Below are 54,665 nucleotides of genomic sequence, written 5' to 3'. Positions count from 1 at the left end.
CCGCGGTGACGGACCGTTCGCGCAACGGTCCCAGAGCGGAGTGCGCCCCGCCCAGGGGCGTGACAGTCCCGCGCCCGGCGCACGGACGTACGGACCGGGGCGCACTCCAGCACCGCGCGCCGGGCAGACCGCAGGCACCGGCACCACCTCACCCGGATCGTCCGGCCGTGCTGCGGAGGCCCGCCACGCGGGGAACCCGAACGGTGGTGCGGATGCGCACCACCGGGAGGGCGGCCCGCCCGTGATTCCTCCGGTCGGCGGCTTCCGCCACGCGCGGACCGGTTGCGATGGTGGTCGACGGCCCGGGTGCGCGGCGGCCCGACGCCGGCGACGCCGGGGCCGATCCGGCTGACCGAGCGCTGTGGAGGATGACCCATGCCCCTGAGGAACTACGGAGTACTGGCCGCCCGGGCCGTCGACCGGCACCGCGAGGGAGGTGCCGACACGCCCCACTACGAGCTCCACCTCCGCGACGACAGCGGGACCGAGTACCGGGCGGCCGTCAACGTCCGCTCGAAGGTGGCGCCGCACGAGCTGATGTACATCGTGGTGGACGACTTCCGTCATCCGCTCACGGGGCTGCTCCCGCCGACGGGCAGCGGGTGGAAGGAACTGCCCCGGCAGGCGGGCGGCGCGGCGCTCGACTACATCCGCGGGAACCTCTTCGACCCCGCGTCCATGCGGATCCTCCCGCCGGACCTGCCCGGTGTCGACAACGACCTCTCCGACCTGTTCGACCACTACGTGCAACGGGCCATCGCGGACCAGGACACCGGTCTCTACGTCTTCGGCGAGCGCTTCGGCCCCAAGCCGAACGAGCGGGACCGCGACTTCGGCTTCCGTCCGGCCGACGGTGTGCACGACATCCACATGAACCAGGGCAACAGCGCCGAGTTCCGCCCGCAGGACGGGATCTGGCAGGACGGCGGCCTGCTCTTCCACCTGCCCGCCGAGGGCCGCTGGGTCGCGGTGTTCCTCGCCTTCCAGTCCCAGAAGTGGCACACCGACGACCACGGCCACGCGCTCCCCGGCGCGCCGGGGCGGACCACCGACCACGAGGCGCCGCTGCGGATCGTCGCCGCGCTCGTCAACCCGGTCGGACCGGCGCCGGAGGCCGAGACGGTGACCCTGCTCAACGCCTCCGCCGCCGCCGTGGAGCTCGGCGGCTGGCGACTGGTCGACCAGCAGCGGCATCCGCTCCCCCTGCCGCCCGGCCCGCTGCAGCCGGGCACCACGATCACGGTGGCCGGCGGCAACGGCTTCCAACTCGGCAACCGCGGCGGGACGATCACCCTCTGCGACCCCGACGGGCTCAAGGTCCACGGCGTCTCCTACACCGCGAACCAGGCCGCGGCGGAGGGGCGGACGATCACCTTCTGACCGGCGGGCGCCGCCGTCGGGGGCGTCCGGGCACCGGCGCGGCGGCGCCCCGGCCAGGCGTCACCTCCCCGCCCGCCGCCGCGCCAGCAGCCAGCCGATGGCCGCACCGACGACCAGCGTGACGGCGAGCACGACCCAGAGCGGAAGCGTGACGCTCGCGATCCAGAGCTGGATCTCCACCGAATCGGTGTTGACCGCGATGAACCAGACGGCCAGGACCCCGAGGATCGCGATCCCTATGGTGCGGATGCGGACCTCCTGGCCGCGGACCGTGAGCTTGGAATGGCGGTCCGCGGGCGTGGTCTTCTCTTTCATACCTCCAGTATCGAGCGCGCCCCCGGATTCCTCAGCGCCGCGCCCGGGCGGCGCCGACGCGGCCGGCGTGGCACAATCCGGGCCGTCCGTTCACGACCCGTCGCCCCCGGGCGGCCTCCCGTCCGGCCCCTCGTCCGGCGCCGTGAGGACGGTGGGGATGAGCGCGGTGCCCCGGTCCCGGCGCCCGCCCGGGCCGGGCAGGTAGTCGACCCGGTCGGCGGTCAGCTCGGCGCCGCACGCGGCGCAGGTCACCTCCGCCCGGGTCCGGTGGCCGCAGCCGTGGTGCCGGACGACCAGCGGCGGGCCCGCCTCGCCGGCCTCCCAGCGGTCACCCCACGCGGTCAGCGCGAGCAGGACGGGCACCAGGTCCCGCCCCTTGGCGGTCAGCCGGTACTCGTACCGCTCCGGCCCCCGCGCGTACGGCTCGCGGCGCAGCACCCCGGCGTCCACCAGCCGTTCCAGCCGCTGGCTCAGCACATTGGTGGCCACGCCGAGATCGCGCTGGAGCTCGTCGAAGCGGTGGAGGCCGAGCGCGACGTCGCGCACGATGAGCATCGTCCAGGGGTCGCCCACGATCGCCGCCGACCGGGCGAGGGCGTGGTCCGGGGCGAGGTGTCGCTTGAAATAGCCCGCGCAAGCAACTATTGTCTTCACGTGTAAGGCGCGTCTGCATCGAAGCATGGAGCTCAGGCGACGCGGTTACACCTTCTCCGTGGACGGGCCCTCGGCCGACCGGGCCGCCGCGTTCACGGGCATCCCACCCCCGCACCCCGCAGAGGCACCCCCATGTCCATCACCGCACTCCTCCCCGGCCGGCTCGGCTTCGGCACCGCCCCGCTCGGCAACATGTTCCGCGCGATCCCCGACGAGGAGGCCCACGCCACCGTCGAGGCCGCCTGGGAGCACGGCATCCGCTTCTACGACACCGCCCCCTTCTACGGCGCCGGCCTCGCGGAGGAGCGCCTGGGCCGGGTGCTCGCCACCAGGCCCCGCGACTCCTACGTCCTGTCCACCAAGGTCGGCCGCGTCATCCTCGACGAGCACGAGACCGCCGCCCGCGACCTCGGCGAGAAGGGCGGCCTGTTCGAACACGGCAACCCCAACAAGATCGTCCACGAGTGGACCGCCGAGGCCACCGAACGCTCCATCGAGGACAGCCTCGCGCGCCTCGGCACCGACCGCCTCGACATCGTCTGGGTCCACGACATCGCCCAGGACTTCCACGGCGACGCCTGGCTGGAGAAGTTCGAGGAGGCCCGTACCGGCGCCTTCCGCGTCCTGACCCGGCTGCGCGAGGAGGGCGTCATCAAGGCCTGGGGCCTGGGCGTCAACCGCACCGAACCCATCGAGCTCACCCTCGCCCTCGACGAGCCGCGCCCCGACGCCTTCCTGCTCGCCGGCCGCTACACCCTCCTCGACCACGAGCACGCCCTCCAGCGCCTGCTCCCGATGGCCCAGGAGCAGGACGTCAGCATGGTCGTCGGCGGCCCCTACAGCTCCGGCATCCTCGCCGGCGGCACCCACTTCGAGTACCAGCAGGCCCCGCCGCACATCATCGAGCGCGTCGGCAGGCTCAAGGCCCTCACCGAGCGGCACGGCGTCTCCATCAAGGCCGCCGCCCTGCAGTTCTCCCTCGCCCACCCGGTGGCCGCCGCCGTCATCCCCGGCGCCACCCGCCCCAGTCGCATCGCCGAGGACACCGCCGCCCTCCACGAGCCCGTTCCCGCCGCCTTCTGGACCGACCTGCGCGCCGCCGGCCTCGTCAGCCCCGCCGCCCCGCTCCCCGACGGCGCCTGACCCGCGGCCGCCGTTCAGCCGTCCCCCGGTACAGCCGCACACGTGCCCGGCCTCGGCGTCGTCGGGACCGGGCCCCGGCGCGGTCCGGCCGAGGTGTCGCGCCGATCGCGGCCGCCTCGGAGAAGGACGGCTCCACCAGGAACCCCGCCACGGTCTGATCCGTCTTCAGGGAGCACACGAATCACCACGTCCCGAGGAGCTCCCCTTGTCGCAGGTCGACACCGGTCGTACCGACCAGGCCGCAGCGGAACAGGCCCACGTGTCCGCCGTCCACGAGCTGCTCGACCGGCAACTCACCGGAATCCGGCAGGAGCTGAAGCGCGTCCTGCGCGCACCCGCCGAGGAGGCCGGCGGTGCGCACGCGCGCGACGCCGCCGTCGGGAACCTGAACCGCCGGCTGCACGCCCTGGAAGGGGCCGAACACGGCCTCTGCTTCGGCCGGATCGACCACACCGACGGTACCGCCCTGCACATCGGACGGCTCGGCCTGCACACCGAGGACCGCGAGCTGCCCCTGCTCGTGGACTGGCGCGCCGACGCCGCCCGCCCCTTCTACACGGCCACCGCCGCGCACCCCATGGGCCTGCGCCGACGCCGCCACCTGCGCCTGGAGGGCCGTACGGTGCGCGAGGTCCGGGACGAGATCCTGGACGGCTCCGAGCCCGACGCCGGTGACGTGATCGGCGACAGCCCGCTGCTCGCGGCGCTGGAGGCCCGGCGCACCGGCCGGATGGGCGCGGCGGTGTCCACCCTCCAGGCGGAGCAGGACGCGATCGTGCGCTCCCCGCACCGCGGGGTGAGCGTGGTACAGGGCGGCCCGGGCACGGGCAAGACCGTGGTCGCCCTGCACCGCGCGGCGTACGTGCTCTACGCCTTCCCCCGGGCGGCCGAGCACGGGGTGCTGGTCCTCGGGCCGAACACCCGCTTCCTCGACTACATCTCCCGGGTGCTGCCCTCGCTCGGCGAGAACGACGTGGTCCTCGCGACCACCGAGGACCTCGCCGGGGTGCCGGCCGGGGCCGCCGGGCCGGCCGGGGCGGCCCGCCTCAAGGGCGGCGCCCCGATGGCGGAGGCCCTGGCCGGTCTGGTGCGCTCGTTCCAGGCGCCGGACGGCGACCTCGCCGTACGGATGGGCCAGGAGTGGATCCGGCTGGACCCGAAGGAGGTCGAGGTGGCCCGGGACGAGGCCGTCCGCAGCGGCCTGGCCCACAACGCGGCACGCGAGGTGTTCAAGGAACTGCTGGTCGACGCGCTCACCGACGCGGTGGCGCGCGGCACCGTCGAGGCACTGGAGCGCATCGACGCCGAGGTCACCCTCGCCACCGGCCTCGACCTCGACCGGTTCACCGGCGCCGACCTGCGCAACCTGGGCTTCGACGGCGACGACCGGGCCGGCGCCCACGCGGCCGAGGAGGTCGACCTGGAGACCGTCCGCGCCGAACTCGCCGGCAGCACCCAGCTCGACCGGGCCGTCGAGGGGCTGTGGCCGCACCTGACCGCGGCCGCCGTCGTCCACGCCCTGCTCGCCGACGCCGACGCCCTCGCCGCCCACCACCCGTCGTTGACGGCCGATGACCGCGAGTCGCTGCTGCGGACGGCGGACGAACCGTGGACCGCCGCCGACGTGCCGCTGCTGGACGAGGCCGCCGCGCTGACCGACGGCCCGCCGGCGCGCGTCTTCGGCCACGTCGTCGTCGACGAGGCCCAGGAGCTGAGCGCCATGCAGTGGCGCATGGTCGTACGCCGCTGCCCGGCCCGCTCGATGACCCTGGTCGGCGACTTCGCGCAGGCCGGCCCGGCCGCCACCGCCCGTACCTGGGGCGAGGCCCTCGGCCCGCACCTGGGCACCCGCTTCGCCCTGCACACCCTGACCGTCAGCTACCGCACCACCGAGGAGATCCTCGCCACCACCCGGGAGCTGCTCGCCCGGATCGCCCCCGACCAGCAGCCCGGCACGGCCATCCGCCACGGCGACGTGCCCCGCTCGGTCACCGCCCACCCCCGCGGCCTCGTCGACGCCGTCGTCGCGGAGCTGGCGGCGCAGGCCGAGGCGCACCCGGACGACCTGCGCGCGGTGGTCTGCGCCGACGCCCGGGTGGCGGAGCTGACCGAGGCCGGGGTCCCCGACCGGGCGTCCGTCGTGCCCGCCTCGCAGGCGCGCGGCCTGGAGTTCGACACGGTCCTGGTGGCCGCGCCCGACGAGATCACCGCCGCCCGCCCCTGCGGCGAGCGGGACCTGTACGTCGCCCTGACGCGCGCCACCAAGCGTCTCGTCACCGTCGACTGACGGAGGCCGACGGCGCCGGCGCCCGCCCTCGGTGCGGGCCCCGGCGCCGGTGCAGCGGGTGGTGCTCCTGGGACGTGACAACTGGTTCGTACAGCGTGACAATGGGCTCTCGGAGAGTATGGTCGCTGTCAGGGGAGGGTTCGGTGCAGCACGATTCCGCGGACGAGAACGGGACGGCCCGGGAGCACTACGTACGCCCGGCGAACGAGCCGAGCCTCCCGCCGACGCCGGCCGTCTACACGCGGTGGGAGCGGTTCACCCGGTTCCTCAACCGCCTGGTGGCCGACCGGACCCCCGGTGACCGGAACTCGATCGCGCCTCGCGGCTACGACGGGAAGCGGACCCGCATCTTCTTCTTCAACGGCAACGGCCAGGGCCGCTGACCGTCCGTCGGCTGCCGGGCCGATGCGCGGCCGCGGCGAGGCCCCGGCCCGCGTACCGCCTGTGCCGCGGCGGAGGAGACTCCCCGCGTGCCGTCAGTTCACCTCCGGCCCGAACCGCCGCCGGTATGCCGACGGAGTGATGCCCGTCTCGCGGCGCATCAGCGCGCGCAGATTGGCGGCGGTGCCGAGCCCGCTGCGGCGTGCGACCATCTCCAGGCGGGACTCACCCCGCTCGATCAACCGGCATGCCAGGGAGAGCCGTTCCCCCGTGAGCCACGCCAACGGGGTCGTTCCCAGTTGCGCCCGGAAGCGGCGATGGAGCGTCGCCGGGCTGACCGCGGCCCGCGCCGCCAGATCGGCGACGGTGAGCGGTGCGTCCAGCTGTTCCTGGGCCCAGGCCAGGACGGGCGCGAGGGACTCGTCCGGCAGGTCGGGTACGGGGCGCTCCACGAACTGCCGCTGCCCGCCGTCCCGGTGCGCCGCGAAGACCAACCGCCGGCTCACCGAGCTGGCGACCTCGGCGCCGTGATCGCGGCGGACCACGTGCAGCCCGAGATCGAGCGCGGCCGCACTCCCCGCGGCGGTGAGGATGTCACCGTCGTCCACGAACAGCACGTCCGGTTCGAGGTGGACGGAGGGGAACCGGGCCCGGAAGTCGTCCGCCCACTGCCAGTGCGCGGTGGCCCGGCGCCCGTCGAGGACCCCGGCCTCGGCCATGGTGAAGGCGCCGCTGCAGAAGCCGAGCAGGCGCGCGCCGCGCGCGTGCGCCCGTCGAACGGCGTCCAGCACCTCGGGGCGGCGGGGTGCCTCGACGTTGGGCCGGTTGGGGACGATCAGGGTGTCCGCCGTCTCGGCCGCCTCCAGGCCGGCGACCCCCGTGAGCGTGAAGAATCCGTCCCGCATCAGGGTACGGGGTTCGGGCGAGCAGAGCTCGAAGTCGTAGAGGTCACGGCCGATCTCCGGTCTCCGCAGCCCGAAGACCTCGGTCGCGCAGCCGAGCTCGAAGGGATTCGAGTTCTCGTCGACGATCACGACGACCCGGTGTGCGCCCGCCGAGCCCGGTGCGTGCGAGGATTCTTTCGCCATATGCCATTCCTAGCACTCACCCCGGCCGCGCGAAACGGCCCAGGATGAGTCCATGAGCAACGGACCCATCCTCCTGAGCAAGGCCCTGGCCTCCTTCGACCGCCTGTGGAGCCCCCGCATCGTCACGCGCGTCAACGACTACGACGTCCGGATCGCCAAGGTCGAGGGCGAACACATCTGGCACGTGCACGAGGACACCGACGAGTTCTTCCTGGTGCTCGACGGAGAGCTGCACATCTCCTTGCGCGAGCCCGACGGGGAGCGGACGGTCCTGCTCCCGCAGGGCGCGGTCTTCACGGTCCCCCGGGGCACGGAGCACAGGCCGTACGCCCCGACCGGCGCCGCGATCCTCATGTTCGAACCCGGCGGGACGCTGACCGTGGGCGATCGCCACGACGAGGTCCCGGACCACGTGGACGCGACCACCGGGCACACGCTCGACACTTGAGAGGACCCGCGGGCGGGCGCCCCGGCCGTCACCCGGCCACAGAGGTCACCGAATGGGCGGCCTGGACGGCGAGGCGGCGGGGGGCGTCGTCGCCGATCCGGGTGAGCAGGTCGTCCAGGGTGAGGAACACGTCCCACGGTTCGCGTCCGCCCGACTCGGCGAACCGTGCCACGACGAGGTCCTCCAGGCCCTGGACCCGGCTGTTCTTCCACGCCTTGTCGGCCAGGCTGACCAGCAACTCCTCGACGCTGACGCCGGGTTCGCCCCAGCTCGCGTGGCTGCGGGCGAACCGGGCGGACCGTTCGGCGACCCCGTGCGCCAGCAGCAGCCCGTACCCGGCCGGTTCGTGCCGCGAGCCGGGTGCGGAGAGCTCCTCGCGGTGCACGGCCTTGCCGATGTCATGGGTGGCGGCGCCGAACCGGACGGCTGCGCCGTCGATCGCCACCTCCGGGTACTCGGCGGCGCACCACTCCAGGATCGTCACCGCGACCTCGTGGACCAGCGAGAGGTGGGCGATCAGGCGCGGCGGCGCCTCGACGGCCGTCAGCAGGGCGGTGACGGCGGGTGGCAGGGGCGGCAGGTCGGTGGTCACAGGGCAGGGTAGCCCGTCCGCCCTCCGGCTCAACCCTCGGCCGTCCCAGCACCGTTACGGACGGATCGCGCCGCCGTCGACCTCGACCGACTGTCCTGAGTGTGTAACAAGTTCGTACTCGGCGGGGGGAGGGGGGTAACGTCCCATGCTGTTCGAACTGACCTGCGGTATCCGGCGCGAGTGACTGGCGGCATGAATGACCCGAAGTGCCGACCTGGCACCTGCCGAGAGCGACGAGTCCCTCGCGCACCCGCCGGAGGGGGAGCGCGAGGACTCGCCCGGCCTGCCCGGGCAGCGGGGCGCGGCTCCCCGGGGCGGCCGGGGCCGGACGCGCCGACGTCGGCGGAAGGGCGGGTGGCGGCGCCGGTTGACGGTGATCGCCCTGGCGCTGGGGCTGCTCGTGGCCGCGTGCGGCGGGGGTCTGTACCTGTACTACCAGCACCTGAACGCGAACCTGCGGTCCGGCACCAACAACCTCAGTGATGCCCAGGGCGTCAGGACCGCGCCGAACGCCGCCGGCCAGACGCCGCTGAACATCCTGGTGATCGGCACCGACAGCCGGGGCTCGGCCGCCAACGTGGCGCTCGGCGGCGGCGCCGACGACTCCGGCCGTCCCGGCCTCGCCGATGTGCAGATGCTGGTGCACGTCTCCGCGGACCGCAGCAACGCCTCGATGATCACCATCCCGCGCGACACCATGCTGGCCGTGCCGACCTGCCGTAGCGAGGACGGCAAGCAGACCTTCCCCGCCCAGAAGCGGCTCCAGATCAACGAGACCCTCGCCCGCGGCGGCCCCGGCTGCGTCGTCGGCACGTGGATCTCGCTGACCGGACTGGAGATCGACCACTACCTGATGGTCGACTTCGCCGGCGTCGTCACCATGGCCGACGCGGTCGGCGGCGTCCCGGTCTGCGTCAACATGAACATGTACGACCGCCAGATACCGGGCATCGGCGGTACGGGCCTCAAGCTCCCCAAGGGGGAATCGGTCATCCAGGGCGAGCAGGCCCTGCAGTGGCTGCGCATCCGCGACGCGTGGGGCTCCGACCTCGGCCGCGCCCAGGCCCAGCACATGTACCTGAGTTCGCTCATGCGCCAGCTCAAGAGCAAGGGCTCCCTCACCGACCCGGGCTCGCTGATGAGGCTGGCCGAGGCGGCGACGAAGTCGCTCAGCGTCGACAAGGGCCTCGCCGACATCAAGAAGCTCTACGACCTCGGCAACGAGCTCAAGTCGATACCCACCGAGCGCACCACCAGCCTCACCGTCCCCGTGCTGGAGGACCCGAAGGACGAGAACCGGCTGATCCTCCAGAAGCCCGACACGGACAACATCTGGAAGATGCTGGCGCAGGACGTCCCGCTCGACGGCAAGGGGGCGCCGCCGGCGACCGGAGCCTCCGCCCCGGCGGCCACCACCCCGGCCGCCGCCGCACCCACGCCCGCCCCCGACGCCGGACCGGGCCGGGACTCCGTCGTCGTCGTCCAGAACGGCACCACCACCCCCAACCGGGCGGCCGACGTGAAGGCGGCGCTGGTCGCCGCGGGCTTCACCAAGGCGACGACGGCAGGCGGCGCCGGATCCCGGGCCACCACGTCCCTCACGTACGGCAAGGGCCAGCTCGCGCAGGCGCAGGTGGTGGCGACGGCACTCGGCCTCCCCGGGACGGCCCTCAAGGAGTCGGGTACCGCCAAGTCCCCGACGCTCGTCATCGGCGCCGACTGGCCCTCCGGGACGTCCTTCACCGCCCCCGGCGCCACCGCGCCGGCGGCCGCCCAGCCGGCGCCGACCGCCCTGCCGACCTCGGTCGAGGCGGAGACCGCCGACAACGACAAGAGCTGTATGAAGGTCGTTTCCCAGGGCGGCCGCTACACCTACTGAACCGGTCAGGGACCGTTCCGGAGCACAGGAGCACAGGAGCACAGGAGCACAGGAGCACCGGTCAGGCGACGGCCCCCGCCCTCGTGGAGCCCCGTGGAGTCGGCACGGGGGAGGGGCCGCGAGGGCGGGTCAGGCGACGGCGGTGCCTTCGAGCTCGACCAGCTGGCCGGGGATCGCCAGCCGCGTCACCCCGAGCATCGTGGTGGTGGGCGCCACCCCGGCGGCGCCCAACCGCGCCGCCAGTACGCCGTAGTGCTGGAGGAGCAGATCGACGTCGGTCGTGTGGACATTGAGCCGGACGAGGTCGGCGAGGGTCATGCCGGCCTCGCCGAGCACGGCCTCCACGTTGTCGACGCTCAGCGCCAACTGCGCCGCCATGTCGCCGTCGTGCAGGGGCCTGCCGTCGCCGCTCATCGCGGTCTGCCCCGAGATGTACAGCGTCCGCGTGTGCCCGGAGACGACCTCACCCTGGTTGAAGCCCATCTCCACCGACCAGGTCACCGGGTTGACCGCGGTTCGTTCCATCGTCACATCAGCTCCGTTCGATTCATGATCCATGGGGAGTACGGACGTCCATCGGGCCGGTGGCCACCGGCCCTGACGTCGTGTGGACGAGCCTCCCAGCGAATCACGACATCCTCGGTCATGTATTCGCTACAGTCCTCGTATGCGCGCCGACCGGTTGGTCTCGCTGGTGCTGTTGCTGCGCCAGCGCGGTCGGCTGACCGCGGACACTCTGGCCCGTGAGCTGGAGGTCTCCACCCGGACCGTGCTGCGCGACATCGAGGCGCTGTCCGCGGCGGGCGTCCCGGTCTACGCCGAACGCGGCCGGCACGGCGGCTTCGGGTTGCTGCCCGGCTTCCGGACCGAGCTCACCGGGCTGAACCACGAGGAGGCCCTCGCCCTGCTGACCGCCGGATCGGGGCGCGGCGAGCTGGTGTTCGGCCTCGGCTCGGCGCTGGCCTCGGCGATGCGGAAGGTCGTCGACGCGCTGCCCGAGGGCCACCGGGCCACCGCGAACGACGCGGCCCAGCGGTTCCTCGTCGACCCGGAGACCGACCTGCTCTCGCGCCGCCAGGTGACCGAGGAGGTGTCCGGCTCCGCGATGCCCGAGGTCCGGCGGGCGGTGCTCACCGGGCACAAGCTGCGCATCCACTACGCGGCCGCGGAGCAGGCGCCCGAGTGGCGCACGGTGGACCCCATCGGCCTGGTCACCGTACGCGACAAGGGCTACCTGCTGGCCACCAGGGCCGGTGCGGACCGCACCTACCGGCTGTCGCGGATCCTCGACGCCGAGGCACTCCCCGAGGCGGCGGAGCGACCCGGCCGGGTCGACCTGGACCGGATCTGGCGGGAACGATCCGCGCGGTTCCTCTCCGGCGGCGACCACCTGACCGTCCTGCTGCGGGTGGACCCGGCGCGGCGGGAGGAACTGCTGGACACCGCGCTGGCCGTCCGCGCGGAGGAGCCCGACCCGGACGGCCGGCTGCGGCTGGAGGTGACCTTCCAGGATTCACGACACGCCGAATGGGCACTGTGGCAGCTCGGTACGGACGCGGAGGCCCTCACCCCGCCGTCGCTGCGCACCCGCCTGCACGACCGGGCCGCCGCGATGGTCGGCCGCTATGCGGACCCGTGCCCGGAGCCGGCGGTACCGGCCGCCGGTGAGGCCTCCGCGCCCGAGGACGGGCCGTTCAGGAGGCCTTCGGCAGGCGGATGACCGCCGAACCGCGCGCCAGGTCCACCCCGGTGCGGTTCGGCGGGGCGCCGTCCTCGTCGTCGTCGCGCAGCATCAGCGACGACTGCCGCTCCTTGAGCTCGTGCTGCTTGCCCGCCGAGAAGGTGGCGTGCAACTGCTCGAAACCGGTCGCGGAGACCTGCCCCTGCCGGTGGCCGGTCCTCCAGGGCAGCAGCCCGGCCCGGCCGGCCCGCAGCAGCACCTGGTCGACCAGGGCGAGTGCGGTGAGCAGCAGCACCAGCCCCGGCAGCGTCATGAAGATGAGGAATCCCACTCGGTCAGTATCGTCGCCCGCCCCCGCCGCCGAACAGGGACCTGGGGGTTCGTCGGTCCCGGGCCTCCGGGCGGAGCCTCGTCGGACGGTCGCCGCGAGTCGGACGGTCGCCGCGAGTCGGGCGGAGTCCTCGTCAGACGGTCTTGACGACGGTGCCCGCGCCTTCGAGCGCGGCGACCTCGTCGGCGGGTGCGGCGGTGTCGGTGACGAGGGTGTGCAGGAGCCCGGCGGGGCCGACGTGGGCGAAGGCGGTGCGGCCGAGCTTGCCGCCGTCCGCGGCGAGGACGACCCGGCGGGCGGAGGCGATGGCCGCCTTCTTCACGGCCGCGTCGTCGAGGTCGTGGGCGGTCACTCCGTCGGCCGCGCTCAGGGCGCAGCAGCCGATGACCGCGGTGTCGAAGCGCAGGGCCGCCAGGGAGGCGAGGGCGAGGGGGCCGGTGAGGGCGCCCTCGGCGGCGCGGGGCTTTCCGCCGGGGACCATCAGGGTGGCCGTTCCGGGAGGGTCGCTGAGGAGGTGGATGGCCTGGAGCGACAGGGGCATCACGGTGACCGGACGCCGGTGGAGCAGCCGGGCGACCTCCAGGCAGGTGGTGCCGCTGTCGAGGAGGACGGTCTCGCCGTCGGCGATGAGCGAGGACACCTCGGCCGCGATGCGGCGTTTGGCGTCGACGGCCTCGCGGGCGCGCAGCGCGAAGGGCGGTTCCTCGCCCCTGAGCAGCAGGGTGCGTGCGCCGCCGCGGACGCGTTCGAGGACGCCTTGCGCGGCGAGCACGTCGAGGTCGCGCCGGATGGTCATCTCCGAGGTGCCGGTCAGCGCGGCGAGTTCCTGGACCGTGGCGCCGCCCGCGTCCGTGACGGCCTGGGCGATCAGGCCGTGGCGATCTGCGTTGCTCATACCGAGATTGAACCGCACCCCTTAATGAACAATCAAGCTGTTCGATCTACCTGCTTTCGAACATTATGGATGTTCGTTATGGTGGCCGACATGGAACGCTCACTCCGGGCCGCCCGTACGGCGACCTATGTCTACTTCGTCCTCAACGGCACCCTGATGGGCGCGTGGGTGGTGCACATCCCCACCGTGGAGGCGCGCGTCGGCATCGGCCACGCCGCCCTCGGCGGTCTGCTGGTGCTGCTGGGCCTCGGTGCCTTCCTCGGCATGCGGGTCGCCGGACACCTGGCCGACCGCCTCGGCACCCGGACCGTGGTGCCCGCCGCCGGCGTCCTGTGCGGCGCGGCCCTCGTCCTGCCCGCGCTGCCCCGGGAGCCCTGGACGCTGGCGGGCGCCCTCCTGGTGTTCGGCTTCGCCAACGGCTGCCTCGACGTGGCCATGAACGCCCACGCCGTGCACGTGGAGAAGGCGTACGGGCGGCCCGTGATGTCGGGATTCCACGCCACGTTCTCCGTCGGCGGCGTCATCGCCGCACTCGCCGCGGCCGCCGCCGCGGGCGTCGGGCTGAATCCGGCCGTCACCCTCGCCGTCCTGGGAGCGGCGGGCATCGTGACCGCGCTGCTGGCGGCGCGCTCCCTGCTGCCGGGCGCTCCGGCCGCCGTCGAGGAGGCGCGGGACGCCTCGGTCGCGGCCCGGCGCGGTGCCCGGGGGCGCGTCCGGGTCCTGGCCGCCCTGGCCCTGATGGTCATGCTGTGCGAGGGCGCCGCCAACGACTGGAGCGCCCTGCACCTGAAGGACGTCCTCGGCGCGCCCGCGAGCACCGCCGCCTTCGCCTACGGCACCTACGCGGCGGCGATGACCGCCGGCCGGCTGCTCGCCGACCGGACCTCCGCCCGGTTCGGGCCGGCGGCCGTCCTGCGGTACGGCGCGGCCACGGCCGCCGTCGGGATCACGATCGCGGCCGTCGCCCCGTGGCCCTGGGCGGCCTTCGTCGGCTGGGCGCTGTTCGGCCTGGGCCTGTCCGGCTGCGTCCCCCAGCTGTTCAGCGCGGCCGGCCATGCCGATCCCGCGGCGGCCGGTGCCAATGTCGCCCGCGTCGCCGGACTCGGCTACCTCGGCATGCTCGCCGGCCCCGCCGTCATCGGCTGGCTGACCCACCTGGTGGCGCTGAACCACGCCTTCCTGCTGCTGACCCTGCTGTGCGTCGCCACCGCCGCGACCGCCGGGATCCTGCGCACCGCACCCGGGCGTGCGGCACCCGGGCGTGTGGCACCCGGGCGCACGGTGTCCGGTGCCACGGCGTCCGGCCGTACGCCCGAGACCACGGGCAGCGGATGCTGACCCACCCCCGCCCCCGCCCCGTGCCAGGATCGCCGGACCCCAGGAGCCCCGCCGTGCCCACCCGACGCATCGTGCTGTTCGACCTCTTCGGGGTCATCGCCCGCCACCAGCGCCCCGGCGCCCTGGAACGGATGGCCGCCCGGTGCGGCGCCCCCGCCGAGGCCTTCGCCGACGCCTACTGGAGCTGCCGTCCGCCCTACGACGCCGCCGGGCAGTCCGCCGCCGAGTACTGGACGGCCGTGCTGCGCCGGCTGTCCCGCCCCGCCGACGCCCGCACGGTCGAGGAGCTGCGCCTCGCCGACATCGACAGCTGGTCCCGCGTCGACGCGGACATGGTCGGCTACGTCCGGGCCCTGCGGGGCCGTGCCGAGGTCGCCCTGCTGTCCAACATCCCGGCCGATCACGCGGACGCCTTCCTCGCGGCCCAGCCCTGGCTGACGGACCTCGACCACCTCGCCCTCTCCGGCCGGATCGGCGCGGCGAAACCCGACGCGGCGGCGTTCCACCACTGCGTTGCCGCGATGGGGGCCGCGCCCGCCGACTTCCTCTTCGTCGACGACCGCGAGGAGAACGTCCGCGCGGCCCGGGCCCTCGGCATGGGCGGGCACCTCTTCACCCGGCAGCGGGAACTGGCGACGGCCGTCGACACCTGGCTGCCGACCGGCGCGGGGTGACCGGCGGCGACACGGCCCGGATCGTCCGTCGGTGACCGGCGGCGACACGGCCCGGATCGTCCGTCGCCGGGGGGTCGGGCGTCCGTGCCCCCGCTGGCGGAATCGTCAGGTCGGGTGACTGCCTCCAGGTCCCCTGGCGGGTCGTCCTGGCGGGAAGAGAGCCTACGTCGATCATGATCGCGGTGGCCGGAGGTTCGCAGCGCCGGACGAAGGCGCGACCACGCCACCCGTTCCGCAGGCCGATGACAACGGGAGATCACCGAATGAAGATCACTGTCCGTGGTGGGCTGCCGGCCGTGCTGGCGCTGTTCGCCGCGGTACCGCTGCTGGTCGTGGGCCCGGCCCGTGCCGACTCCGCCGAGCCCACGATCGATGCCACCTGTGTGCTGAACGCCCACGGTCTCTTCGCCACCGCCGTTGCCCCAGGGGGGATCGACCTCCCCGTGCCCAACACGCTGGCCATGACCGGCACCCTGTCGTGTGTGGACGTCGCCGGCGCGCCCCTGGCAACCGGAACCTTCGAGCGCACGGTCACCATGCCGGCCACCCAGTGCACCGGGGACGAGCACGGTGACACCGCGACCACGAGCGTCCACTGGTCCGACGGAACCGCCTCCACCTTCAGGTTCGACAAGATCGACGTGGTCAAGGTGAACGGCACCGCCTCGCTGGTCATCGCCGGCGCCGTCACGGCCGACAGCGCTCGCTTCGCCGACGACGCCATCAACGCGGTGGGCACCAGTACCGGCACAGGATGCGGCACCCCGGCCGGCGAGACCGCCGTCGACTCGACCATCGTGCTCCGCCTCACCCACTGACCCCCGGCCCACCGCGTACGTGAAGGAAGACCCGACATGCCCCTCACCCGGACCGAACCGCAGACGGCCCCGGCCGACCCCGCCACCCCGAAGGCCCGCGTCTACGCGATGCTGGACACGGACGGGGACGGCGTGGCCTCCCGGCACGACTACTTCGTCCGGATCGACCGGGCCCAGCGGGCGACCGGCCGCGGCGACGACGATCCCCTGGTCATCGCAGCCCGGGCCGCAGGCGAACGGGCCTGGGCCGCGATGGACTCCAACGGCGACGGCGTGATGACCTACGACGAGTACCTCGCCTGGGTGGACGCCGAGAAGTTCGACACCGTCTGCCAGTACGCCCTGGGCGCACTGTTCGACCTCGCCGACACCGACGGGGACGGCGCCCTGGACCGCCCGCAGTTCACCCTGCTGCGCCAGGCACTGGGCAATCGGGCCGGTAGCGCCGACGCGGCCTTCGACGCGCTGGACGACGACGGCGACGGGCGCGTCGGCCGTGTGCAGTACCTGGCGTCGATCCGCGCGTACGTGACGGGTGGTGACTCCCCGATGGGCGACGCCCTCTACTGACCGGTGCCGGGTCGACCGGCCCGTCGAGGACTTCAAGGCCCGACGAGGCCGGTCACGCCCGTACCTCCGGCGGCCCGACCGGGACGGGCGGCAGTTCGCCGCAGTCGTGGGTGTAGAGCCAGGCCGTCGCCCGCTCGAAGAAGAGGCGGACGCCGAGCGGCATCGCCAGATCGCGCATCCGCCGGGCCAGCGGGCCGGCCGTCTTGGCGTCGCGGTTGCCGCCGGCCGCCTTGACCATCTTGGCGGTGCGGTGGGCGCGGGCGGTGTCGTACGCGGCGAGGGCCGACGCCGCCGAGGGTTCCGAGGCCAGTGACCGCGCCAGGACCAGCGCGTCCTCCAGGGCCGTCGACGCGGCCCTGCCCCGCGCCGACGGGGCGCGCACCTCGCCGTCACCTGGCACGTCATCCGCGAACACCTGCCCGTGGTCGTGGCCCTGATGCAGACGAACTTCGCCGGCCCGCCCGGCGAGGGCCGCGCCTGGGCCTCCCTCGCGCACGAGACGGGCGTCCTCCGCGACCACCTGGACCGGCTGCGCGAACGCGGCCACCCGCTCCCCGGCGACCCGGCGCTGATCGCCGCGGCCATGGGCGCGATGGTCTCGACGCTCGGCTACGCGGTCGCCACCGCCGGGGAGCACGGCCCGCGGGCCACCGACGAGGAGATCGTCGACTCCCTCACCGCCCTGCTCCTCCACGGCCTGGCCGGCCCGCCACCGGCCGTGGACTGATCGGCCGGGCGAAGTGCGGTGCCGACGGCCGGCGTCCGCGCGGAACGGCGGGGGCGCCGCCTCGGCCGATCGGTGGGGGCGCGGCGCGCCTCGGTCGTGCGGGCGGGCGACGGTGGAGGATCGGTGGGACGGCTGCCTCGGGCGACCCAGCGATCCTCCGGGCACCCTCCCCGCGTGACCCCACGACCAGGAAGCAGGGCCCGGCCATGGCACCGTTCGACGACCCACCGCTCCGCGTCCCGGGGGCCGCCGGCACCCCCGGCGTACCGGCGGGGGCATCGTGACCGCAGGTCCGGGCGGCGGGGACGCGCGGGGTGGCTCGCGGGGTGGCTCCCCTGGCGGGGACGTACAGGGCGGGGGCCGCTACGGCGAGGCGGTCTTCCGGCCCGAGCAGGCGGGCGAGGGTGAGCGCATCGACTTCGGCGCCCTCGCCTACGACGACGTCACCATGGCACGGCTGCGGGCCCTCGGCGTCGGCCCGGGCTGGCGCTGCCTCGATGTGGGCGCCGGCACGGGCACGGTCTCCCGCAGGCTGTTGGACGAGGCCGGGGTGGCGAGCGTGCTCGCCGTGGACCGGGACGTCCGGTTCCTCGCCGCGCGGACCGGGCCCGGGCTCGACGTCCTGGCGGCCGACATCACCGCCCCCGACTTCGCCCCCGGCCGGTTCCGGCTCGTCCACGCGCGCTTCGTGCTGATGCACCTGCCCGAGCGCGAGCGCCTGATCAGGGCACTGGCCGAACTCGTCGAGCCGGGCGGTGTGCTGGTGCTCGGCGACGCGGTCGACCTGACGGGCGACCTGGCTCCCGACACGCCGTACACCAGGGCGATGCGGGCGATGTGGCAGGGCCTGCGCGCCACCATCGGCACCGATGTCTCCTGGGTGCCGTCGTACCCCCGACTGCTGCGCGGCGCCGGGCTCGGGCGGGTCGCCGCCGAGATCCACGTGCCGCCGCTGGAGCCGGGCAGCCCGATCAGCCGCTTCTGGGCGGACACCTGGGAGCGCGGCAGGGCGGCCATGCTCGCCACCGGGCTCGTCGACGACGCGGCCGTCGACGAGGCGATCCGGTACCTGGCCTCCGACGGGTGCGCCGCCCTGTCGGCCGGCATGCTCACCGCCTGGGGGCGGAAACCCACGGCCGACGATCCTGGCTGACCGGGTCGCAAGGGGCACGGGCCACCCGGTCACCGTCATCGTCGGCCCTTTCGCACCCGTCGTCGGCCCGGATCAGACGGTCGGCGGCTCCGGGAGCGTTCCGGCGCCCGACCTCGGGATCCGTCATGCCGCGAGGGTAGGCCTCGTGAATCGCCGTGTCCGCGACGGCCCGTCAGGGGTGGACGCGGCCTCCGTCGGCCTCGTAGGTTGGCGGCCTGCCGACAGGGGAGGGGCAAGGCCGTGCAGGACGGGGTGGACATGGCGCGCAGTCAGGTGTTCGGGGAGGTGGCCGAGCTCTACGACGCCGTGCGCCCGGGATACCCGGACGCCCTGGTCGCGGAGGTGCTCGCGTACGCGGCCCTCGGTGACCGTGCGGCGCTGGAGATCGGCGCGGGGACGGGCAAGGCCACGGTGCCGTTCGCGGCCGCAGGGGCGCCGCTGGTGTGCATCGAGCCCGACCCGCGCATGGCGCAGGTGCTGCGCCGCAACACCGCAGGGTATCCGGGGGTGCGGGTCCATGCCGGGCGCTTCGAGGACTGGCGGCCGGACGGCCGCGACTTCGGACTGCTCCTCGCCGCCACGTCCTGGCACTGGACCGACCCGGAACGACGCTGGGACCTCGCGCACGCGGCCCTCGCACCGGGCGGTGCGGTGGCGCTGTGCTGGAACCCGCAGGGCGTCCGCGACCTGCGGTTGCACGCCGCCCTGGCCGAGGTCGACACCCGTCACGGGCTCGCCGGTACACCGCACGGTGAGCCGGCCTCCTCCTACGGCGAGGGACCCGGGAACTGGGCCGGCTGGCCCGAGGAGGAGTGCCGCGGCGACGGCCGCTTCACCGATCTGCGTGTCGTCCGGTACCGGCAGGAGCAGTACTACGACACCGAGCGCTACGTGGGATATCTGGCCTCGCTCTCGCGCTACCGTGTCCTGCCCCCCGACCGGCGCGAGCAGGTTCTCGCCGAGACCGCCCAGGTCCTGGACGCCCACGGCGGCGGTATCGGGGTGGTCCTCTTCAGTGACCTCCTCCTCGCCCGGACACGCTGAGCGCCCTCGCCCCGCCGCCGGCTCCCCGTACGGCCGGGCCTAACCGCCGCAGATCCAGTAGCTGTCGCGGGCCGGGTGCTCGCGCCGCTCACCGGTCGGGCGCGTCACCACGACCACGTCGTCCTCGTACGAGACCCGGTCGCCCGCTGCGACGAACATCGGGTCCATCTCGACCTGGAAGTCGTGGTGGAGCAGGAACCCGCTGATCAGCAGCATCCGTGGCACCGGCGTGACCCCGTCGAATCTCACATGCATGATCCGAGCATCCCGGACGGCCCGGCCCGGCCGCGACCGGATTTCGGCTCCCCGGAGGGGCGGCCACTGCCCCCGGCTCCCCGAGCGTCGTGCAGGGCCGCTACGGAGTCCAGGTGGCGAGGGCCGCGAGGACGGCCCTGCGGGTCGGGCGGTACTTCACGGTGGCGGTCAGCCGGCTGAGCTCGGCGTAGGCGTCCTCGTCGCCGAGTCGGGCCAGGGCGTGGACGGCGGCGCCGGCCGTCTTCGGGGATCGCGGACCGATGCCCGGCAGACGGATCAGGGCCGCTTCCACCAGTTCGCCCAGGGCGGTCGGGGACTGCGGATGGGGCGGCGTGAGTGCCAGCAGAGCAGCGAGACTCCGCCCACGGCTCGCCGGGATCGAGGACGGGCTCGACGATCCTCGGGGCCGGGACGCGGAGTCGTCCGGGCGAATCGGAGGTCAGCGCGGTTCGGCGGACGGTGGCGACCACCAGGTCGGGCAGTGCCCGCCCCGCCGCCGGCTCCACCTCGACCAGGCAGGTCAGCCGCCAGCCCTCCCACAGCGTCATCTCCCCGGCCGCCGTGGCGCGCAGGGCTCCGAGGGGCGTCACCGAGCGGCGGGGCCCGCCTGCCGGGTGGGGGGCCGGCAGGCGGGCGGGTGCGGTGCGTGCGGGGGTGCGGGTCAGTTCCGCCAGGTGTCGTTGAGGGTGACCTTCCCGTTCGCCGGGACGGTGGCGGTGCGGTTGGCGCCGGACTCCCAGACGACGTTGCCGGCGGCGTCCTTGCGGATGTACTTGTACGCGAAGGTGGTGCCGGCGGGCAGCTCCAGGTCGAGCTTCCAGACCGGGTACGCCGCGGGGTCGAGCTTGACGCCGCCCGAGGGCGCCCAGCTGCCGAGCTGCGCGATGCCGCCGACGACGTGGATGTTCTGGCCGGGCACGGTGGTGGCGTTCACGGCGAAGGCGGCGCCGGTCGCGGTCGGCGGGGTGTCGCAGGGGTTGCCGGTGCCGACGACGCCGCCCTTCACGGTGATGTCGCCGGTCCCGAGGGTGTAGTCGGTCGCGTTGTTGTTGTCCCAGGTGCCGGCGCCGTTGTTGAAGGCGGCCTTGAGGCCGCTGGCGGAGCCCAGGGCGACGGTCCGGCGGACCCAGCCGGCGCAGGCCGCCTCCATGGGGACGCCGGGCGCGGTGGTCCAGGCGCCGCCGTCGGGGCGGTAGTGGATGTTGTAGGCCGGCCAGCCCTTGTCGGTGCTGTAGTAGACGGTGGCGGTGTGATCGCCGGGTGGCCTGGTGCCGCCGCCGACGTGGAGCGCGACGGCGTCGTTGGAGCCGATGGTGGCCGTGAACGTCCCGTCGGCGCCCACGGTGTAGGTGGTGCCGGTGCAGCCGCCGCCGGTGGTCGGGTTGCCGTGCTGGACGTCGCAGTAGGTGCCGGCGGGCAGCGAGGTCTGGAAGGTGCGGGTGACCGGGCCGCCGCCGCGGTTGATCGCGACGTACGCCCGGTCGCCGCGGCCGAAGCCGATGGCGTTGTCGCCGTCGTCCCACCAGTTGGTGACGGGCGTGTCGCCCGCGGCGTTGCGGAAGGCGACCATGTTGGCGATCTGCGGCCAGGCGTGCTGGCACTTCCAGCCGTCGCTGTAACAGGCGTTCACCTGCCCGCCGTTGGGGGCGCCGGCGTCCCGGTTGGAGAACTCGTAGCCGGAGTGCACCGACGGGCTGCCGTACGGGTGGGCCAGCATGAGGACGTGTGCCAGCGTGTACGCGGCGCCGTCGCGGTAGCTGAGGCTGGAGCCGTTGCGCTCGGTGTCGTGGTTGGTGACCATCGCGCCGGACCTGCCGGAGGGCATGTAGCCCCACGCCTCGCCGAAGTTCTTCAGGTAGGAGAGCTTCTCGTTGGTGAGGACGCGCTTGAGATCGGTGGTGTAGCGGAACTCCTGGACGTCGCCGGTGGCGAGGTACTCGCTGGGGGAGACCGCCTCGCCCGCGCCGAAGATGGCCTCCTGCACCCAGTACACGTCCGGTTCGGTGAGTCTGGCGCGGATCGCCGAGAGGTCGGCGGCCGCGATGTGCTTCACCGCGTCCACCCGGAAGCCGTCGACGCCGAGCGAGAGGAGGTCGTTCAGGTAGCCGGCTATCGTGCCGCGCACGTGGTCGCTGCCGGTGTTCAGGTCGGCGAGTGAGGGGTTGCCGGCGTCGCCGAGCTCGCAGTCCTGCACGTTGGAGCGGTCCCCGTAGTTGGTGCCGATGGGGCGTCGGCAGCCGTGGAAGTCCTGGTCCTGGTAGTAACCGGGGTAGCTGTACTTGGTGTACGAGGTGCCGCCGGTGCCCGTGCCCGAACCCGAGGTCATGTGGTTGATCACCGCGTCCACGATCACGTCGACGCCTGCGGCGTGGCAGGTGTCCACCATGGACCGGAACGCGCCGCGGTCACCGAGCGGGCCGGTGATCCGATAGCCGACCGGCTGGTACGCCGTCCACCAGGCGCCGCCCTGGATGCGCTCCTGCGGCGGGGAGACCTGCACGTAGCCGTAGCCCTTGGGGCCGAGGGTCTGCGTGCACTCGCGGGCGATCGAGTCGAAGTTCCACTCGAAGAGGACGGCGGTGACCTTCTTGCCGTCCCGGCCGGGTGCCGCGGCGGCGGCCTGCTGGGCGGGTGCGGCGAGGGTGGCGGCCAGGCTCAGGGTCAGGCCGAGGCCGGTCAGGGCGGCGACCGTACGGCGCCCTCCGGGTGCACGTGCCGCCGACGCCGGCGGGGTGCTGCTCATCTGAACTCCTCCAGGGTGGGGCACCCGCAGGCGGGGCTACCGCGAGCGGGGACCGGGAGACGGCGGGAGGCGGAAGCGCTCACGCCGGGAGACGAAGCATGGATGAAAGCTTGCAGAAACTTTCAGAGTGCGGCCGCAAACCTAGGCTCGGGCGGACGGGTCGTCAAGAACCTCGGAAGCTCCAACTTGCCTTCCCTAGAGGTGAGTTGAGAAGTGCGTAAGCGAACTCACGGGTCGCGCGTCGACCCGGAAGGGTCTGCTCCCGGCGCCGGAGTGGAGGCGGGCCGGGGGGTGTGGAGGCGGGCCGGGCGCGGGGGCGGGCCGGGGCATGCCGAAGCGGGGGAGCGCCGGGTCGGCGCGCCCCCGGGGGCCTGTCGGGATCGTCGCGCGGGTCAGGAGTGCAGGGTGACCTCGGCGGCCGAGGCGTCGACCGCTGCGCCGCGCCGGCGCTGCCGTGCGGTGGCGGTGTCGGCGGCGAGGGTCGCCAGCGCGATGGCGGGCTGCCTGTCGGAGGCCCGTACGGCGAAGCTCTGCGTTCCGTTCGTCCGGCCGGATGTGGTCAGGGTCGGCATGGTGACGAGCCACATGGGCAGCGGGCGTGCCACCGGCGTCCGAGGGCTCGGCGGACGGTGGAAGGTGATGTCGGGCAGCGGCGACGGGGCTGTGGGGGTGGGGGTGGACGTGAGGGCCATCTCGACTCCTGGGCCTGATGATCGGCGGGGCGGCCGGGCGGGTCGAAGGGCCTGTTGCGGCCGGTGACGGGGGCGGCGGCGCGGAGGGTGGGGGCGTCGCGGGGCCCGGCAGGCGCGGGGTCGGGTGGGGGTCGGGACCTTCTGCCTGGATGCCAGCTTTGTGAATCCGGTGAAGAGCGTCAAGTGTTTTCTGCAAGTTTCAGCAAGGTTTCCATCTCCGGCCCGGCGGCGCGCGTCGGACCGTCCCCGTGGGTGACTGGCCGTGTACGAGGAGTGTCGAATCGGGGGTGTCGGGTGCGCGGCGCGGATGCGGCGCTCCTCGTGGGCCGGCCGGTCCGGCGCTGGTCCGATGGCCTGAAATCCGGCGCCCGGCGGGTCCGGGTGACCGCACCCGCCCGCTTCCGAAAATAGGTTGAATACGACCAATTCGGCTCGTTGGGTGCTCGTACGAGCCCCGAAGGAGTGATCATGACAGTAGATTCGGCCGCGCCGACGGCTGCGGTGGCCATGACCCTGGCCACGCTTGCGGCGACCGGGGCGACCCCGCGCCCGTCCGGGGAGAGCGTGACGGACCAGAAGCTGCGCATCGCCACCGGCATCGAGCGGCAGCTGACCAACCCCGCCCTGGCGACGAAGGGCACGTGGCAGCTGGCCTGGCTCGCGCTGAGTCCGGACAACGCCAACATGGCGTACATCGCGAAGGACACCTCCGGCTCGAACGCGTTCGCCGTGGTGGTGCGCGGGACGATCGCCAACGAGGTCGACCTCCTGGAGGACCTCGACGTCGGTACGGTCGTCCCCTTCACCGTGGGCGGATCGTCGCCGGTGTCCGTCTCGAAGGGCGCCATGACGGCGCTCACCCAGGTCGCCGGCATGACGGACGGGTCCCCGGGGGCGGGTGCCAACCTCGTGCGGGCGCTCACCCTCCTGCTGGAGAACGCTCCGGCGCGGGCGACCGTCACCGTGATCGGCCACAGCCTGGGCGGCTGCGTCGCCACCGTGCTCGCGCCGTACCTGCAGGCCCAGAACTGGGGCGGCCTCGCGCCGCAGTTCGGGGTGATCACCTTCGCCGCGCCCACCGCCGGTCTGAAGGACTTCGCCGATCGCTTCAACTCCTTGCCGTGGAACGTCAACCAGGCCTACGTCAACAACTACGACATCGTGCCGCGGGCCTGGGCCGACCTGGACGCGGCCAAGAAGTGGTTCCCCGCCGCCTACGGGCCGGTCGCGCCCGCCGCCGTCGTGGACGTCCTGATCCCGGAGATCGAGGCCCTCGCCGGGCCCAACGCCTACGTCCAGCCGAACAACGCGATGCCCTCCCTCAACCCCGACTACGGGACGCACGACCACGCGGTGGTCAAGAGCTCGACCGAGGACTTCCTGGCCCAGGTCGCCTACCAGCACGCCAACGCCACCTACCTGGCCCTGCTCCAGGCGCCGCCGGTGCCGGGCGGGCCGGTCGTACAGGCCATCGGGCCCAATGTGGGTGCCGCGGGCACGCAGATCACCATCACGGGGAGCGGATTCGGCCCGGACTGCGTGGTCGACTTCGGTCCGGTCCCGTGCGTGAGCAAGGTCCTCGGCGACACCCGGATCATCGCGACCGCGCCCGAGGGGGTCGGCGTCGTCGACGTCAGGGTCACCGGGAACCTGGGCACCTCCCCGGCCGTCCCGACCGCGCAGTTCGCCTACGGCGGGCCGCAGCCCGTCCTGGTCACCGGCATCTCCCCGGACAACGGGAAGACCGGGCAGACGGTCACCATCACGGGTGTGGGATTCGCCGACAAGCCCACCGTGTACTTCGGGAAGAACCTCGCGGCGTCCTCGTACGTCTCGCCGACCCGGATCACCGCGACGGCGCCGTCGTCCGGTACGCCCTTCAGCAAGACCGTCGACGTCAGGGTGCTGGTGAACGGCTATCTGTCGCCCGCCGTCCCGGTCGACGAGTTCACCTACCCCGGCTGACGGCGGGGGCCGGCCGCGCCGGGCACGCGAACCCGCGCCCTCGGCGTGGCCGGCCGGTCCCCGGCCTCAGCGGCGCCTGCGGTCCGATCGCCGTCCGGTGCGCTGCGATCCCTCCCAGGCGGCGAACAGGATGCCCGTGGAGCTGACGGCCGCCTGGAGGACGCCCAGGTCGGCCAGTACGCAGATCGCGGCGCAGGCGCTCAGGAGCAGCAGGAGGGCGATCAGCTCGAACACGCGGCGATGGGGATCCGCCGGTTCCGGGGCGGGTGCCGGTCCGCCGGGCGCCGCATCGCCCGGGCCGTCCGTCGGCGTCTGGATGTCCGATGCCACTGCTGTCCTCCCGCGGTCGGTGGGGGGACAGTGTCGGGGGAGTGCACGCCCGTAAGACGGAAAACGCCGCGTCGAACCGCATGTCTTCCGGGGTCGGTTCCCCAGTCCTCCACCACGTGCGCGGCGGAGTGCTGTCCCCCCAAAGATCATGCGACCGAGCGGCCACACGACATCCATGGAAGACCATGACCCGGCGCGGCGTCAACTGCCTTGCCGGAGAAGGTCGGATCCGACCCCGCTCGGCGGTTCCGCCCGGATCCGGCACTTGCGATCCTAGGGATCCTAGGTTAAAACTAGGATCCCTAGGACCATAGGAGGGCCGCATGGTGCGGGCAGGACTGACGACCGGGCGCGTGACCCTCGCGGCCGCCGAACTGGCCGACGAGGACGGACTCGCCGGCGTCACGATGGCGAAGGTGGCGCGCCGCCTGGGCGTGAAGGACGCGAGCCTCTACACCCACGTCCGCGGTCTGGACGAGCTGAGGGGCAGGGTCGCGCTGCTCGCGGCGGACGAGAAGACCCTCCGCATCGCGGAGGCCACCGCCGGCCGGGCGGGCCGGGACGCGCTGGTCGCGTTCGCCGACGCCTGGCGGGAGTACGCCCACGAGCACCCCGGCCGCTACGCCGCCACCCAGACCCCCGTCCCGATCGACCCCGAGCTGGCCGCGAACGCGCCCGGCCCGCGGCGCGCCGTCGAACTGACCTACGGCATGCTGCGCGGCTACGGCCTCGCCGAGCCCGACCTCACCGACGCGGTGCGACTGCTGCGCAGCACGTTCCACGGGTTCGTCGCCCTGGAGGCCACCGGCGGGTTCGGCCACGCGCGAGCGCCGCAGCGGTCCTGGGAGCGCGCGCTCGACGCCCTGCACACCCTCCTGGAGCACTGGCCCCCGTCCCGAGAAGGAGACTCCGAATGAGCACGCCCACCGGCACCCCGACCACCGGCCACCTGCGCGTCGACGGCGCCACCCTGCACTACGAGGTCCGCGGTGAGGGCCCGCTCCTGTTGCTGATACCCGGCGGGACGGGCGGCGCCGCCGCCTTCGACGCCGTGGCGGACGGCCTGGCCGCCGAGTGCACCGTGGCGACGTACGACCCGCGCGGCATGGCCCGCAGCACCCTGGACGACCCCGGTGCGGCGCAGCACGTGGCCGAACACGCGGACGACGCGCTGCGCCTCCTCGACCTGCTGTCGCCCGGGGAGCCCGCCCGCGTCTTCGGCGCGAGTTCGGGCGCCGTCGCTGCGCTGCACCTGCTCACCGTGCGCCCCGACCGCGTCCGGCGGCTCGTCGCGCACGAGCCGCCGCTCGTGGAGGTCCTGCCGGACGCGCCCGAGCACCGCGTGCTGCTCGCCCGGGTGCAGGAGGTGTTCCGCACGGAGGGCCTCGGACCGGCGATGTCGCTGTTCGGCGAGGGGCTGCGCAGGGGCGGCACCGTCGCCGCCGCTGCGCAGCCCGGCACCGGCCCGGGTACCGCGCTTCCCCCGCAGGCGGCGGCGCGGACCGAGCGGACGATGGCCGGTCTGCCCTACTTCCTCGGGCGGATCGTGCCGGCCTTCATGGCGTACACCCCGGACGTCGACCGGCTGCGATCGCTCACGGACCGGCTCGTGCTCGCCGTCGGGGAGGACTCGCGCGGTGAACTGCCGTACCGTCCGGCCGCGTTGCTGGCGCAGACCCTGGGCGTGCCGCTGTTGCACTTCCCCGGCGGGCACGTCGGTCTGAGTACCCACCCGGACGCCTTCGGCGAGCGCCTCGCCCAGGCGTTCCGCGCACCGGCCCCCGGTGATGTTCCCTGACAGGCCGCACGGGGTCGGCATCAAAGCCTGACTTATGGATGTCACTGCACATCGCGTATGTGGTTATATGTTCGCCATGAAGACCCTGGGGCTGATCGGTGGCATGAGCTGGGAGTCCACCGCCGAGTACTACCGCAACCTCAACCAGCTCACCCGTGAGCGGCTGGGTGGCCTGCACTCCGCCCGACTGGTGCTCTACTCGGTCGACTTCGCCACCGTCGAACGGCTCCAGGCGGAAGGCCGGTGGGCCGAGGCCGGCGAACTCCTCGCCGACGCCGCGCGCTCGCTGGAGGCGGCCGGCGCCGAGCTCCTGCTCATCTGCACCAACACCATGCACAAGGTGGCCGGCCAGGTCGAGGCCGCGGTCTCCGTCCCGCTCCTGCACCTCGCCGACGCCACCGCGGCGGCCGTCCGCGCCACCGGACTGCGGACCGTCGGCCTGCTCGGTACGGCGTTCACCATGGAACAGGACTTCTACCGGGGCCGGTTGGAGGCCCACGGCCTGACGGTCCTCGTCCCCGACGCGGACGGCCGCGCCCTGGTGCACCGGGTGATCTACGACGAACTCTGCCAGGGCGTCGTCCGCGAGGAGTCGCGGACGGCCTACCGGCGGGTGATCGAGCGGTTGGTCGCCGCCGGGGCCGAGGGCGTCATCCTCGGCTGCACCGAGATCGAACTGCTCGCCGGCGCCGAGGACAGCCCCGTCCCGCTCTTCCCCACCGCCCGCCTGCACGCCGAGGCCGCCGTCGGGGCGGCCCTCGCCGAGGACGTGTAGACCTGGCAGCCGGCGCGGCGTGCCGGTCAGGGTCCGTGAGCGGCTGAACGGTGTCGCCCCGCGGGCCCAAGGGAGTCCGCGGGGGTGGTGATGACGCGGCCGGTGGGGGAACGTATCCGGAGCCCGACCGCACCACCGTGTACCTCCGTCGCCCACCCCGATCGGACGCCCTGCCCATGGATTCCCTGCTGCTCTCCCGCCGTGACCTCGACTTCCTGCTGCACGACTGGCTGGACGTCACGGCGCTGACCCGCCGCCCCCGCTACGCCGACCACGACCGGGACACCTTCGACGCGGTGCTGGAGCTCAGCGAGACCATCGCGACCCGGCACTTCGCCCCGCACAACAAGAGGAACGACGCCGAGGAGCCCCGCTTCGACGGGGAACGGGTGCACGTCATCCCGGAGGTCGGGGCGGCGCTGCGGGTCTTCGCCGAGGCCGGTCTGATCGGTGCCGCCATGGACCACGAGGTCGGCGGGCAGCAGCTGCCCGCCGTGGTCGCCAACGCCTGCATGGCCTGGTTCCAGGCCGCCAACGCCGGCACCGCCGCGTACCCGCTCCTCACCATCGGCAACGCCAACCTGCTCCAGGCGCACGGGAGTCGGGAGCAGATCGACACCTATGTGCGCCCGATGGTCGAGGGCCGGTTCTTCGGCACGATGTGCCTGTCGGAGCCCCAGGCAGGGTCCTCGCTGGCCGACATCACCACCCGGGCGGTGCCGCAGGACGACGGCACCTACCGGCTCACCGGCACCAAGATGTGGATCTCCGGCGGTGACCACGAGCTCGGCGAGAACATCGTCCACCTGGTCCTCGCCAAGATCCCCGGCGGTCCGGCGGGCGTGAAGGGCATCTCGCTGTTCGTCGTGCCCAAGTACCTGGTCGGGCCGGACGGCGCGGTGGGGGAGCGCAACGACGTGGTGACGGCCGGACTCAACCACAAGATGGGCTACCGCGGCACCACCAACACCCTGCTCAACTTCGGCGAGGGCCGGCACACGCCGGGCGGCGCCGCCGGCGCGGTGGGCCACCTGGTGGGCGAGGAGCACCACGGGCTCGCCCAGATGTTCCACATGATGAACGAGGCCCGCGTCGGCGTGGGTCAGGGCGCCACGGCGCTCGGCTACACCGGCTACCTGCACGCCCTCGACTACGCCCGCACCCGCCCGCAGGGCCGCCCGCTCACGGACCGGGACCCGAACGCCCCGCAGGTCCCGATCATCGAGCACGCGGACGTGCGCAGGATGCTGCTGGCGCAGAAGAGCTACGTGGAGGGCGCCCTCGCCCTCGGCCTGTACTGCGGCCGCCTGCTCGACGAGCAGCGGACCGCCGGGGAGGAGTCCGCCCGGGCGCGGGCCGAGCTGTTGCTCGACGTCCTGACGCCGATCGCCAAGAGCTGGCCCTCGCAGTGGTGCCTGGCCGCCGACGACCTCGCCATCCAGGTGCACGGCGGCTACGGCTACACCCGCGAGTACAACGTCGAGCAGTTCTACCGGGACAACCGGCTCAACGCCATCCACGAGGGCACCCACGGCATCCACGGACTGGACCTGCTCGGCCGCAAGGTCGTCATGGCGGACGGTGCGGGGCTGCGGCTGCTGCTGGAGACGCTCGCGGCGACCGTCGGCCGTGCCGCGGCGGCCGGCGGGGAGGCGGCCGCGCTGGGCGCCCTCCTGGAGCGGGCCGCGGGCCGCATCGGGCACACCACCGCGAGGCTGTGGTCGACCGGCGATCCCGCGACCGCGCTGGCCAATGCCACGACCTACCTGGAGGCCGTCGGCCATGTGGTGGTGGCCTGGATCTGGCTGGAGCAGTTCCTCGCGCTGGGCGACGGCACGGACCCGTTCCACCAGGGCAAGCGGCAGGCGGCCCGGTACTTCTTCCGTGTGGAACTCCCGCGGACCGGGCCGCAGTTCGACCTGCTCGACAGTCTGGACCGGACCGCCGGGGACTGCCGTCCCGAGTGGTTCTGACCCGCCGCGGTCGGCATCCGGGGATCGGGTGACGGCACGGCAGGGGGCGCGGGAAGTCGGCCGGTCCGACCTCCCGCGCCTTGCGCTCGGCCCAGTCGCGCGGCTGGTCGACAACGGCGTGCCGCAGGCCCGGGCGACGCCCCGGTGGCCGGGCTCCGGCCCGTAATCCGCTTGACCTGACGGTGCGGTGACGCTGCACTGTGGCGGGGCGCCACGCCTGGTGGCGCGGGTACGCAGGGGAGACAGCGGCAGCGATGGAGATCCGTCCCACCACCGACCAGGACCTTGAGGTCTTCGTCGACACCCTCCACGCCGCGTTCGCGCGCTTCCCGGAGACCCTGACGGAGGACGGCCGCCACCCGATCCCCTGGTCGGCGTACGAGATGGACCGCAACCTGTTCGCCGTGACGGCGGACGGACGGCCCGTCGGCACCGCCGGGGCGTACTCCTTCGAGCTGACCCTGCCCGGTGGGGCCCTCGTCCCGACCTCCGGGGTCACCGCGGTCGGCGTCCTGCCCTCGCACCGGCGCCGGGGCGTGCTGACCGCGCTGATGCGGCATCAACTGGCGGGGCTGCGGGCCCGCGGGGAGTGCCTCTCGGTGCTGCTGGCCTCCGAGGCCGTGATCTACCGCAGGTTCGGGTACGGGCCGGCGACCTACACGGCGCGGATGACGGTGCCGCGCCACCGGGCGGCCCTCGCCCGTCCCCGGGCGCGTGGGGCGACCGACACCGCGGCGGCCGGGCCGGACGACGGCTCGATCGAGGTCCTGCGGAGCGCCGACTGCGTCGGGATCATGGAGGCGGTCTACGACCGGTACCGCCGCGCCCAGCCCGGCGCGCTGTCCCGGCCGCACCGCTGGTGGTCCACGGGGGCCGGACAGCCTCCGGTCTCCCCGGTGCCGCGGTACATCGCCGTCCACCGGGATGCCGACGGCGTCCCGGACGGGTACGCCAGCTACTCGCTCGGCGAGCCCGGGACCCTGACCGTCGACGAGACCATCGCCGCCGACGACGCCGTCCACGCGGCCCTCGTCCGGTTCGTGCTCGACCACGACCTGGTCTCCCGGGTCGTGCTCAAGCACGTCCCGACGGGGCACCCGCTGCGCTGGCGGTTCGAGGACTTCCGCGCCGCCGAGGTGAGCGGCGAGACCGACTGGCTCTGGGTGCGGCTGCTGGACGTCCCGGGTGCGCTGGCCGCGCGCGGCTGGTTCGCGGACGGGGAGCTCGTGCTCGACGTCGACGACCCGTTCCTCGGCGAGCGCGGCCGCCATCTGCTGACCGTCCGGGACGGCAAGGCCGACTGCGTTCCGACGGACCGGGAGCCCGACCTGTCCCTGGACATCGGCGACCTGGGATCGATCTACCTCGGCGGCACCGCGCCGAGCACGCTGGTGCGCGCCGGACACATCCGGGCCCACCACCCGGGTGCGGCCGTCCTCGCCGACGCCCTCTTCCGCGCCGAGCGCCCGCCGCACTGCCTGCACTGGTTCTGATCCCGGCCGGGTGGTCCGTGCCGTCCGGCCCGTACGGCACCCGGGAGCTCCGCGGATGCGCCCGCGGTGTGGCGCCGCAGGTCCGGGCCGGCTCCCGCGCTCACGATCGGTTCGCGGCCCCGTCGGCCGGATCGGGCGCGGCGTACGGACGCAGGACCATGAGCGAGTCCTCCGCGGTCGCCACCATGGCGAAGGGGAACCGGTCGAGTTCGAGGCAGAGCGCGACGTCATCGGGGTGGGCTCCCTGCCGCACCCCCTGCGTCAGTTCGGCGGCGGCACGCGACCGCCCGGCGCGGCGGAGGAACCCGGCGGCGTCCGTCCCGGCCCCGGCCGCCCGCCCGGCGATGTACTGGGCGCACGCCAGATCCTCATCGGCGCGCCCGTCCTCGCCGGTGACCACGAACGTGACGCTGTCGCACCCGCGCGCCCGCAGGACCCGGGCCGTCGCCTCCGCCACCACGAAGCCGGCGCACAGCACCAGCGACGCCCCCTGCACCGCGAGGGCGCCGACCGTTCCCGCCGTGGTCTTCTGGACGACGGTCCGTCCGCCGAGGTCGACGGACCGCAGCAGGCCGGGGGAGTTGACCAGGTCGAACCCGGGTGCCGGCGGACCGTCCTTGAGCGCCGCCCAGTCCGGGTGACGGGCCTTCAGTGCCAGGGCCTCGTCCAGCGATCCGGCGAGAACGATCTTCTCCGCCCCCTGGGCGAAGGCCCAGGCGGCCACCGTGTAAGCGCGCATGACGTCGACCACGACCGCCACGGACGGGGGTTCGGCCAGCTCGGCGATGCCGAGGAAACGGGCGTCCATCCGGTCATGATCGCGCATGCCGGCCCGTGACGCCCGGTCAGTGACGAGCCTCACAGCGGATCACGGCGAAGGCCGCGCGACCGGCGGCGTCCAGGAGGTGCCCCGGTCGATCGCGCGCCCGGTCGTCGCGGGCAGGTCTCAGCCGGCGCCGTCGGTGGTGTGGCGGGTGGTGTCGTGGGCGGTGAGCGCGGCGCGCAGGGTGAACTGGTGGCCCCGCTGGGTGGGGTCGAGGCCGGTGAGCTCGGTGGTCTTGCGCAGCCGGTAGTCGATGGTGTTGGGGTGGAGGTGGAGACGGGCGGCGGCCAGCCGGCGGTCGAGGCCGGTGGCGAGGAAGGTGCGCAGGGTGTCGAGGAGTTCCGGGCGGGTGGTGAGGGGGTTCAGGAGCGCGGCGAGGTGGTCGCGGGCGGGACCGGGGCGGCTGAGCTGGTATTCGAGCAGCAGGTCGTCGAGGACGTACAGGCCGGGTGGGCGGCCGGACGCCTGGGCGATGTCCCGGAGTTCGCCGGCGAGCCGGGCGGCGCCGGCGACGTCGTCCGGTGTGGCGGTGGTGGCGGCGACGAGGAGGTCGGAGCCGCAGACCCGGGTGAGGTGCTCGACGAGGCGGCCGAGGTGTTCGCGGTCCGGCCCGGCGGGGCCGGTGCGGGCGGTCCGGTCGGTGGCCGGGGTCTGGGTGGGGATGAGGGCGAGGCCGCCGCTCGTGGTGAGGGCGGTCAAGGTGGTGCCGGTGGTCCGGCGCTGGAGCTCGTTGCGCAGGCGGCGCAGTTTGCGGCGGGCGGCGACGTGGTGGTCGACGCCGGGCAACTGCTCGTCGGGGTGCGGTGCGACGGTGAGGGCGAGGACCAGGTAGGTGGGCGGCAGGTGGATGCCGGCGCGGTCGGCCGCCCGGCGCGGGTCGCCGCCCTCCAGCAGGCGGGACAGCAGGGCCTGACGGGCGGCCTGGTCGTCACCGAGGGCGGCCTGCCGTTCCTGGACGTACCCGGCGGCGACCGCGCAGCTGACCTGCCGCAGGTAGCCGAGGAGTTGGTGGTGCACCTGCAGTACGTCCGCGAGGTCGTCGGGGAGTGCGGTGGCGAACAGCCGGGCGGCGCACTCCTGCGCGGCGAAGTGGTAGGCACCGACGACGGCCTCCAGCGGAACGCCCTCGTCGGCGCGCCGGGCCGAGGACTCGCTGATCCTGGCGAGTTCCGCCTCACCGGGCATCTCGCCGGTGCGCAGGATGTCGGTGAAGGCGCGGATGCCGCGCTCGACCTCCCGGGTGACCTCGCCGCGCAACTGCTCGGAGGGCAGCGCCCCGTAGGCGGGGAGCTGTTCGACCAGGCGGGTCATCACCGCGGGGGCGAAGTGGGGCATGGCGGCGAGCAGCCGTCGGTGGACCGGGACACCGCCGAACCGCGGCATCCGCCCGGGTGCTGCCGCCGGGCCGCCCTCCTCCCGGTCGCCTTCCTTCGGATCGGGTGGGGCTGGGTTGGACGTGGTCACAATCCACCTCGGGAATCTCTGTCATCCGGACCGGGGACACGGCGCCGCAGCGGCCCCATGATGGTTTCCAGGAGGTTACCTACCAGTTGGTAACACGCCTGACGGTGGACCACCAGACACCCCGCGGAACCCCGCCCGCACCGCGTCCACCGAACCCCCACACCCCTCGACCCCCACACCCCCACATGTTCCGGAGGACCCGCCGTGTCCGCGCGAAGCTCCGCCGTGCCCTCACCCGCCTGCCCGGCCAGGCCTTCCCCGTCCCGTCCTCCCGCGTCCCGCCCTCCCGCGCCGTCCGGGTGCCCCGCACATCGGCGAACCGGCGCGCCTGACCACCCCGTCGGGCCTCGGACGTCCACACTCTGACGGTTGATCAGATCACGGCCGATCCCCGCTCGCACCGGCCGGGCCGGCCGACCGTCCATGCCCGGCTCGGCCCCGCCCGAAGCGGCTCGGCCCCGTCCCGTACGGAACCCTCCGTCCCGTACGGAACCCTCCGTCCCGTACGGCCCCGCCGCCGGGCCGTATCCCCCACGCCCGTCCCGCTGCGCCCCCGCGCGGCGGGGCGCCACCACCTGCGGCGCGGTCGCGCCGTGCTCCCGTACGGCATCGGTGCCCGCCGGCCGGCCGCACGTTCCAGCCCCACCTGTTCCCGAGTTCCCTTCCCACCCACGAATCGGGGGAGTCATGCGCGCAATCACCTCTCGGCTGCTGGCCACCGCCGCCGTCGTCGCCGTCATGGCGGCGACCGCCGCGCCCGCCACCGCAGTCCCCACCACCGCCGGGGCGGCCGCCGCGGCCACCGTCGCGAGCGACCCGTTCTACGTCTACGACGGCAGCGAGCCGCTCGCCTCGCTGGCACCGGGGACGGTGCTGAAGTCGCGGACCCTGCAGTACCACCTGGTGGGCCTGCCGACGCCGGTGCAGGCCGTCCAACTGCTCTACCGCACGACGGACGCCCGGGGCCGTGCGGCCGCCAACGTGACGACGGTGGTGCGGAGCCTGGCCGGGGACGGTACCAGGGCGGTGTCGTACCAGTCGTTCTACGACTCCCTGAACCCGGAGGACGGCCCGTCGCGGGCGATCGCCGGCGACCTCACCCTGGGCGGGGTCATCCCCAACGCCGAGGCCCTGTTCATGGCACCGCTGCTGCTGCAGGGGTACACCCTCGTCATCCCGGACACCGAGGGGCAGAGCGCCGACTTCGCGGCGGGCCCGGAGTACGCGACCAACACGCTGGACTCGATCCGCGCGGCCTCCGCGTCCCCGCTCACCGGGCTGAACGCGAACACCTCCTTCGGCCTGATGGGCTACTCGGGCGGCGCGATCGCGACGAACTGGGCGGCGGCCCTGGCACCCGGCTACGCGCCCGACGTGAACCGCCGGCTGGTCGGCTTCGCGGAGGGCGGCCTGCTCGTCGACCCGGCGCACAACCTCAAGTACGTCGACGGCTCCCTCGCGTGGAGCGGGGTGATCCCGATGGCGATCATCGGGGTCTCCCGCTCCTTCGGGATCGACCTCAAGCCCTACCTGAACGAGTACGGCCTGGAGGTGTACCGGGAGCTGGAGCACGGATCGATCGTCGACGCGCTCGGGCACTACCCGGGGCTGACCTGGAAGAAGCTGGCGAAGGCCCAGTACGCCGACCCGAACTCGGTCCCGGCGTTCCTGGACGCGGTGAACCGGATCAACCTCGGCTCCGCCCCCACCCCGACCGTCCCCGGCTACATCGCGCAGGGCAACGGGGGAGTCCTGGAGGGCACCTTCGGCAACCCTCCGGGCATCGGGACCGGCGACGGCGTGATGGTCGCGGGGGACGTCCGGGCGCTGGCCCGGCAGTACTGCGCCACCGGCAACACGAAGATCGCCTACCAGCAGTTCGACCTGCTCAGCCACGTGGGCGTGCCCGCCGTCTGGGCACCCCTCGCCATGGGCTGGCTGAACGACCGCTTCGCGGGCAAGGCGGCCCCGTCCGACTGCGGCCACATCCCCGCGGGCAACTCCCTCGACCCCGAGAAGCCCGCCCGCACCTCCTGACCCACTCCCACCGGATCCCCGCCTCACCGTGCACCGTCCGGCCGGCGAGGCGGTGATCCCCCGGCACCCCGGCGGCTGCCCCGCCGGGGTGCCGGCGCCCTGCCCCCGCCCGGGGGCGGACGCGGGATGCGGGCCGAACCCTTGCTCACCGGTCGCTGAACTTCCCGGGCCACGTCGGTGGGTTGGTCGAGGGCGCCGCCCGACGAGCTCCGCGTTCTCCTCACCGATCCCGAGATCTACCGGCTCGGCGACCTGTTCCAGCAGGTGCCATGGCTTCGATCGGTCGGCGACCGCGCGCTGCGCCGGTGCGTTCACGAGATGGTCCCGCCGGACACCCCCTCGGGGCCGGCGGATCCGTGGGAGTGGTGACCCCGGCGACCGGGACCCCGCGTCACCGGAGCCAAGACCTCGGGCCCGCCCGGAGGATGGGTGTCCGTACTCATGGCAGGGGCCGGGGCCGGCGGGGAGGATGGCGGTATGCGTGTGTGGGTGGATGTGGCGGTGGCGGTGGTGCTGGCCGTTCTGGTGGTGGGGGGATTCCTCGCGCTGATCTTCGCCGAGGAGATGGACCGGTGGGCGGCGCAGGGCCGGAAGGTCCCCGGCCACGATCTGAGGGTCACCGCGATCCTGTCGGGCGGGCTGCTCCTGCCGCCGGCCTGCGCGGTGTTCCTGTGGTGGGCGGGGATGCCGCTCTCGGCGGTGGGCGTGTGCCTGCTGCCGGGCGCGATGCTGCTGCTGGCCTCGTACGGGCTCGCCCGTCAGGCGGCGCGGCGACTGGCGGCGTGTGTCCGTGGCCGACCCGGAGTCTGACGAGAGGTCGCTTCCGCCGCGCTGGTCCCGCCCGCCCGCCCGCCGCCGGGTCGGGCCGGACACGGGTGCGCGCGTGCCCGGCCTCGAGGGGGCGGCCCCGTGGGGTGGGTCTCAGCCCAGGGCGCGGGCACGTTCGAGGACGGCGGGCGCGGCCTTGGCCACCGAGCCGGCGTCGAACGGGGGTTGCGGGTCGTACTCGGTGCAGAGCTGGATCGCCTGGGCGGTGATGTCGTCGGTGAGCAGCGCGGCGAGCCGGACGGCCATGTCGATGCCGGAGGAGACGCCGGCCGCGGTGATGATCCGGTCGTGCCGGACGACCCGGTCGGAGGTGTAGCGGGCGCCGTACGACTCCAGTTCGGCGGTCGCCGCCCAGTGGGTGGTGGCGGTCAGGCCCCGCAGCAGACCGGCCGCGCCGAGCACCACGGAACCGGTGCAGACCGAGGTGGTGAAGCGGGTACCGGCGTGGATCCGGCGCACCCAGGCGAGGAAGCCGGGGTCGGCCAGCATCGGCCGGATCCCGCCCCCGCCCGGGACCAGCAGGACATCGCAGTGTTCCACCTCGGAGTACGCGGTCTCCACGTGCACCGGCAGCCTGCCGAACGCGTCCGGTACCAGGCCGGGTTCGGCGGTGACGAAGCGGACGGTGGCACCCGGCACGTACGCGAGGATCTCGTAGGGTCCGATCGCGTCGAGCGGCTCGAATCCCTCGAAGAGCGGTATCACGATGTCCATTTCCGCAGCATAGCGACCGCCCCTCGGCCGACTGCCCGGGCCCGGCCGAGGGGCAGGGCGGGGCCGCGAGAGGTCCTCGCGTGGCCGCCGCCGGCACGGGAGTTCACGCGTAGCGCTCGAAGAGCGCCAGGATGTACGCCTCTAGCCTGTCGGCCAGCAGGGCGGGGGTCAGATCCGAGCGGCCCAGCTCGCGCCAGGGGACGGCGACTTTCTCCGCGTCCGGAGCGAAGGCCAGCGCGTCGAGGAGCCGCCAGTACAGGTGTGCCGCGTTCTCGGGGGCGAGTCGTCCTCCCGCGGCGACGTACCGATCCGCGAAGGTCATGGCCACGGGGGCACCGTGGAGCAGGGCCAGGGCGGTCGAGCAGTGGGCCACGTCCAGGTCGGCCGGGCCCCAGGAGGTCTCCACCCAGTCGACGACGCCGCTGACGCGGAGGTCGTCGCCGTCGCCGTCGAACAGGACGTTGCCCGGATGGAAGTCCCGGTGCAGGAAGCAGGGTTCATGGGCGGGAGGATCCCGGCGGATGACGTCGACGGCCCGTCGCCACAACTCCGGCCGCACGGTGGATCCGGGCGGCGTCACCCGCTCCGGGGAGGTCCAGGGCTGCCAGGTCCGCGGCCTCGTCCCCGCGCTCACCTCGATCCGGTGGATGCGGACCAACTGGTCGGCCAGCAGGTCGACACGCCGCTCGACGCCGTCGTCGTCGAGGCGGACGCTCCCGCGGAGCAGCGACATCAGCAGGGACGGGTGGTCGCAGCAGGCCGCCGTCGGGTCCACGTCCACGAGCGCGGCCGCCGGCACGTCCGTCCCGCCGAGCAGGCGCAGGACTTCGGCCTCACGTGACAGCAGGCCCTCCGCGTGGCGGGCGTAGAAGGGCTTCACGAACGACCGCAGCACCAGCTTACGGCGACCGTCCGGCCCGATGACGCCCAGCCGGCGCATCTCCGAGGTCCAACCGCCGCGCAGGCGTGCGACATCCGCTATGCGCTCCCCGGTGGCGAGCCTGCTCGCCACCCATGACCGAGTGGAGTCCCAGCTCCGCGCCTCGGGATCGCCACCGGCCCGCTCCGTCTTCTCATGTTCGATCACGAAGCGAGGCTATCGGCACCCCGGACGTTCCCGGGGTGGATCCTTCGTCGCGTCGGCAACGCGACCAACCACGGCGGAGTTCGGCGTCGGCCGCGGAGGGCCACGGTTGGAGGGCGGTTGGAGGGGGAGGAGAACGTACCGCTGTGTGGGCCAACTTCTTTGTGTCTTCTGCCAGTACGGCGTTCGGGTGGGTGCGGGGGAGGATTTCGGCCACGGCCGCGGCACGGCCCCGCAGGTGCCCACCGGGACCTGGGGAGCCGGGAGCCCGACACGGCCGTGTACCCGGACAGCGACTGGAGGGGGCGGCACATGGCTGCGCAGCAGTACGACGAGATCGGTGAGGCGTTCGAGGGGTTCAAGTCCCTGCCGCTGATGCGGTACGGGGAGGTGCCGAGCTACCTGGGCATGGTGGGGGACGTGACCGGCCGGTCGGTCCTGGACCTGGCCTGCGGGACGGGCTTCTACAGCCGGGAGCTGAAGCGGCGCGGCGCGAGCGACGTGTTCGGCGTGGACATCTCGGTGGAGATGATCGCCGCGGCGCGGGAGCTCGAGCGGCGGGAGCCCCTGGGTGTGCGGTACGAGGTCGGCGATGTGATTGAACTGGGCTCCCTGGATCGGACGTTCGACATCGCGCTCGGCGTGCAGTGTCTGAACTACGCCGAGGACATCGCGGAGATGGAGCAGATGTGTCGCAACATCCACGGCGCGCTGGTGCCGGGCGGGGAGTTCTTCGTGCTGGCGCAGAAGCCGGACTACGGCTTCGACTGCGCCTCGCTGGAGGAGTACGGGTTCCGGTGCGAGCCGGCTGGTGAGGAGATCGAGACGGGGCCTCGGGTGCGGGTCACGGCGTTGCTGGAGCCGGAGCCGATCACCATCGTCTCCAGCGCCCCGCGCCGCGAGGTCTACGAGCGGTGCCTGAGCGCGGCCGGTTTCCGTGACATCGAGTGGGTCCCGCTGCAGGTCTCGCCGGCCGGAATCGCCAAGTACGGCGAGGAGTTCTGGGCGGACCTGCGCACCAGCCCCCCGCTGGAACTGCTGCGCTGCCGCGCCTGACCTGACACCGCCCACCCGGCCGGTGGGCGTGGCAGTACGGGGTGGCCGCGGTTGTGCGGCCACCCCGGGCCGGCGGATTCCGTACGGCTCGCGGGGGCGCTGAGCAGGGGGTGGCGGGAAATCCTTCGGCCATGGCGGCCCGAAATGACTGTCATCATCCCTCCGGAGCCGAAGGATTTCCTGTGCCACCGACGGGGCTGCCCCGTAACTCGGTGGGGGGAAGCGTCGGGCGTCGGTGTGGTGTGCGCCCCTGCGCAGGAAGTCGGATCGGCCGACTTCCTGCGCGGAGGGAGGTTGGTGGGGCCGGCCCGAACACCGACGGGCCCATGTCCGGGTCAGGCGCACCTTCGCCCGCATGAGGAACCGGGGCGCGCGGCGAGTCGTGATCACGATGGACGGGTGAGGCCTCGATCCGGATCGCCGCGGCCCGTTGCCGGGGACGCGGCCGAGCGAGGGGATGAACACGCGTGGCTGATCGGCTCCATGGCGCTGGTCGATCCGCGGTGCCCGCGTAGGACCGGGCGCGGACGACGGGGCAGGCATACGACACGGGAGTCGGCCGGTTGTCAGTGATGCTTCTTATGCTGACGCCATGGAGATCACTGAGCGGACACTTGCGGAGGCCTGGCAGCGGACGGCCGCCGGACACGCCCTGCTCGACGACGTCGGGTTGCCGCCCGTGGCTCGATCGGAGGAGGAACTGGAGGAGTGGGACGGGCACGCCGACGAGGCGGAGGACGGCGGCCTGTGCCTGCTGCTGGACGAGGACGGCACGGTGCGCGGCCATCACGGTCCCTACCGTGAGGTCTTCGCCACCCGTGACCTCGAACAGGTGCTTTACCTGATCGCCGAAGCCACGATGCGTCGGCGCGGCGGCAGCCTCGAGGATGTGGCCGACGCGTTGGACCGGATCGATCCGGTGTGGGGCAGGCGGTTCCGCAGTGGAGGCCTCGACGACACGGGCACGGTCGAGGCGTGCGGGCGCGACCCGTTGGAGGGGCTCGCCTGGATAGCCGACACCTGGCGTGAGCAGGACCCGTACACGACCCTTGCCTTCTTCCGCCCGGCGCCCGGGCGAACCATCGACGCCGAGCGGCTGGCCCTGCTGTGCGGGGCCGATCCGGCGCAGGTCGCGGCCGGTACGCGCCTGAAGGACCTGCAGGCCGTGGACGGCGGCCGGGCCCACTGGGAGCGCCAGTGGGAGAGCTGCTGTTTCGGGCAGGCGGGCGGGTGGACGTTCCTGCTGTACCACGACACGCCGCGGGGGTCCTTCGCGGACAAGGAGGCGTACGCGGCGCTCGGGATCCAGGAGAGCGTACGGCTGACCGCGACCTCCGCGAAGGCCATCTACACCTTCGACTACATGAGGGACGGTCACCGTGTCGACGACGACTGGGGCATGCTGGAGCTGATCTGGTACGAGCGCGGCCGTGCCCCCTATCTGAGGGGCGGCGAGCTGGACTTCCTCAACCGGGCCGTGCGCCGTGCCGAGCTGGACCACCCCGAACTGACCAGCACGTTCGAGCTGTACTTCCACGCCTTGGAGGAGTCCCTCGGCCTGCGGCTGCCGCGCCGGGATTTCGCGGAGGGAGAGGTGCGGGCCGCGTACTGGGCCGGGCAGTAGCGGCTCGTGAAGGCGGTCCGTCGCAGCGGGGGCGTGTCCGGAGCCGGCTGGCTGACGGCCCGGGCCCATGGGGCGGGCCCGTCGGATCGGCAGGAGCGGCGCTCGTGGCCTGTGGCGCGGGGCGACGGGGGTCCGGGAATCCCGCGGCGGCGTCGGTGGCGGCCGTACGATCGTTCGCAGGACCCGTGGCGACGGGTTCTCGTCTCGTGCGGGGCCGGCCCGATGGGAGAAGAATGCGGTGCCGGGTTCGGGGATGAATCTCGCCGAGATCGTCGTACGCTGCTGCGCTGTGAGGAGTTTGACGTCATGTTGATCTATTCGATGGGCGTGTCGGTGGACGGCTTCATCGCCGATCGTGAGGGCGGGTTCGACTGGGGCGCCCCCGATGAGGAGCAGTTTCGCTTCCACATCGAGCAGACGCGTGAGATCGGCGTATTCCTGAGCGGACGCAGGCTCTACGAGACCATGCTGGTGTGGGACACGGATCCGTCCATGCGCGACGACGAGATCGAGGCCGTCTTCGCCGATGTCTGGTGCGCCATCCCGAAGGTGGTCTTCAGTCGCACGCTCGACACCGTCCAGGGCAAAGCGCGGCTCGCCCGGGCATCGCTGGCGGAGGAGGTCGCCGCGGCGCTCGCCGCGACCGACAAGGACGTCGCGATCGGCGGCGCGGGCCTGGCCGCGGAGGCGGTCGAGCTCGACCTGGTCGACGAACTGCGGATGTTCCGCTACCCGGTCGTCGTCGGCGGCGGCACGCCGTTCCTGCCCCCGGTCGGCGGGTCCGTCCGGCTGGAGCTGGTCGAGACGAGGACGTTCGGGTCGCGTGTGATCTACGAGCGCTACCGGCGCGTCCGCGACGGGTCGGCCTGAGCGTCGCCGCCCGGGAGGTGGCACCGGGCGCACGGCGCTGCGGCCTGCCGCCGAGAAGTGGTGCGCCCACCGTCCGAACCGAATTCCCGCGATGCCGTCGGGTCGCCGTCGGGTACTCGCATTCCGGAAGGGGAAACTCCTCCTCTCTGTACGACCCATGCGTGTACGAAGTTGGCTGAGAACGCTCTCAACGATTGGCTGTCATGCGCGTGACAGTTGGAGCGGGCCCCGGGAGAGCGCGAGGGCCCGAGTTCCCGGTTCGACCACGTAGCAAGGGAGAGTAGATGAGCCTGTCCATGCGTCGTTCCCTCGGTGTCGCCGCCGCTGTCGCCGCGGCCGCGTTGGCCACCACGGCCGCACCCGCTCTGGCCGCCCCCGTCACCGCCGGCGGCCCGGCGATCAACCGTACGGACTGCAACCGGAACGACTACCTGGAGATCCACAACAACGGCGGGCGTGACACGCTCTGCTTCGCCAACGCCGGTGAGGTCCCCGTCGCCATCTACGGCGTGAACTGGGTCGAGTCGGGGAACAACTCGGTGACCTTCCAGTTCCAGCGGAACCTCAGTGACCCCCGGCTGGAAACCGTGACGCTCAACAAGTGGAGCCAGTGGAGCCCCGGCCAGGCCTCCATTCACAAGATCATCTGGATCAAGATCTACTGAGCCGGAAGCCTGTGTGCCCCGTGCGCGGGGCGCGGCCCAGCGGTGTCGGCCTACGGCGGACGTCCGCGGAGGCTTCCGCGGACGTCCGCCGTGACGGGAGCCCACCGCATCGCCATCACCGCCGGCCAGGCGGTCCGTTCGGGGCCCGCCGGCCTCACCGGTGACACCGCCGTGGTGCACGCCGGGACCCGGCAGCACCACGGCGGCACGACCGGACCGGACCGCATGGGACCGCATGGGAGCGCACCGGACCTGACCCGGCGGCCCGGCGTGCTCAACGGTCATGGTGAGGGATCCGCGAGACGCGGCGCCAGATGTGCCGTACGGATCGCAGCACCGCCAGGCCGACCAGGATCAGTACCGCCACGTTGAGCAGGAGCTGCATCAGTGAACCCCACGCCTGGTGCCAGCTCCCGAAGGCGGCGGAGACCGCGACGTCCGAGGCCGCCGGGATCGTCGTCACCGAGATGAAGACCCCGAGCAGCGCGCTGCTCCGTGCCTCGGTGATGGACACGATGCCCACGACCCCCGCGAGGACCGCGACGACGACCGAGAAGAAGTTCGGAGTGCTGATCAGGTTGGAGACCGGCCGCACCCCGACCGCGAAGGCCCGCGGTTGCAGCTGGAACCCCCGGACCAGCAGCGCGAACAAGAACGTCACCGCGATGGCCAGCAGGAAGCCCGCCGTCAGGGCGAGCAGGCCCTGACGCACCCGGCGCCAGTTCCGCCGGTCCAGCCCCAGCGCCACGCTGGTGATCGCACCGTACTCGGGGCCCACCACCATGGCGGCCACGATCAGGATCTGCGAGTTCGTCAGGATCCCGGCCGCTCCGAGGAGCCCGGCGATGACCAGCAGCAGGTAGAAACTGGGCAGGTAGGCGCCCTGCTCCCGGATGCGCGCCTCGACGGCCGACCACAGGGGTGTGTACAGCAGCGCCGCGGGCTGCTCGGCCTCCACGCGCTGCGCACGCCCGGAGAACACCACACCCGCGTCGTTCACCGTGATCGAGCCCTCGCGGTCGACCCCGAGCTCGCGCAGGAAGCCCAGGACCTCGTTCGCGGCGCCCCTGATCACGTCGCACTCCAGCGCGTCGCCCGGCGGGTTCCGTACCGTCGCCCGGTACCGGACCACGTTCAGGACCTGACGGTTCGCCGTGAGCCGGTCGACCAACTCGTCCGACAGCCCGGGCGGACTGATCAGGCGCAGGTGAATCAGATCCATCACGGCCTCCGCTCTCCACGGTGTCATGTCCTGTCCTGCGCACGGCTCCCCGGACGGCGGTGGGCCGGCGCCGGCGTACCCGTGCGGCCGGGCCGGCCGCGTCGAGGCCGACGGCCACGGCGTCGCGACGGCGGCAGGGGGGCGGCTCCGGCATCCCGCTCGCGCCGGCGCGGTCCCACGGGACGGGGCCATCATCGCCGACCGGCGGCCGAATCCCGGGTCCGCGCCCCGCGGATTCCTCGCCGCGCCGCGCGGAATCCGCGTCGGGCACCCCGGGACCCCGTCCCGGCACCCCCGGAGGTCCCGGCGAGGGCGGGCCTCGCCCCGCCCCGAACGGATGACTGCTCCGGCCCCGGCGGGGCGGAGCGCGTCGAGGGCCGTGCCCGCGATCAGTGGGACGCCGGACCTGGTCGACCACTTCCGGCGCCGCGCGTGGTGGAGCCTGGCCGCCCTCGCCGTCCTGGCCTTCGTCGGCCTGCCCGCCACCCACCACGACGCGCGTACGGGTGGGACCGGATCACCGGCGGCACCTCCCTCGCGCTGATCGTGACGGGCGTCGCCGCCGTCCTCGTGGGGCCTGGCCTCGGACTGCGCTACCGGCTGGACACCCGTGGGAAACTGGAGCCGCTCACCGACTCCGGGACGGAGGGCGCCCGCCGGCCGACCCGGCCCGACGCCGCCCCGGCTCCTCGGTGCCCGGGGAGTCGGAGGGCAGGGTCACAGCGTTTCCGGTCACGGCTCGGTGAGCGTGGGGGACGAGGCCGACCCGGTGGCGTCCGAAGGCGACATCAGGAAGGCTCGTCACATGGTCTCGGTGGTGCAGAACGTGGCGATCGACTGTGCGGACGCCTATGAGCTGGCCCGGTTCTGGAGCAGGGTGACCGGCCGGCCGTTGCATCCGGAGGACCGGCCGGGTGATCCGGAGGTCCAGGTGATGCTGACGCAGGGCCCGGTCCTGTACTTCAACCAGGTGCCGGAGGCCAAGACGGTCAAGAACCGGATCCATCTGTGCCTGCGTCCGGAGACCTCGCGGGACCTGGAGGTGCGACGACTCCTGGACCTCGGCGCCACCCTCGTCGCCGACCGCAGGAATTCCGACGGCACCGGCTGGGCGGTCCTCGCCGACCCCGAGGGCAACGAGTTCTGCGTCCTGCGCAGCGAGTCCGACCGGGCCGCCACGCCCTCCTGAGCTTGCGGCGTCGAGTGGGACGCGGGAGCCGCGGACCGCCGGCGCTTCCGCGTTCCTCTACTCGTCGTCCAGTGTCTCGAAGACGTCCCCGAGGCGTTCGAACCTGCCGGTGCTGCTCCGCCACGCCGGGCCGAAACGGTTGTAGGCCCTCTCGACGGTATGGCCCTTGAGGGCGTACGAGTGGAGATACGCGGAGGAGCCCGCGGGACCCTTCGCCACGAGGTCCGTGATCGGCTGGTAGTGGAGGTCGGTCAGACAGTTGGTGACCACCCAGAGTCCCTTCGCCTTCTTCACCAGGGCGGCCAGTTCCGTCAGCTCCTGCCAAGTCGCGGTCGTGGGCCCGTCGTTCAGGGGGAACCTGGCCGACGCCTGGACCTGGAAGAGTGATTCGCTCTCGTTCAGGACGCGAACCTTCTGGTCCGCTGGGAAGCCGGAGTTGTTCAGGACGATCGAGATGACGAAGTAGCCGTTCTTCGCGGCATCCGTGAAGTACCCCGGGCTGCTCTGCCGGGCGAGGACCGCGGGGTCCACGTCCACCGACGGGTTCATCCACGCAGTCTCCGGATCGCCCGCCCCCACCGCGATGGAGACGAGCAGCCGGGGCTTCCCGACCGCCCTCAGCTTGACCTCCGTCAGCACCGTTCGGATGGTCTCCCGCTCCTCGTCGGTCAGTTGGCAGGAGGTGGTGAAGAGGTCCTGGCCGAGCTGCGGTGGCCTGGAGTCCTCCCACGGCATGGGTGCCTCCGTTCGCAGAGGTGTGATCGCGCCGAGATGCGGGACGCACCGGGAGTTCGCGGCGGCCTTCGAGTGAGCGGTGTGGACGTTCCGTGCGGGCCCCTGCATCCATCTACCCACCACGCGCCTTCTCCCGCATCTTGCCGCAGGACCGACCCGTGGCGGTGCAGGATCTGCTGCACGGGCCCGCAGGAGACCGATCCGTCCGTCGCCCCCACGCCGGCGGCCGCGGCTCAGCGCAGGACCAGGAGGTCCATCCAGCTGACCGCCGGCTCCTGCGGACGTTCGGCCGTGGCCGTGTGCAGCCGTCGCAGCCCGGCCGCGTACTCGGCGTCGGTCAGTGCCCGCAGCTTGGAGTCGGCCTCCCGGCTCAGCCGCGCGGCGTACTCGGCGAGGGTGGCCGCGGAGCGCTGCGGCAGGCTGCGCAGCGCGGTGCGTCGGAAGCCCGCCGCGGCGAAGGCCGCGCAGACCGCCTCCACGCTCGGGTAGCCGTCGATGCTCCGGGCGGCCTCCGGGAAGAAGCGCACCCGCAGGTCGTCGGCACAGCGGCCGGGGAAGGTGTTGCGGATCAGCACCGGCGCACCCGGCCGCAGCACCCGGCGCAGCTCCCGCGCCGCCGCTTCGAGGTCGTCGATGTGGTGCAGTACCGAGCCCAGCCAGGCGGCGTCCGCGCTCGCCCCGGGCAGCGGCAGCCGCTCCGCCCTCCCCTCCAGCGGCTCGACCTGCCCGGGCGTGGCCGGGATCAGCGCCCGCATCGCCGCGGCGGGCTCCACCGCCAGCACCCGCACCCCGAACCAGTCGTGGAACGCCGTGGCGAACGCGCCGGTCCCCGCGCCCACGTCGAGCAGCACCTGCCCGGACGCGAGCCCGGCCTCCTCCGCCACCGCCGAGCGCCAGGCGGACAGCCCGTCCCGCGGCAGCTCCCGCGAGGCCCGGTAGGCGGCGGCCGTCCGCGCGTCGGCGTCCTGATGTGTCATGGCGTCACTCTCCAGGGACGGTGGTGTGCTTGGCGGACCGGGGGCGCCTGGGCGAAGTCCGTGACGGACGCCTCCGTCGTGATCGCGAACCGGGCCGCGATGCTAGCGGACCGCGCCGGCGGCCCTCCCGCGCATATCACTCCGCGGACACCCGAGGACACCTACGGACGCCTGAGGACGCCCTCGTACGCCGGTGGGCCGGATCAGCCGAACGAGCGCCGGTAGGCCTGCGGGCTGACGCCGGTGGTCCGCTTGAACCGGTCGCGGAAGGCGGTGGGCGAGCCGAACCCGACCTGTCCGCCGATGCGTTCGACGGAGTGCCGGGTGGTTTCGAGCAGGTGCTGCGCCTGGCGGATACGGGCCCGGTGGAGCCATTGCAGCGGGGTGGCTCCGGTCTGGTCGCTGAAGCGCCGGATCAGGGTCCGGGTGCTGACGCCGGCCTGTTCGGCGATGTCGGCGAGGGTGAGGTCGCGGGCCAGGTTCTCGCGCAGCCAGGTGAGCAGCGCCTCCAGCTCGGAGCCCTGCGGGGTGGGGCTGTGGTCGTGGACGATGAACTGCGCCTGCCCGCCCTCCCGTTCGAGGGGCATCACGGACAGGCGGGCGGTGTCCGCGGCGACGGCCGAGCCGTAGTCGCGGCGGATCATGTGCAGGCACAGGTCCAGGCCCGCGGCGGCGCCGGCGGAGGTGAGGAACCGGCCGTTGTCCACGTAGAGGACGTCGGGGTCGACGTGGAGTTCGGGGTGGGCGGTGGCCAGCAGCCCGGCCGCACGCCAGTGGGTGGTGACCCGCAGCCCGTCGAGGAGCCCGGTGGCGGCCAGGGGGAAGGCGCCCACGCAGATGGAGGCGATCCGGGTGCCCGCGGCGGCGGCGGACCGCAGCGCGTCGCGTACGGCGGGAGGGAGCGGGGCGGTGGGATCGGCGACGCCCGGCACGATGATCGTGTCCGCGTCCTGGAGCCCCTCCAGACCCCAGGGGGCGCGCAGGGCGAAGGCCCCGGCGTCGATCTCGTCGCGCTCGGCGCACACCCGGACCTGGTAGCCGGGCCGCCCGTCGGGCAGGCGGGTGCGGGAGAAGACCTCGATCGGGGTGGACAGGTCGAACGGGATCACCTGGTCCAGTGCGAGAACGGCGACGGTGTGCATGGCGGGAACCTACCTCCTCGCCGGCCCGGCGGCTGCGGGCCTGAACGCGGAAAGGACCAGTTCAGCGTGGATCCGGGCGCTCCGGAGGCCCTTGGCGATATCCCGTTGAAACCTGTCATCGGTGCCACTGGGCGGTCGCCGCGACAGCCGGTTGACTTCGAGGCGTCCGATGGAGAACGACCCCGAGGAGCATCCGTGCACGTCCAGATCGTCCTGTTCGACGGCTTCGACCCGCTCGACGTCATCGCCCCCTACGAGGTGCTGTACGCCGGCGGTTCGGCGTCGGAGGGCGCCGTGAGCGTCGAGCTGGTCTCCGCGGAGGGCCCCCGTGAGGTGATCAGCGGCACCGGAGGGCTCTCCCTGCGCGCCACCGGCACCCTCGACCCGCGGCGTGCCGACATGGTCCTGGTGCCCGGCGCCTCCGGCCGCGTGGGCGAGCCCGGCGAGGTACCGGAGGAGGAGGCGGGAGCCGGCGAGTGGAAGCAGGACGAGTTCATCCCGGTGCTGCTGGGCCGCACCCTCGCCACCGAGCTCCCCGCACTCCTCCAGCGGGCGATGGACGACCCGGACGTCACGGTCGCCGCCGTCTGCGGCGGCTCGCTCGTCCTGGCCATGGCGGGCCTGCTGGAGGGCCGCCGGGCCACCACCCACCACCTGGGCCTCGACATGCTGGACGCCACCGGTGCCCACGCGGTCCGCGCCCGCATCGTGGACGACGGCGACCTGATCACCGGCGCCGGGGTCACCTCCGGGCTCGACCTGGGCCTGTACCTGCTGGAGCGCGAGGTGGGCCCGCGCATCGCGCACGCCGTGGAGGAGCTCTTCGCCCACGAGCGGCGCGGCACCGTCTGGCGCGCCCAGGGCCCGACGCCCGCCACCCTCTGAACACCCGGCCCCTCGCCCCCGTCCCCCCTCGTACAGTCAGGAAGACAAACAGCATGTCCGTCGAAGGCACCTGGAACCTCTCCGTCCGCACCCCCATCGGCACGATCAGGGCGGTGGTCGAACTCCGTGAGCGGGACGGCGTCCTCGCCGGCACCGCCCGCGGAACCGGCGAGGAGGTACCCCTCCGCGAGATCGCCCGCGACGGCGACCGGCTCACCTGGAAGCAGTCCATCACCAAGCCCGTACGGCTGAACCTGGCGTTCGACGTGACGGTCGACGGCGACACCCTCCGGGGCACCTCCAAGGCCGGCCGCCTGCCCTCCTCGAAGGTCACCGGCGAGCGCCGGCCCGCCCCGGCGTGATCCCGCTCCCTCCCGCGTCGCCCGGGAGGCGGCGCGCCAGGCCCTGGCGTCGCCGACCGAGTGGCCCTGATCCCCGGCACCGCGGGTCCGGGGGCGAGCGCCCTCGGTGCGGGCCCCGGCACGGGGAGCAGCCCCGGGGGAGAACCCCGGGGCTGCTCCCGGTTCCGCCAGGTATCAGATATCAGGTACCAGGTATCAGGAGCAGGTGTAGTGCGCCGGCCGGGAGGTCTCGTTCCCGATGAGGGTCTTCTCGTCGGTGCTGATCGCCTCGATCGCGAAGGTGTCCGAGACCGCGGTCAGGGAGTCCGCGACCACACCGTCACGCCACAGCACCGGCCGTAGGGTCGACCCGACGAACCTCTTGCCGCCGACGACGCCGTTGCCGCCGATGGCCGTCGCCTCGAGGGCGCCGTTGCCGATGGTCCGGACCAGCGATCCCTGGGCGTTCCATTCGGCCGCGGCGTAGCTCGTGTTGTTGTTCACCTCGCCGACGATCCGCCCGTTCCGGATCGCCCACGGGTCGCCCTTGCCGTTGGTGCCCTGCGCGGCGAGCGTGTGCCACTGGCCGTTGAGGTCCGTGACGAAGCCGCCCGAGTCCGTGTAGCCGACGATCCTGCCCTGCTCGTCGATGTCGGTCGCGGTGAGGGTGTTGGCCGCGGGGAGCGGCAGCTCGCGGTACGTGCCCGGCGCGTTCGCCGGCCACACGACCAGGATGCGCTTGGTTCCGACACTCGCCGTCCCGGCGATGTCACCGGCGTTGTTGATCACGTCGGCCGCCGAGCCGCCCCAGCTGGGATTGGACGGCAGCGGGGTCGTCGTCCCGGTGCGGCTCACCGTCACGGCCGTGAACTTGCCGCCGATGTAGTCGTCGCCCACGATCAGGCCGGCCGAGTTGACGTCCGACAGGCCGGGCGTGGCCGCGGGGAGGCGCAGCACGACCTTGCCGTTGTCCCACAGCGTCCCGCGCCTGTCCTTCACGTCGTACGGCCAGGTGGTGGACCGCGTTCCGGTGATACCGACCCCGTACCGACCGCCGTCGCTCGCGTACAGCGTGCCGGTGGTCGTGGTGGACGGCAGTTCCCATGCCGTCTTCTGCCAGTTGCAGGCCGCCGCCTGAGCGGTGCCGACCGGCACCAGGGCGAGTGTCGCCGTGAGCGCCGCCACAGCGAGCGCGCTTCCATTTCGTCGGTTGAACAAGGGATCAGCCCTTCCTCGCAACGAATGCACCTTCCGGCAACCGACCCTGACAGGGCTCGCCGACCACGGGAAGCAACTTGAGTGACGCGGAAACAACGGTCGTATGCGATGGGCGAGTTGGCGATTCCGGCACGGTCCGGGAGCCGCCCGCCGCCGGCCCGGCGGGCGAAGGTCGAGGGGCCCAGATGCTGTGGCTGCGGAGGGAAATTTTGCCTCGGACGTAAAATTACGCTTGACCAACCGATCTGGGGCTGGCTAAAGTTACCACCGTCGCAAAGTTAGTCCGAGTCGATGGATTTGGACCGTACGAGCCCCGCGACCGCAGCCGAACCACCATCCGAACCCTCTGGGAGCCACCTTGCGCGTCACCACCTCCACCCTGTCCCTCACCGTCGCCGACGTGGACGCCTCCCGTGACTTCTTCCGCACCCACCTCGGCTACCAGGTCGCCATGGCCGCCGACGGCTTCGCCTCCCTGACCCGCGACGACGCCGCCGCCGACGTCGTGCTGCTGCGCCGCGGCACCGAGGTGCTCCCGCCCGAGCAGCGTGACCGGCAGGCCACGGGCCTGATCTTCGCGCTCACCGTCACCGGCATCGAGGCCGAGGAGCGGCGCCTGCGCGAGGCGGGGGCTCCCATCACCATGCCGCTGCGCGAGGAGCCCTGGGGCGAGCGGCTGTTCCAGCTGACCGACCCGAACGGGATCGTCGTCCAGTTCGTCGAATGGGCCACCCCCGACGAGCCCGCCCCGGCCGAGGAGCCCGTGCGGCCCGCGATGCACGTCATCACCCCCACCGCCGAGAACGTCACCGAATCCCCGAACGCCCGGATGACCGGCCTGGCGGCTCCCAGCCGGGGCAGCGCGGAACTCAGCACCTGGACCGTCGCGATGGAGGCCGGCCGGAGCGGCCCCGAGCACGTGATCAGCCGGGAGCAGGTCTGGACGGTCACCGCCGGCGTGCTGGAGGTCACCTGCGACGGCCGCACCGAGAAGGTCACGGTCGGTCAGACCCTCGTCCTCGCACCGGACGTGGTCCGCCGGGTCCACGCCCTGCAGGACGCCGAGGCCCACGTCGCCATGCGCTCGGACGGCGTCGCCTCCGTCCCCGGCGCGGAGGGCGCCCGCGTCCTCCCGTGGGCCCTGTGACCCGCCGTCCCGCGCCTCCTCGCCCCTCGTCGCGGGAGGCGCGGGCACGGTCGACGGGGCCGGCAGCGGACGGCTGCGGAGTGCGGACTCCGCGGCGCGAACCGCGAGTCGTCGCCGTCCGGCCGCCGACGTCGAGGATCAGGCCACCGGCTCCGCCTCGATCTCGATCACCTGCGCCGGCCCCGCCCTGAACGCCGGGTTGGCGGCGTCCGCGGCGACCATGTGCGCGGTGACGTCGTGAGCGGCCAACGCCTCGCGCGACGACCAGAGTTCGACGAGGACGAACCGGTCCGGATCGCCGGCCACCCGGTGCAGGTCGTACTGCAGGCACCCCTGCTCGGCCCGTACGAGCGGCGCGAGCCGCTCGAAGGCGTCGACCTGGTCCTGGCCGCGGCCCGGGAGGGTGGTGATCAGGATGTGGAGTCGTACGGGCTGTGACATGCGTCGGAGCGTAGATCAACGAACCCGGCACGGGAACCGGGGTCTCAGTGGGCGAACACCGGTATCACGGCCACGATCGATCCGGTGAACGGCGGGTGAGGCGACGTCAGCCCCGGTATGCGGCCGGCAGCGCGTGCCCGAGGGCGGCGTCGAGCCGGTCGACGAGCTCGCGGAGTTCGCGGGCGTTCCGGGGCGACATCGCACGCATCACCGTGCCGAGCAGCGCACGGGCCTCCACGGGGTCGCCGCAGCAGTACCGGTGTACGGTGCCCCACTCGTCGTCGTGCCGCCGCTGCCGTTCGGAGCGGCGGACGTGCTCGCTCCACAGCCGCACGGCGGTGGTGACGTCCCCCGGCCGCAGGTAGTTCCGGGTGCGTTCGAGGCGGGCGATCTCGGAGAGCGCCCGTGAGGAGACACCGTCGATCACCGGCTTCGCGGCCCGTGCCCGGCGGAGGGGCAGGCCGGCCCGGACGCGCACCGGCCGCCTACGCGGCATCGGCCTCCCGCTTCGTCATCATGCGGGCCATGCTGCCACGCTCCCGGTCGCTTCTCGACCGGGTTTCCCCGCCCGCGAGGCACGGTCGGACGGATCGGGGCCGGCCGGGACCGCGCCGGTGCGGGGGCGGGTGGCGGCGGAGCCGGCGCGATCCGGGGCCGCCCGCGCCGGGAGAAGGCGGACCGGCCATCCGGCCCACCGGCGACCGGGGCCGAACGGCCCTGGTGGGTGTGGCCGGCCGGCTCTGGCGGTACCCGCGTGCCGGGCCGAGGATCGAGGTGAACTGGGCGGGGCGTGTGTCCTGTGATGCCTGCCCTGTCGGCCGGGGGATCCGAGGGATGGTGAGGGTGATGGATGAGATCGGCCGGTTCGGTTGGTTCGCTCTCGGGGTGACGGGGATGGCACTGGCGGCGGCGGTTCACGCGGCGGCGGGGGCAGGACACATCCCGCGGCAGTTGTGGGGGCCCTCGGCCACGGTGGACGGGGCGGGTGGTTCGGGCGGTGCGCGGGGGGACGGGCCGGGTGGCTGGCTCCTGCTGAGTGCGGTGGTCCTGGCGGGCGGGGCGGCCTATCACGCCGCGATGGGGACCAGGGCGATCGTGCGGGAGATCCTGAACGTGACGGCCCGCTGACACGCGCTGACCCCGCGGTGACCGCGGTGCGGGGTCAGACGCGGCGGTCCGGTGCCGGAGGACGGGGGCGGCTGTGTGCCGTCCGGGTGGCGGCCGGGACGGTGGTCGGGGTGGGTGAGGTGTCGTCGCCCGGGGTGGGCCGGTGGTGGTGAGAGGCTGGTAGGTGTGCAGGAGCCTCCCTCCGACCAGGACCCCGACGCTCACCAGGACCCCGACGCCGGCGCTGACAACGGTGCTGCCGGCCGGGTCGAGGGCGTGAGCGGGGACATGGCCTCGGAGTCGGCGCTGTCGCGTTTCGTGCTGCGGGCGGCCATGAAGGACCCCGCCCACCTGCCCGAACTGCTCGCCCACTTCGCCGTCCACCATCTCGGCAGCCGGGCCGCCGCCTCCGTGGCCCGCGCCCGTGAGCGACGTCCGGGGGCGGAGCAGGGCGACCTGGCGGAAGCGGTGATCACCCGCGGCCGTCGGGTCAGCCAGAGCGAGGGCGCCTTCGTGGGCGGCCCGCTGATGATCTTCGCCCCCTTCGCGTTCTGTACGGCGTTGCTCACGCAGAGCCGGATGATGCTGGAGCTGGGGGCGTTGACCGGTCGGGATCCCACCGATCCCGACCGCGCGGCGGAGCTGCTGGTGATCCAGGGCGTGTACCCGGACGAGGAGCGGGCACGGGCCGCGCTGGCGGCCGCCGCGGCCGCGCGGCCGGATTCGCCGCCCGGGCGGGTGGCGGCGTTGTGGAGCGTGGTCAGGCGGATGGCCTACCTGCTCGGCGTGGTCACCCCTGACAAGCGGCCGGTGTCGGTCTGGGTGCGGGTGTGGCGGTGGGTGCTGGTCGTGGTGGTGCTGCTGATCGGCTTCGTGGTGCCCCTGGTGTGGCTGCCCTACCTCGGCTACTCCTACCACCGGGCGAGCCAGGAACTCGGCGAACGCGCCTGGGCGTACTACCGGGGCGAGGCCACCGTCTGGCCGGAGGAGACCGCTGCCCGGGCGCGGCCGGCGCTGGTGGGCGCGATCTTCAAGGGGGTGCTCTGGCTGCTGGTGCCGGCCGTGGTGCTGACGTTCCTGGTCCTCGCGGACCTCCGGCTGGCGGGCAGCCGCTACCCGGTCATCACGGTCGCCCTGGTCACGCTGTCGGTGGTGCTCGCCTCCGGCTGGTGGCTCCGGCGGCGCCGACGGCGCCGGGCGGAGGACTGACCCCCTCGCCGGCCCGACGGCGGGTCGGAGCCCGTGGGTGTTCGCGGGTTCCGACCTGGTCCATTTGTCGGGGTGGGTGGGTTAGGCGTGGGTGGGTGGGGGGCCGCCGGTGGTGGTGGGTGGTTGGTGGTGGGGGTGGGTGGGGATGGCGGTGTCGCCGTCGGGGCCGGTGTCGAGGAGTTCGCGGAGGGCGAGGGCGAGGGCGACGAAGAAGGTGATCCAGAGGACGACGGCCCAGGTGGGGTAGGACCAGGTGGCGAGGATGAGGGCGGCGACGGCGAGGATGAGGGCGCCGATCCAGGTCTTGTAGCGGTGGACGAAGGGGCCGACGGGGCCCAGGCGCATGCCGAGGGAGTAGAGGGCTTCGCGCAGGGAGGCGATGATGCGTCGGCAGGCGGTGCGGGTGGTGGTGGCGGGTTTGGAGGGGCCGGTGAGGAAGGCGCCGAGGGCGGTGACGGCGGCGAC

At 73.3% G+C, this 54,665-nt stretch carries 57 protein-coding genes and 1 pseudogene; 33 read left to right on the top strand and 25 right to left on the bottom strand.

Translation table 11 applies throughout. From position 1 onward, the window contains the following. Positions 1-375 precede the first annotated feature (375 nt). Positions 376-1,380 (top strand): DUF2278 family protein, encoded by a 1,005-nt coding sequence (locus tag ACWEQL_RS12705; protein ID WP_452150229.1) that lies wholly within the window; start codon positions 376-378, stop codon positions 1,378-1,380. Positions 1,381-1,440: 60 nt separating this feature from the next. On the opposite strand, the gene ACWEQL_RS12700 is transcribed toward ACWEQL_RS12705, so the two are convergent. Both ACWEQL_RS12700 and ACWEQL_RS12695 read right to left on the bottom strand, forming a co-directional pair. Continuing rightward, on the bottom strand, positions 1,441-1,695 hold the full coding sequence (locus ACWEQL_RS12700) for a LapA family protein (RefSeq protein ID WP_452150228.1): 255 nt from the start codon (positions 1,693-1,695) through the stop codon (positions 1,441-1,443). Between the two features lie 90 nt (positions 1,696-1,785). Then, positions 1,786-2,349 carry a winged helix-turn-helix transcriptional regulator gene (locus tag ACWEQL_RS12695; protein ID WP_452150227.1) on the bottom strand — a complete coding sequence of 188 codons (564 nt, stop codon included), beginning with the start codon at positions 2,347-2,349 and terminating at the stop codon, positions 1,786-1,788. Positions 2,350-2,481: 132 nt separating this feature from the next. On the opposite strand from ACWEQL_RS12695, the gene ACWEQL_RS12690 reads away from it, so the two are divergent. The 3 genes from ACWEQL_RS12690 to ACWEQL_RS12680 all read left to right on the top strand — a co-directional run bounded on the left by ACWEQL_RS12690 (position 2,482) and on the right by ACWEQL_RS12680 (position 6,162). Then, entirely contained in the window at positions 2,482-3,492 is a 1,011-nt protein-coding gene (locus ACWEQL_RS12690; RefSeq protein ID WP_452150226.1) for an aldo/keto reductase, read from the top strand. 205 nt (positions 3,493-3,697) lie between these two features. Continuing rightward, positions 3,698-5,779 (top strand): HelD family protein, encoded by a 2,082-nt coding sequence (locus ACWEQL_RS12685; protein WP_452150225.1) that lies wholly within the window; start codon positions 3,698-3,700, stop codon positions 5,777-5,779. A gap of 143 nt (positions 5,780-5,922) precedes the next feature. Further along, a complete protein-coding gene (locus tag ACWEQL_RS12680; RefSeq protein ID WP_452150224.1) occupies positions 5,923-6,162 on the top strand; it encodes a hypothetical protein in 240 nt (79 codons plus the stop codon). A 93-nt stretch (positions 6,163-6,255) separates the two neighbouring features. Here ACWEQL_RS12680 and ACWEQL_RS12675 read toward each other — a convergent pair whose 3' ends face one another. Beyond that, on the bottom strand, positions 6,256-7,248 hold the full coding sequence (locus ACWEQL_RS12675) for a GlxA family transcriptional regulator (protein WP_452150223.1): 993 nt from the start codon (positions 7,246-7,248) through the stop codon (positions 6,256-6,258). A gap of 52 nt (positions 7,249-7,300) precedes the next feature. On the opposite strand from ACWEQL_RS12675, the gene ACWEQL_RS12670 reads away from it, so the two are divergent. After that, positions 7,301-7,696, top strand: a complete 396-nt coding sequence (locus ACWEQL_RS12670) for a cupin domain-containing protein (RefSeq protein ID WP_452150222.1) — start codon at positions 7,301-7,303, stop codon at positions 7,694-7,696. A gap of 28 nt (positions 7,697-7,724) precedes the next feature. Here the strand turns inward: ACWEQL_RS12670 and ACWEQL_RS12665 are convergent, their stop codons facing one another. Continuing rightward, positions 7,725-8,288 (bottom strand): HD domain-containing protein, encoded by a 564-nt coding sequence (locus ACWEQL_RS12665; protein ID WP_452150221.1) that lies wholly within the window; start codon positions 8,286-8,288, stop codon positions 7,725-7,727. A 196-nt stretch (positions 8,289-8,484) separates the two neighbouring features. Between ACWEQL_RS12665 and ACWEQL_RS12660 the strand changes: the two genes are divergently transcribed. Further along, positions 8,485-10,167: an LCP family protein gene (locus ACWEQL_RS12660; protein ID WP_452150220.1), complete on the top strand. Its 1,683-nt coding sequence runs from the start codon at positions 8,485-8,487 to the stop codon at positions 10,165-10,167. A 129-nt stretch (positions 10,168-10,296) separates the two neighbouring features. Here ACWEQL_RS12660 and ACWEQL_RS12655 read toward each other — a convergent pair whose 3' ends face one another. Continuing rightward, the gene (locus ACWEQL_RS12655; protein ID WP_452150219.1) at positions 10,297-10,692 is read right to left on the bottom strand and encodes a RidA family protein; all 396 of its coding nucleotides are present in this window, start codon (positions 10,690-10,692) and stop codon (positions 10,297-10,299) included. Between the two features lie 142 nt (positions 10,693-10,834). Here ACWEQL_RS12655 and ACWEQL_RS12650 point away from each other — a divergent pair, with 142 nt between their 5' ends. Next, complete coding sequence (locus ACWEQL_RS12650; RefSeq protein WP_452150218.1) at positions 10,835-11,887, top strand: helix-turn-helix transcriptional regulator; 1,053 nt, start codon at positions 10,835-10,837, stop codon at positions 11,885-11,887. On the opposite strand, the gene ACWEQL_RS12645 is transcribed toward ACWEQL_RS12650, so the two are convergent. Together ACWEQL_RS12645 and ACWEQL_RS12640 are read right to left on the bottom strand one after the other, a co-directional pair. Further along, positions 11,862-12,179 carry a DUF6191 domain-containing protein gene (locus ACWEQL_RS12645; RefSeq protein ID WP_452150217.1) on the bottom strand — a complete coding sequence of 106 codons (318 nt, stop codon included), beginning with the start codon at positions 12,177-12,179 and terminating at the stop codon, positions 11,862-11,864. The genes ACWEQL_RS12650 and ACWEQL_RS12645 overlap by 26 nt on opposite strands. Positions 12,180-12,312: 133 nt before the next feature. Continuing rightward, on the bottom strand, positions 12,313-13,074 hold the full coding sequence (locus ACWEQL_RS12640) for a DeoR/GlpR family DNA-binding transcription regulator (RefSeq protein WP_452150216.1): 762 nt from the start codon (positions 13,072-13,074) through the stop codon (positions 12,313-12,315). Positions 13,075-13,164: 90 nt separating this feature from the next. Between ACWEQL_RS12640 and ACWEQL_RS12635 the strand changes: the two genes are divergently transcribed. The 4 genes from ACWEQL_RS12635 (at position 13,165) to ACWEQL_RS12620 (ending at position 16,474) form a co-directional block, all read left to right on the top strand. Continuing rightward, complete coding sequence (locus ACWEQL_RS12635; protein ID WP_452150215.1) at positions 13,165-14,412, top strand: MFS transporter; 1,248 nt, start codon at positions 13,165-13,167, stop codon at positions 14,410-14,412. A 53-nt stretch (positions 14,413-14,465) separates the two neighbouring features. Next, positions 14,466-15,086: an HAD family hydrolase gene (locus ACWEQL_RS12630; RefSeq protein ID WP_452150214.1), complete on the top strand. Its 621-nt coding sequence runs from the start codon at positions 14,466-14,468 to the stop codon at positions 15,084-15,086. Between the two features lie 263 nt (positions 15,087-15,349). Then, a complete protein-coding gene (locus ACWEQL_RS12625) occupies positions 15,350-15,904 on the top strand; it encodes a hypothetical protein (protein WP_452150213.1) in 555 nt (184 codons plus the stop codon). Positions 15,905-15,940: 36 nt separating this feature from the next. After that, entirely contained in the window at positions 15,941-16,474 is a 534-nt protein-coding gene (locus tag ACWEQL_RS12620; RefSeq protein ID WP_452150212.1) for an EF-hand domain-containing protein, read from the top strand. Between the two features lie 52 nt (positions 16,475-16,526). Here ACWEQL_RS12620 and ACWEQL_RS12615 read toward each other — a convergent pair whose 3' ends face one another. Beyond that, positions 16,527-16,889 (bottom strand): hypothetical protein, encoded by a 363-nt coding sequence (locus ACWEQL_RS12615; RefSeq protein ID WP_452150211.1) that lies wholly within the window; start codon positions 16,887-16,889, stop codon positions 16,527-16,529. A 21-nt stretch (positions 16,890-16,910) separates the two neighbouring features. On the opposite strand from ACWEQL_RS12615, the gene ACWEQL_RS12610 reads away from it, so the two are divergent. From ACWEQL_RS12610 to ACWEQL_RS12600, 3 genes are all read left to right on the top strand, one after another. Then, positions 16,911-17,201: a hypothetical protein gene (locus ACWEQL_RS12610; protein ID WP_452150210.1), complete on the top strand. Its 291-nt coding sequence runs from the start codon at positions 16,911-16,913 to the stop codon at positions 17,199-17,201. Between the two features lie 280 nt (positions 17,202-17,481). Further along, positions 17,482-18,354 (top strand): class I SAM-dependent methyltransferase, encoded by an 873-nt coding sequence (locus tag ACWEQL_RS12605; RefSeq protein ID WP_452150209.1) that lies wholly within the window; start codon positions 17,482-17,484, stop codon positions 18,352-18,354. A gap of 258 nt (positions 18,355-18,612) precedes the next feature. After that, positions 18,613-19,398, top strand: a complete 786-nt coding sequence (locus tag ACWEQL_RS12600) for a class I SAM-dependent methyltransferase (protein ID WP_452150208.1) — start codon at positions 18,613-18,615, stop codon at positions 19,396-19,398. A gap of 39 nt (positions 19,399-19,437) precedes the next feature. On the opposite strand, the gene ACWEQL_RS12595 is transcribed toward ACWEQL_RS12600, so the two are convergent. The 4 genes from ACWEQL_RS12595 to ACWEQL_RS12580 form a co-directional block, all read right to left on the bottom strand. After that, positions 19,438-19,653, bottom strand: a complete 216-nt coding sequence (locus tag ACWEQL_RS12595; RefSeq protein WP_452150207.1) for a hypothetical protein — start codon at positions 19,651-19,653, stop codon at positions 19,438-19,440. A 100-nt stretch (positions 19,654-19,753) separates the two neighbouring features. Then, on the bottom strand, positions 19,754-19,945 hold the full coding sequence (locus tag ACWEQL_RS12590) for a hypothetical protein (protein WP_452150206.1): 192 nt from the start codon (positions 19,943-19,945) through the stop codon (positions 19,754-19,756). 369 nt (positions 19,946-20,314) lie between these two features. Further along, positions 20,315-22,396, bottom strand: coding sequence for a carbohydrate binding domain-containing protein (locus tag ACWEQL_RS12585; RefSeq protein WP_452150205.1), 2,082 nt, complete (start codon positions 22,394-22,396; stop codon positions 20,315-20,317). 392 nt (positions 22,397-22,788) lie between these two features. Further along, positions 22,789-23,088 carry a hypothetical protein gene (locus ACWEQL_RS12580; RefSeq protein ID WP_452150204.1) on the bottom strand — a complete coding sequence of 100 codons (300 nt, stop codon included), beginning with the start codon at positions 23,086-23,088 and terminating at the stop codon, positions 22,789-22,791. Between the two features lie 468 nt (positions 23,089-23,556). Here ACWEQL_RS12580 and ACWEQL_RS12575 point away from each other — a divergent pair, with 468 nt between their 5' ends. Next, a complete protein-coding gene (locus ACWEQL_RS12575) occupies positions 23,557-25,053 on the top strand; it encodes an IPT/TIG domain-containing protein (RefSeq protein ID WP_452150203.1) in 1,497 nt (498 codons plus the stop codon). 66 nt (positions 25,054-25,119) lie between these two features. On the opposite strand, the gene ACWEQL_RS12570 is transcribed toward ACWEQL_RS12575, so the two are convergent. Next, positions 25,120-25,287, bottom strand: coding sequence for a hypothetical protein (locus tag ACWEQL_RS12570; protein ID WP_452150202.1), 168 nt, complete (start codon positions 25,285-25,287; stop codon positions 25,120-25,122). A gap of 419 nt (positions 25,288-25,706) precedes the next feature. Between ACWEQL_RS12570 and ACWEQL_RS12565 the strand changes: the two genes are divergently transcribed. The 5 genes from ACWEQL_RS12565 (at position 25,707) to ACWEQL_RS12545 (ending at position 31,422) form a co-directional block, all read left to right on the top strand. Further along, entirely contained in the window at positions 25,707-26,300 is a 594-nt protein-coding gene (locus tag ACWEQL_RS12565) for a TetR/AcrR family transcriptional regulator (RefSeq protein WP_452150201.1), read from the top strand. Beyond that, positions 26,297-27,181 (top strand): alpha/beta fold hydrolase, encoded by an 885-nt coding sequence (locus tag ACWEQL_RS12560; RefSeq protein ID WP_452150200.1) that lies wholly within the window; start codon positions 26,297-26,299, stop codon positions 27,179-27,181. The genes ACWEQL_RS12565 and ACWEQL_RS12560 overlap by 4 nt, the downstream gene beginning before the upstream one ends. A 76-nt stretch (positions 27,182-27,257) precedes the next feature. Continuing rightward, positions 27,258-27,956, top strand: coding sequence for an aspartate/glutamate racemase family protein (locus ACWEQL_RS12555; protein ID WP_452150231.1), 699 nt, complete (start codon positions 27,258-27,260; stop codon positions 27,954-27,956). 176 nt (positions 27,957-28,132) lie between these two features. Next, entirely contained in the window at positions 28,133-29,929 is a 1,797-nt protein-coding gene (locus ACWEQL_RS12550; protein ID WP_452150199.1) for an acyl-CoA dehydrogenase, read from the top strand. Between the two features lie 254 nt (positions 29,930-30,183). Then, a complete protein-coding gene (locus ACWEQL_RS12545; protein ID WP_452150198.1) occupies positions 30,184-31,422 on the top strand; it encodes a GNAT family N-acetyltransferase in 1,239 nt (412 codons plus the stop codon). Between the two features lie 100 nt (positions 31,423-31,522). Here ACWEQL_RS12545 and ACWEQL_RS12540 read toward each other — a convergent pair whose 3' ends face one another. Both ACWEQL_RS12540 and ACWEQL_RS12535 read right to left on the bottom strand, forming a co-directional pair. Continuing rightward, positions 31,523-32,230: a 2-phosphosulfolactate phosphatase gene (locus ACWEQL_RS12540; RefSeq protein WP_452150197.1), complete on the bottom strand. Its 708-nt coding sequence runs from the start codon at positions 32,228-32,230 to the stop codon at positions 31,523-31,525. A 138-nt stretch (positions 32,231-32,368) separates the two neighbouring features. After that, positions 32,369-33,628, bottom strand: a complete 1,260-nt coding sequence (locus tag ACWEQL_RS12535) for a PucR family transcriptional regulator (protein ID WP_452150196.1) — start codon at positions 33,626-33,628, stop codon at positions 32,369-32,371. Between the two features lie 768 nt (positions 33,629-34,396). Here ACWEQL_RS12535 and ACWEQL_RS12530 point away from each other — a divergent pair. Then, complete coding sequence (locus tag ACWEQL_RS12530; protein ID WP_452150195.1) at positions 34,397-35,746, top strand: lipase family protein; 1,350 nt, start codon at positions 34,397-34,399, stop codon at positions 35,744-35,746. 477 nt (positions 35,747-36,223) lie between these two features. Further along, positions 36,224-36,556 (top strand): hypothetical protein, encoded by a 333-nt coding sequence (locus ACWEQL_RS12525; RefSeq protein ID WP_452150194.1) that lies wholly within the window; start codon positions 36,224-36,226, stop codon positions 36,554-36,556. Between the two features lie 111 nt (positions 36,557-36,667). On the opposite strand, the gene ACWEQL_RS12520 is transcribed toward ACWEQL_RS12525, so the two are convergent. Both ACWEQL_RS12520 and ACWEQL_RS12515 read right to left on the bottom strand, forming a co-directional pair. Beyond that, on the bottom strand, positions 36,668-37,288 hold the full coding sequence (locus ACWEQL_RS12520; RefSeq protein WP_452150193.1) for a DJ-1/PfpI family protein: 621 nt from the start codon (positions 37,286-37,288) through the stop codon (positions 36,668-36,670). 103 nt (positions 37,289-37,391) lie between these two features. Then, on the bottom strand, positions 37,392-38,375 hold the full coding sequence (locus ACWEQL_RS12515; RefSeq protein ID WP_452150192.1) for a phosphotransferase family protein: 984 nt from the start codon (positions 38,373-38,375) through the stop codon (positions 37,392-37,394). Between the two features lie 309 nt (positions 38,376-38,684). Here ACWEQL_RS12515 and ACWEQL_RS12510 point away from each other — a divergent pair, with 309 nt between their 5' ends. The 4 genes from ACWEQL_RS12510 (at position 38,685) to ACWEQL_RS12495 (ending at position 42,587) form a co-directional block, all read left to right on the top strand. Further along, positions 38,685-39,428, top strand: coding sequence for a class I SAM-dependent methyltransferase (locus ACWEQL_RS12510; RefSeq protein WP_452150191.1), 744 nt, complete (start codon positions 38,685-38,687; stop codon positions 39,426-39,428). 592 nt (positions 39,429-40,020) lie between these two features. Further along, entirely contained in the window at positions 40,021-41,052 is a 1,032-nt protein-coding gene (locus tag ACWEQL_RS12505) for a hypothetical protein (protein ID WP_452150190.1), read from the top strand. A 306-nt stretch (positions 41,053-41,358) separates the two neighbouring features. Further along, entirely contained in the window at positions 41,359-41,922 is a 564-nt protein-coding gene (locus tag ACWEQL_RS12500) for a dihydrofolate reductase family protein (RefSeq protein WP_452150189.1), read from the top strand. A gap of 284 nt (positions 41,923-42,206) precedes the next feature. Next, positions 42,207-42,587, top strand: a complete 381-nt coding sequence (locus ACWEQL_RS12495; RefSeq protein ID WP_452150188.1) for a beta/gamma crystallin domain-containing protein — start codon at positions 42,207-42,209, stop codon at positions 42,585-42,587. A 274-nt stretch (positions 42,588-42,861) separates the two neighbouring features. On the opposite strand, the gene ACWEQL_RS12490 is transcribed toward ACWEQL_RS12495, so the two are convergent. Continuing rightward, a complete protein-coding gene (locus ACWEQL_RS12490; protein ID WP_452150187.1) occupies positions 42,862-43,809 on the bottom strand; it encodes a DUF389 domain-containing protein in 948 nt (315 codons plus the stop codon). A gap of 379 nt (positions 43,810-44,188) precedes the next feature. On the opposite strand from ACWEQL_RS12490, the gene ACWEQL_RS12485 reads away from it, so the two are divergent. Together ACWEQL_RS12485 and ACWEQL_RS12480 are read left to right on the top strand one after the other, a co-directional pair. Further along, positions 44,189-44,353 (top strand): hypothetical protein, encoded by a 165-nt coding sequence (locus ACWEQL_RS12485; RefSeq protein ID WP_452150186.1) that lies wholly within the window; start codon positions 44,189-44,191, stop codon positions 44,351-44,353. 261 nt (positions 44,354-44,614) lie between these two features. After that, positions 44,615-44,998: a VOC family protein gene (locus ACWEQL_RS12480; RefSeq protein WP_452150185.1), complete on the top strand. Its 384-nt coding sequence runs from the start codon at positions 44,615-44,617 to the stop codon at positions 44,996-44,998. A 57-nt stretch (positions 44,999-45,055) separates the two neighbouring features. Here ACWEQL_RS12480 and ACWEQL_RS12475 read toward each other — a convergent pair whose 3' ends face one another. The 3 genes from ACWEQL_RS12475 to ACWEQL_RS12465 form a co-directional block, all read right to left on the bottom strand. Continuing rightward, positions 45,056-45,733, bottom strand: a complete 678-nt coding sequence (locus tag ACWEQL_RS12475; RefSeq protein ID WP_452150184.1) for a hypothetical protein — start codon at positions 45,731-45,733, stop codon at positions 45,056-45,058. A 233-nt stretch (positions 45,734-45,966) separates the two neighbouring features. After that, positions 45,967-46,710: a class I SAM-dependent methyltransferase gene (locus ACWEQL_RS12470; RefSeq protein ID WP_452150183.1), complete on the bottom strand. Its 744-nt coding sequence runs from the start codon at positions 46,708-46,710 to the stop codon at positions 45,967-45,969. Between the two features lie 203 nt (positions 46,711-46,913). Continuing rightward, on the bottom strand, positions 46,914-47,852 hold the full coding sequence (locus ACWEQL_RS12465; RefSeq protein ID WP_452150182.1) for a GlxA family transcriptional regulator: 939 nt from the start codon (positions 47,850-47,852) through the stop codon (positions 46,914-46,916). 195 nt (positions 47,853-48,047) lie between these two features. Between ACWEQL_RS12465 and ACWEQL_RS12460 the strand changes: the two genes are divergently transcribed. Then, positions 48,048-48,737: a DJ-1/PfpI family protein gene (locus ACWEQL_RS12460; protein WP_452150181.1), complete on the top strand. Its 690-nt coding sequence runs from the start codon at positions 48,048-48,050 to the stop codon at positions 48,735-48,737. A gap of 53 nt (positions 48,738-48,790) precedes the next feature. Next, positions 48,791-49,099 (top strand): hypothetical protein, encoded by a 309-nt coding sequence (locus ACWEQL_RS12455; RefSeq protein WP_452150180.1) that lies wholly within the window; start codon positions 48,791-48,793, stop codon positions 49,097-49,099. A gap of 195 nt (positions 49,100-49,294) precedes the next feature. Here the strand turns inward: ACWEQL_RS12455 and ACWEQL_RS12450 are convergent, their stop codons facing one another. Further along, positions 49,295-50,263, bottom strand: coding sequence for a hypothetical protein (locus tag ACWEQL_RS12450; RefSeq protein WP_452150179.1), 969 nt, complete (start codon positions 50,261-50,263; stop codon positions 49,295-49,297). A 391-nt stretch (positions 50,264-50,654) separates the two neighbouring features. Here ACWEQL_RS12450 and ACWEQL_RS12445 point away from each other — a divergent pair, with 391 nt between their 5' ends. After that, positions 50,655-51,443: a VOC family protein gene (locus tag ACWEQL_RS12445; RefSeq protein ID WP_452150178.1), complete on the top strand. Its 789-nt coding sequence runs from the start codon at positions 50,655-50,657 to the stop codon at positions 51,441-51,443. Between the two features lie 138 nt (positions 51,444-51,581). Here the strand turns inward: ACWEQL_RS12445 and ACWEQL_RS12440 are convergent, their stop codons facing one another. Beyond that, complete coding sequence (locus ACWEQL_RS12440) at positions 51,582-51,884, bottom strand: putative quinol monooxygenase (RefSeq protein WP_452150177.1); 303 nt, start codon at positions 51,882-51,884, stop codon at positions 51,582-51,584. Positions 51,885-51,990: 106 nt separating this feature from the next. Then, complete coding sequence (locus ACWEQL_RS12435) at positions 51,991-52,380, bottom strand: hypothetical protein (RefSeq protein WP_452150176.1); 390 nt, start codon at positions 52,378-52,380, stop codon at positions 51,991-51,993. A 350-nt stretch (positions 52,381-52,730) separates the two neighbouring features. On the opposite strand from ACWEQL_RS12435, the gene ACWEQL_RS12430 reads away from it, so the two are divergent. Further along, positions 52,731-53,012, top strand: a complete 282-nt coding sequence (locus ACWEQL_RS12430; RefSeq protein ID WP_452150175.1) for a hypothetical protein — start codon at positions 52,731-52,733, stop codon at positions 53,010-53,012. A 165-nt stretch (positions 53,013-53,177) separates the two neighbouring features. Continuing rightward, positions 53,178-54,200, top strand: coding sequence for a hypothetical protein (locus ACWEQL_RS12425; RefSeq protein WP_452150174.1), 1,023 nt, complete (start codon positions 53,178-53,180; stop codon positions 54,198-54,200). An 81-nt stretch (positions 54,201-54,281) separates the two neighbouring features. Here ACWEQL_RS12425 and ACWEQL_RS12420 read toward each other — a convergent pair. Then, a pseudogene (locus ACWEQL_RS12420) lies at positions 54,282-54,665 on the bottom strand (hypothetical protein); the annotation flags it as partial.

Source organism: Kitasatospora sp. NPDC004240, assembly GCF_053603215.1.
This window is presented reverse-complemented; position numbering and strand designations above follow the sequence as displayed.

Coding starts and splice junctions, on each gene's coding strand:
- ACWEQL_RS12575 (WP_452150203.1), top strand. CDS start 23,557: ATGACAGTAGATTCGGCCGCGCCGACGGCTGCGGTGGCCATGACCCTG.
- ACWEQL_RS12565 (WP_452150201.1), top strand. CDS start 25,707: ATGGTGCGGGCAGGACTGACGACCGGGCGCGTGACCCTCGCGGCCGCC.
- ACWEQL_RS12455 (WP_452150180.1), top strand. CDS start 48,791: ATGTCCGTCGAAGGCACCTGGAACCTCTCCGTCCGCACCCCCATCGGC.
- ACWEQL_RS12495 (WP_452150188.1), top strand. CDS start 42,207: ATGAGCCTGTCCATGCGTCGTTCCCTCGGTGTCGCCGCCGCTGTCGCC.
- ACWEQL_RS12670 (WP_452150222.1), top strand. CDS start 7,301: ATGAGCAACGGACCCATCCTCCTGAGCAAGGCCCTGGCCTCCTTCGAC.
- ACWEQL_RS12535 (WP_452150196.1), bottom strand. CDS start 33,628: ATGCCGCGGTTCGGCGGTGTCCCGGTCCACCGACGGCTGCTCGCCGCC.
- ACWEQL_RS12700 (WP_452150228.1), bottom strand. CDS start 1,695: ATGAAAGAGAAGACCACGCCCGCGGACCGCCATTCCAAGCTCACGGTC.
- ACWEQL_RS12520 (WP_452150193.1), bottom strand. CDS start 37,288: ATGGACATCGTGATACCGCTCTTCGAGGGATTCGAGCCGCTCGACGCG.
- ACWEQL_RS12640 (WP_452150216.1), bottom strand. CDS start 13,074: ATGAGCAACGCAGATCGCCACGGCCTGATCGCCCAGGCCGTCACGGAC.
- ACWEQL_RS12560 (WP_452150200.1), top strand. CDS start 26,297: ATGAGCACGCCCACCGGCACCCCGACCACCGGCCACCTGCGCGTCGAC.
- ACWEQL_RS12595 (WP_452150207.1), bottom strand. CDS start 19,653: ATGCATGTGAGATTCGACGGGGTCACGCCGGTGCCACGGATGCTGCTG.
- ACWEQL_RS12635 (WP_452150215.1), top strand. CDS start 13,165: ATGGAACGCTCACTCCGGGCCGCCCGTACGGCGACCTATGTCTACTTC.
- ACWEQL_RS12600 (WP_452150208.1), top strand. CDS start 18,613: ATGGCGCGCAGTCAGGTGTTCGGGGAGGTGGCCGAGCTCTACGACGCC.
- ACWEQL_RS12475 (WP_452150184.1), bottom strand. CDS start 45,733: ATGCCGTGGGAGGACTCCAGGCCACCGCAGCTCGGCCAGGACCTCTTC.
- ACWEQL_RS12550 (WP_452150199.1), top strand. CDS start 28,133: ATGGATTCCCTGCTGCTCTCCCGCCGTGACCTCGACTTCCTGCTGCAC.
- ACWEQL_RS12430 (WP_452150175.1), top strand. CDS start 52,731: ATGGATGAGATCGGCCGGTTCGGTTGGTTCGCTCTCGGGGTGACGGGG.
- ACWEQL_RS12585 (WP_452150205.1), bottom strand. CDS start 22,396: ATGAGCAGCACCCCGCCGGCGTCGGCGGCACGTGCACCCGGAGGGCGC.
- ACWEQL_RS12525 (WP_452150194.1), top strand. CDS start 36,224: ATGCGTGTGTGGGTGGATGTGGCGGTGGCGGTGGTGCTGGCCGTTCTG.
- ACWEQL_RS12530 (WP_452150195.1), top strand. CDS start 34,397: ATGCGCGCAATCACCTCTCGGCTGCTGGCCACCGCCGCCGTCGTCGCC.
- ACWEQL_RS12505 (WP_452150190.1), top strand. CDS start 40,021: ATGGAGATCACTGAGCGGACACTTGCGGAGGCCTGGCAGCGGACGGCC.
- ACWEQL_RS12465 (WP_452150182.1), bottom strand. CDS start 47,852: ATGCACACCGTCGCCGTTCTCGCACTGGACCAGGTGATCCCGTTCGAC.
- ACWEQL_RS12705 (WP_452150229.1), top strand. CDS start 376: ATGCCCCTGAGGAACTACGGAGTACTGGCCGCCCGGGCCGTCGACCGG.
- ACWEQL_RS12655 (WP_452150219.1), bottom strand. CDS start 10,692: ATGGAACGAACCGCGGTCAACCCGGTGACCTGGTCGGTGGAGATGGGC.
- ACWEQL_RS12660 (WP_452150220.1), top strand. CDS start 8,485: ATGACCCGAAGTGCCGACCTGGCACCTGCCGAGAGCGACGAGTCCCTC.
- ACWEQL_RS12625 (WP_452150213.1), top strand. CDS start 15,350: ATGAAGATCACTGTCCGTGGTGGGCTGCCGGCCGTGCTGGCGCTGTTC.
- ACWEQL_RS12690 (WP_452150226.1), top strand. CDS start 2,482: ATGTCCATCACCGCACTCCTCCCCGGCCGGCTCGGCTTCGGCACCGCC.
- ACWEQL_RS12470 (WP_452150183.1), bottom strand. CDS start 46,710: ATGACACATCAGGACGCCGACGCGCGGACGGCCGCCGCCTACCGGGCC.
- ACWEQL_RS12545 (WP_452150198.1), top strand. CDS start 30,184: ATGGAGATCCGTCCCACCACCGACCAGGACCTTGAGGTCTTCGTCGAC.
- ACWEQL_RS12675 (WP_452150223.1), bottom strand. CDS start 7,248: ATGGCGAAAGAATCCTCGCACGCACCGGGCTCGGCGGGCGCACACCGG.
- ACWEQL_RS12500 (WP_452150189.1), top strand. CDS start 41,359: ATGTTGATCTATTCGATGGGCGTGTCGGTGGACGGCTTCATCGCCGAT.
- ACWEQL_RS12650 (WP_452150218.1), top strand. CDS start 10,835: ATGCGCGCCGACCGGTTGGTCTCGCTGGTGCTGTTGCTGCGCCAGCGC.
- ACWEQL_RS12620 (WP_452150212.1), top strand. CDS start 15,941: ATGCCCCTCACCCGGACCGAACCGCAGACGGCCCCGGCCGACCCCGCC.
- ACWEQL_RS12510 (WP_452150191.1), top strand. CDS start 38,685: ATGGCTGCGCAGCAGTACGACGAGATCGGTGAGGCGTTCGAGGGGTTC.
- ACWEQL_RS12610 (WP_452150210.1), top strand. CDS start 16,911: ATGCAGACGAACTTCGCCGGCCCGCCCGGCGAGGGCCGCGCCTGGGCC.
- ACWEQL_RS12490 (WP_452150187.1), bottom strand. CDS start 43,809: ATGGATCTGATTCACCTGCGCCTGATCAGTCCGCCCGGGCTGTCGGAC.
- ACWEQL_RS12555 (WP_452150231.1), top strand. CDS start 27,258: ATGAAGACCCTGGGGCTGATCGGTGGCATGAGCTGGGAGTCCACCGCC.
- ACWEQL_RS12440 (WP_452150177.1), bottom strand. CDS start 51,884: ATGTCACAGCCCGTACGACTCCACATCCTGATCACCACCCTCCCGGGC.
- ACWEQL_RS12435 (WP_452150176.1), bottom strand. CDS start 52,380: ATGCCGCGTAGGCGGCCGGTGCGCGTCCGGGCCGGCCTGCCCCTCCGC.
- ACWEQL_RS12580 (WP_452150204.1), bottom strand. CDS start 23,088: ATGGCCCTCACGTCCACCCCCACCCCCACAGCCCCGTCGCCGCTGCCC.
- ACWEQL_RS12480 (WP_452150185.1), top strand. CDS start 44,615: ATGGTCTCGGTGGTGCAGAACGTGGCGATCGACTGTGCGGACGCCTAT.
- ACWEQL_RS12540 (WP_452150197.1), bottom strand. CDS start 32,230: ATGGACGCCCGTTTCCTCGGCATCGCCGAGCTGGCCGAACCCCCGTCC.